Source organism: Streptomyces sp. NBC_01352, assembly GCF_036237295.1.
In the GTDB taxonomy this organism is placed as follows: domain Bacteria; phylum Actinomycetota; class Actinomycetes; order Streptomycetales; family Streptomycetaceae; genus Streptomyces; species Streptomyces plumbiresistens.
Genome location: NZ_CP108354.1, coordinates 6,726,873 through 6,782,496, shown reverse-complemented (window position 1 = coordinate 6,782,496; position 55,624 = coordinate 6,726,873). Strand labels below are relative to the sequence as shown.

Below are 55,624 nucleotides of genomic sequence, written 5' to 3'. Positions count from 1 at the left end.
TACGGCTAAGGGACACATCTGTATGTGCGGAATCGTCGGATACATCGGGAAGCGTGACGTCGCGCCCTTGCTCCTGGAGGGCCTGCAGCGCCTGGAGTACCGCGGCTACGACTCGGCGGGCATCGCCGTCACCTCCCCGAAGGCGGCCGGCCTGAAGACGGTCAAGGCCAAGGGCCGGGTCCGTGACCTGGAGGCCAAGGTCCCCGCCCGCTTCAAGGGCACGACCGGCATCGCCCACACCCGCTGGGCCACCCACGGCGCCCCCTCCGACGTGAACGCCCACCCGCACCTGGACGCCGAGGGCAAGGTCGCCGTCGTCCACAACGGCATCATCGACAACGCCTCCGACCTGCGCCGCAAGCTGGAGGCGGACGGCGTCGAGTTCCTCTCCGAGACCGACACCGAGGTCCTCGTCCACCTGATCGCCCGCTCGCAGGCCGCGAAGCTGGAGGACAAGGTCCGCGACACCCTGCGGGTCATCGAGGGCACGTACGGCATCGCCGTGCTGCACGCCGACTTCCCCGACCGGATCGTGGTCGCCCGCAACGGCTCCCCGGTCGTCCTCGGCATCGGCGAGAAGGAGATGTTCGTCGCCTCGGACATCGCCGCCCTGGTCGCCCACACCCGGCAGATCGTCACCCTCGACGACGGCGAGATGGCCACCCTCAAGGCCGACGACTTCCGTACGTACACCACCGAGGGCACCCGCACCACCGCCGAGCCGACCACCGTGGAGTGGGAGGCCGCGTCGTACGACATGGGCGGCCACGACACCTACATGCACAAGGAGATCCACGAGCAGGCCGACGCCGTGGACCGCGTACTGCGCGGCCGCATCGACGACCGTTTCTCCACCGTGCACCTCGGCGGCCTGAACCTGGACGCCCGCGCGGCGCGCCAGATCCGCCGCGTCAAGATCCTCGGCTGCGGCACCTCGTACCACGCCGGCATGATCGGCGCCCAGATGATCGAGGAGCTGGCCCGGATTCCGGCGGACGCCGAGCCGGCTTCGGAATTCCGCTACCGCAACGCCGTGGTCGACCCCGACACCCTGTACATCGCCGTCTCCCAGTCGGGTGAGACGTACGACGTGCTGGCGGCCGTCCAGGAGCTGAAGCGCAAGGGCGCGCGGGTCCTCGGCGTGGTGAACGTGGTCGGCTCGGCGATCGCCCGCGAGGCGGACGGCGGCGTCTACGTCCACGCGGGCCCCGAGGTCTGCGTGGTCTCGACGAAGTGCTTCACCAACACCACGGTCGCCTTCGCGCTCCTCGCGCTGCACCTGGGCCGCACCCGTGACCTCTCCGTCCGGGACGGCAAGCGGATCATCGAGGGCCTGCGCAGGCTGCCCGCGCAGATCTCCGAGATGCTGGAGCAGGAGGACGAGATCAAGAGGCTGGCCGCGGAGTACGCCGAGGCCCGCTCGATGCTGTTCATCGGCCGCGTCCGGGGCTACCCGGTGGCCCGTGAGGCCTCCCTGAAGCTCAAGGAGGTCTCCTACATCCACGCCGAGGCCTACCCGGCCTCCGAGCTCAAGCACGGCCCGCTGGCCCTCATCGAGCCCGCCCTCCCCACGGTCGCGATCGTCCCCGACGACGACCTCCTGGAGAAGAACCGCGCCGCCCTGGAGGAGATCAAGGCCCGCAGCGGCAAGATCCTCGCGGTCGCCCACCAGCACCAGGAGAAGGCCGACCAGACGATCATCGTCCCCAAGAACGAGGACGAGCTGGACCCGATCCTGATGGGCATCCCCCTCCAACTCCTCGCGTACCACACGGCCTTGGCGCTGGGCAGGGACATCGACAAGCCGAGGAACCTGGCGAAGTCAGTGACGGTGGAGTAAGCGCCCCTGAAGGGGCGCGGGGCTGTATCAATGTGCGGCTCCGCCGCGTGGGCGCGACCAGCCCCCACCGGCCCGCAGAGGCCAAACAAAGAGGACGGACCCCCACGTGTCGCCACCAGACACGGGGGGTCCGTTCTCAACGCCGGGGGCCGCCCAACCCCCAGCCTGCGCAGCTAACCGGTGGCCGTCACGCCCCGGCGAGCAGCACGTCGCGGAACAGCAGTCGGCCAGTGGGCGAGAGCCGCCGTCGCCGCGTACCAGGCCACCGCGCCGGCCGCCACGGCGAACCAGCCGCCGACCTTGGCGAGGCTCCCGTTGTCGGCGAAGTTCGCGACAGCGAGCAGCACCAGCGACACGACGAACAACCCGTAGGTGCCCTTGGCGAGTTGGTCGCCCGCAGCGACCGTGAGGGACAGCGCCACGAGGGCGAAGAGCAGCAGGAACAGTCCGGCCGCGTTGGCGGACACCTGGTTGTCGGCGGAAACCGCCCACGTGAACCAGAGCGCGCCGAGCGCCGAGAACGCCGTACCACCGACGGAGTCACCGTCGCGGAAGGCCATGAGTCCGGCGACGAAGAGGGCGACTCCGCCCACGTACTGGGCAATTGACACGGCGTCGGCGGCCGTCACGCCGTCGATCACCTCGGTGTACCCGAGGCCCACGGCCAACAGGGTGATGCCGAGAGCGAGTCGGCCGACGATCGTAGTGGTGCTTCCCGCGGAGACGTCGTTGTCCACGGCGGGCTCCCTTCATGCATGTGCGGTTGTGCGGTGAGCGTTATATGCCCTTCACAAGGGCACAAACACCTCTACGCGCCAGTAGATTTACGCACTGCACAAGGGAGTTCGGCCGTTCCCACGGCACATCTCACCTGGGAGAACGGCGAGTTACGGAATGACAACGACGGGGCGCTTCGCCCGCTTGGCGAGCCGCCCGGCGACGGAGCCGAAGATGCGTCCGACGATGCCGTGGGTGGAGCCGACGACGATCGCGTCCGCCTCGTACTCACGCCCGACCTCTTCGAGTTCGTGGCAGATGTCTCCGCCGCGCTCGACGAGGATCCAGGGCACCTCCGCGAGGTACTCCGCACAGGCGAGCTCGAGGCCGAGCACCTCGGTGCGGTGGTCCGGCACGTCGACGAAGACCGGTGGCTCGCAGCCCGCCCACACGGTGGTGGGCAGCCGGTTGGCGACGTGGACGATGATCAGGCCCGACCCGGAGCGATGTGCCATACCGATGGCATACGCGAGGGCGCGCTCACTGGACATGGAGCCGTCGAAGCCCACCACGACGCCGTGCTTGAAGGCGGGGTCGCAGGATTGGCGTGGCTCTTCCGCCGCCAGGGGCTCGGCCGCCGTGGGGTCGGCGACAGGCCGCTTGCGGTCCGCTGGTTCGAAGAATTCGTGACCGGCCATGGCTGTCTCGGCGTTGTGATCCTTTTATGGGTGGGCCGACAGTGTGCGGCGGAGTCTGTGTCCGGGAATCATCTTCCCAACCCCATACCCCCAAGGGTACGGCGGCACTCCTCCTTAGCCCAGTTCGCGCCCCCGGTGCGTGGGGGTTCCAGGGAGCATGCACGAGGGTGCGCCCGTAACGCAATGGTTGCTGCGTTGTACAGGCGGTTCGCACAGGATTCACGTACCGGCCGGCCTGCCCCGGCACAAAACCGGCCGCACAGTGACCGACGGATCGAACAGGCGTTGAACCCCCTGAGCCACGTCACAGGGAGTACGCCATGTCCGGACCGCAGCCCCCCGCCCGGGACTCCTCCACCGACGTCGTCCGCTGGGCGGTCTTCAGCTGCGTCCTGGTCCCCGTGGTGCTCCTCTGGTACGGCACCTCCCTCGCCGGCGCCGCAGGCACAGCCCTCGGTCTGGCCGCCGTCACCATGGTCTGCCGTATCCTCCTGCGCCAGTCGGAGCGCGGCGCGGCCCGCCTGCTCGCCGAGGAGCGCTCCCCGCATCGCGGAGGCCGCCACAGGACCGGATCGGGGCCACACAGAGGCGGACGTCACAGTGGGGGAAATACACCGGTCGGCTGACCGGTTTCCGCGCACGCGCCCGACTCTTTTCAGCCAACTTCCGGCCACCGCGCATTCCTTGCCCCGACCACCCCCCAACCCCCGTTCCACCTGCACGGAAAGGGCCTGGGGCACCCTGCGCACCCTACGTGGATTGGCCACTGCGACAAGGCGCACTTCCCTGCACGCCCCACGAGTGCAACGCTTCGTGATCGAATGCTTCACGCCAAGTTGCCAAGTCGACAATCTGCCGGATGACGAACTGGTCTCCCCGGCACCACGCGACGCAGTAGATTCGATCTTGACTGTCTTACGGCGGGGGACTCGTGCAGGACCGAGGGGAAACGTGTTGGAGCGACAGACCCGAAGGGAACAGGGCGCCGCGACCACCGAGGGGGGCTTAGCAGGATGAGCCACGACTCCACTGCCGCGCCGGAAGCCGCGGCCCGGAAACTTTCCGGGCGACGCCGCAAGGAGATCGTCGCGGTGCTGCTGTTCAGCGGCGGCCCCATCTTCGAGAGTTCCATACCGCTCTCGGTGTTCGGCATCGACCGCCAGGACGCCGGCGTGCCGCGCTACCGACTGCTGGTGTGCGGCGGTGAGGAAGGCCCACTGCGGACCACAGGGGGCCTGGAACTCACCGCACCGCATGGCCTGGAGGCGATCTCCCGGGCGGGCACCGTCGTCGTGCCGGCCTGGCGTTCGATCACCTCCCCGCCACCGGAGGACGCGCTCGACGCACTGCGCCGGGCGCACGAGGAGGGCGCCCGCATCGTGGGCCTGTGCACCGGCGCCTTCGTGCTGGCGGCGGCGGGCCTGCTGGACGGCCGCCCGGCCACCACCCACTGGATGTACGCACCGACGCTCGCCAAGCGCTATCCGTCGGTGCATGTCGACCCGCGTGAGCTGTTCGTGGACGACGGCGATGTGCTGACGTCCGCGGGTACGGCGGCCGGAATCGACCTCTGTCTGCACATCGTGCGGACGGACCACGGCAACGAGGCGGCCGGTGCGCTGGCCCGACGCCTGGTGGTCCCCCCGCGCCGGAGCGGCGGTCAGGAGCGCTACCTCGATCGATCTTTACCAGAGGAGATCGGCGCCGACCCGCTCGCCGAGGTCGTCGCCTGGGCGCTGGAGCACCTGCACGAGCAGTTCGACGTGGAGACGCTGGCCGCGCGCGCGTACATGAGCCGGCGTACGTTCGACCGCCGGTTCCGCTCCCTGACGGGCAGCGCGCCGTTGCAGTGGCTGATCACCCAGCGGGTGCTTCAGGCACAGCGTCTGCTGGAGACGTCGGACTACTCGGTGGACGAGGTCGCGGGTCGCTGCGGCTTCCGTTCGCCGGTGGCGCTGCGCGGGCACTTCCGTCGTCAGCTGGGGTCGTCGCCGGCCGCGTACCGTGCGGCCTATCGGGCGCGGCGGCCGCAGGCCGAGCGGCAGCCGGATCCCGAGAGCGCGGCGGGGCCGCCGAGTGCGCCGTCTTCGCTGCACTCCGAGGGCGGTCCGGTACCGCTCCAGACCCGTCGCACGGCACCGCCGAGTCCGGTCGGGACGTCCGCGTCCCTGTCGTCGGCCTCGACGTCGGCATCGTCGTCTTCTGCTTCTTCGGACAGCGGGCGCGAGGTGTACGCGGGGAGCCGGGCGAGTCTGCCGGGCCAGCGCAGCGGGATGTGAGGTTCGGTCGGGGTGGGGGCGGGCCGGGGCGGTTCATCGCCCCCGCCGCCCCTACCCGTCCCATCCTCCAGGGGCGCTGCCCCTTCGACCCCGTACCAGGGGGCTCCGCCACCTGGACCCCCGACCTCGCCCACCCACCACCCGACTCGGTCAGTTGAAGGGGTGACCTCTCAACCCACCGAGTCGGGTGGTGGGTGGGCAAAGGCCCGGGGGTCTGGGGACGGAGCCCCCAGCAGCGATCACACCCGCACCGGGGACCACAAAAGCGCACGCCAGCCGTAGGGTGGTCGCATGAACGATCGCATGGTGTGGATCGACTGCGAGATGACCGGCCTCTCGCTGTCCGACGACGCGCTCATCGAGGTGGCCGCCCTCGTCACCGACTCCGAGCTGAACATCCTCGGCGACGGTGTCGACATCGTCATCCGTCCGCCGGACCGGGCGCTGGAGACGATGCCGGAGGTGGTGCGTCAGATGCACACCGCGTCCGGACTCCTCACGGAGCTGTCCGCCGGCACGACGCTCGCGGACGCCGAGGCGCAGGTCCTGGCGTACGTACGGGAGCACGTGAAGGAGACGGGCAAGGCCCCGCTGTGCGGCAACTCGGTCGGCACGGACCGCGGCTTCCTGCTGAGGGACATGCCGACCCTCGAGGACTACCTCCACTACCGGATCGTCGACGTGTCCAGCATCAAGGAGCTGGCCCGCCGCTGGTACCCGCGCGCCTACTTCAACAGCCCGAAGAAGAACGGCAACCACCGCGCCCTCGCCGACATCCGGGAGTCCATCGCGGAACTGCGCTATTACCGCGAGGCCGTCTTCGTACCGCACCCCGGACCCGACTCGGACACCGCGAAGACCATCGCCGCGAAGTACGTCCTGCCTGCGGAGTAGGCGCCGCCGAAAGCCGGGCGCGAGCACCCCTCCCGACCCTGTACACTTTTTCTCGGCCGGTCGGAGCAATCCGAACAGCCGACATGGTGGGTGTAGCTCAGCTGGTAGAGCACCTGGTTGTGGTCCAGGATGCCGCGGGTTCAAGTCCCGTCACTCACCCTGATACTCAGCCGGTGACCTTGGAGACAAGGTCACCGGCTGATGTCGTTCCCAGGCGCAGGCGGTCGCGGCCCGACGGACCCGATCCGAACGTGAGCGCTCTTAGGCTGGGCCGATGACCGAGCCCCTCGTGCTGGCCGAGCCTCTCGCCACACCGCGCCTGGACCTCCTTCCCCTGCGCGTCGAGCACGCCGAGGAGATGGCCGCCGTACTGTCCGACCCGGCCCTGCACGCCTTCATCGGCGGTACGCCCGACTCCCTGGGCGCCCTGCGGGCCCGCTACGAGCGGCTGGTCGCCGGGGCGCCCGATCCGGGCGTCTCCTGGTGCAACTGGGTGCTGCGGCCGCGCGAGGACGCCCGTCTCGTCGGCACCGTCCAGGCCACGGTCACCGGACGGCACACCGCGGAGATCGCCTGGGTGGTCGGCACGCCGTGGCAGGGCCGCGGGTTCGCCTCGGAGGCGGCGCGGGCGCTCGTGGAGTGGCTCGGGCGGGTGCCCGTACGGACGGTCGTCGCCCACGTCCACCCCGACCACCTCGCGTCGGCGGCGGTCGCCGCGGCGGCCGGGCTGGCGCCGACCGAGGAGGAACAGGACGGCGAGCGGCGGTGGCGGTCGCTCCTCGGCGGCTGACGACCGAAACCGCGCGCGGTCCTTCGGCGACCGCGTGGTGGACGGCCGCCCCGTGCCGGTCCGACGCGACGGTCCGACGCGACGGTCCGGTTGGGATCGTAGGGGCGTATTGTCACCTTGTGAGCCATTCGTGAGGTTGGAGGCTCGTCATGCGGTCGCGGCGGATTCCCCGGTGGCGGCTGCTGACGTGGGTGATCCTCGCGTTCAACCTGGGGATGCTGCTGTGGCTCGTGGTCGCCCTGGACGCGGCGGGCGAGAGCGGCGAGAGGTGCGGCGGCGAGCTGTGCCGGGACGCGGTCGACCTGGGCTCCTCCACCGCCGCCTGGCTGGTGATCTTCCTCTGGCTGGCCGGCGTCGTACTGCTGGGCGTGGCCTGGTTCCTCACGCACCGCACCGAGGGGCCGCACGGACGGCACCGACGGTGACCGCGGTCAGGACGACCGTCGCGCCACCAGCTCCGTCGCCAGGACCACCTGTCTGCGCTCCAGTTCCCGGGTGACCGCGGGGCGGCGGTCCGCGATCTCCGTCAGGAGCAGGTCGATCATCCTGCGGCCCATCTCCTCGATGGGCTGGCGGACGCTGGTCAGGGGCGGGTCCATGTGGCGGGCGATGGCCGAGTCGTCGTAGCCGACGAGCGCGATCTCGTCGGGGATGCGGCGGCCCTCCTCGCGCAGGACCTGGCGGGCGCCGGCCGCCATCACGTCCGAGCCCGCGAAGACCGCGTCCAGGTCGGGGCGGCGGGCCAGCAGCTCGGTCATCGCGCGCCGGCCGCCCTCCTCGGTGAAGTCGCCCGGCTGGACCAGCTGTTCGTCCAGCTCGTGGCCCGCGTCGAGCAGGGCGTCGCGGTAGCCGTCGACGCGGCGCTGGGCACCGTACACGTCGAGGCGGCCGGTGATGTGGGCGACCGCCCGGCAGCCGCGGGCCAGCAGATGTTCGACGGCGGAGCGGGCGCCTCCGTAGTTGTCGGAGTCGACCGAGGGCAGGGTCTCCGCGGCCGATCTCGGGCCGCTGATCACGGCCGGAATCTCCAGCTGGGAGAGCAGGTCGGGCAGCGGGTCGTCGGCGTGCACGGAGACCAGCAGGACCCCGTCGACCCGGTGGGCGGCGAGGTACTGGGCGAGGCGGGCCCGCTCCCGGTCGTTGCCCGCGAAGATCAGCAGCAGCTGCATCTGCGTGTCGGCCAGTTCGGCGCCGACTCCCTTGAGCATGTCGGAGAAGTACGGCTCGGCGAAGAAGCGGGTCTCCGGCTCGGGGACGACGAGGGCGATCGCGTCGGTGCGGTTGGCGGCGAGAGCGCGCGCGGCCGTGTTGGGGACGTAGCCGAGTTCGGCGACCGCCGCCTCCACCGCGGCGCGGGTGGCGTCGCTGACCCGGGGCGAGCCGTTGATCACCCGGGAGACCGTGCCGCGGCCGACGCCGGCACGGGCTGCCACCTCTTCGAGGGTGGGCCGGCCACCGCTCCGGCTCCGCGCTCCGTGGCTTGCCATGGGCTTCGCCCTCCCGTCGACCCTTGCGTTGGCCTGGAATCTAACAGTCATCGTCGGAGGGGAGCCCGCTACTGATCGGCTCCCGGGTTTCCGCAGGAAGTCGCCCGGGGTGGCCGAAACCTGATCCCCGGGTTCCAGTTAACAGCCCGATAACTGAACGCATCTCTCCGCCCCCAGTCCCTTGACACCCCCGCTCGGACCGACGACGCTTCAACACATCACCGGTGGGAGCGCTCCCACGGTACCTGACACATACACATCCCGCACGTTCCCCGCCCGAGCCGCAGCTAGAACTAACGGGCCCAACAACGCAGTTGGCCGGGGGGTCGGCACGTCAGGGCAACAGGAGGACGCAATGCGAGCACGTACCCGAATCGCCCGCAAGACGATGGTCCTTGCGGCCGTCGCCGCGCTGGGCTCCGGGCTGCTGGCCGGCTGTGCCGACGACGGAGACGGCGGCGGCGACGGCTCGTCTTCGGGCGAAGGCGGCGGCGGCAAGACCACGATCACTCTGGGGCTCTTCGGCACCCAGGGCTTCAAGGAAGCCGGCCTCTACGCCGAGTACGAGAAGCTGAACCCGAAGATCAAGATCGCCGAAAACGTCGTGGAGCGGAACGAGAACTACTATCCCGCTCTCGTCAACCACCTGACCACGAACAGTGGTCTGCAGGACATCCAGGCCGTCGAGGTCGGCAACATCGCCGAGGTCGTGAACACCCAGGCCGCGAAGCTGATGGACCTGTCCAAGGTGTCGGGCGTCCAGTCGAGCAACTGGCTGGACTGGAAGTGGAAGCAGGCCACCACCAAGGACGGCCAGACCATCGGTCTGGGCACCGACGTCGGACCGATGGCCATCTGCTATCGCAAGGACCTGTTCGAGCAGGCCGGGCTGCCCGCCGACCGCGAGGCAGTGAGCAAGCTGTGGGCGGGCAGCTGGGAGCAGTTCGTCGAGGTGGGCAAGGACTACCAGGCGAAGGCGCCCAAGGGCACCACCTTCCTGGACTCCCCCGGCGGTCTGCTGAACGCGATCGTCAGCGGTGAGAGCGAGAAGTTCTACGACGCCTCCGGCGAGGTCATCTACAAGACCAACCCGGCCATCAAGAAGGCCTTCGACCTGACCGCGCAGGCCGCGGAGGACGGGCTGATCGGCAACCAGACGCAGTTCCAGCCCGCCTGGGACACGACGATCGCCAACAGCAAGTTCGCCGCGATGTCCTGCCCGCCGTGGATGCTCGGCTACATCAAGGGCAAGTCGAAGCCCGAGGCGGCCGGCAAGTGGGACGTGGCCACCTCGCCCAAGCCCGGCAACTGGGGCGGCACCTTCCTCGCCGTGCCGAAGTCCGGCAAGAACACCGACGAGGCCGCGAAGCTCGCCGCGTGGCTGACCGCGCCCGAGCAGCAGGCCAAGCTGTTCGCCAAGCAGGGCAGCTTCCCGAGTGCCCCGGCCGCGTACTCTCTGCCGCAGGTCACCGGTGCGAAGAACACCATGACCGGTGACGCCCCGATCGGCACGCTCTTCGCCGAGGCCGCCAAGCAGATCCCCGCCCAGGTGATCGGCCCGAAGGACCAGATCATCCAGCAGGGTCTGACCGACAACGGCGTCATCCTGGTCACCCAGGGCAAGTCGGCCAAGGAGGCCTGGGAGACGGCCACCAAGACCATCGACAACAACCTGGAGAAGTGACCGGTATGACCACCCGGCACGACACCGCCGCGCCCCCCGACAAGGAGGGGGGCGCGGCCCCGGGCCGCCCGCCCGCCGACGCCGTGCCCGAGGTGGACAAGCGCCGCCGGGCCCGGCTCTCCCGCCGCTGGCAGCGGGACATGCGCTGGAGCCCGTACGCGTTCGTCTCGCCCTTCTTCCTGCTCTTCCTCGCGTTCGGTCTGTTCCCGCTGATCTACACCGGCTGGGCCTCGCTGCACACGGTGGAGATGACCGCGCCCACCGACATGGAGTGGGCGGGCCTGCGCAACTACACCCGGATCTTCGACGACGACTTCTTCTGGAACGCCGCGAAGAACACCCTGACCATCGGCATCATCTCGACGGTCCCGCAGCTGCTGATGGCGATGGGCATCGCCCACATCCTCAACTACAAGCTGCGCGGCTCGACCTTCTACCGGGTCATGATGCTCGCGCCGTACGCGACGTCGATCGCCGCCGCGTCCCTGGTGTTCGTGCTGCTCTTCGGCCGCGACTACGGCATGATCAACTGGGCGCTGAACGCCGTCGGCGTCGACAACATCGACTGGCAGAACGACAAGTGGGCCTCCCAGTTCGCCGTCTCGTCGATCGTGATCTGGCGCTGGACCGGCTACAACGCGCTGATCTACCTGGCCGCGATGCAGGCGATACCGCAGGACCTGTACGAGTCGGCGGCCCTGGACGGGGCCAACCGCTGGCAGCAGTTCATCCACGTCACGCTGCCGTCGCTGCGCCCGACGATCCTGTTCACCGTGGTCGTGTCGACCATCGGCGCCTCCCAGCTCTTCGGCGAGCCGCTGCTGTTCGACGCGAACAAGGGCACCTCCGGCGGCTCCCAGCACCAGTTCCAGACGCTCGGCCTCTACCTGTACGAGCAGGGCTGGGTCAACCAGCACCTGGGCCGCGCCTCGGCGATCGCCTGGACGATGTTCCTCATCCTCATCGTGATCGGGATCATCAACTACGTCATCTCGCGCCGGCTGCGCGCCAGTAGTTAGGAGAACCGGCCGTGACGACGACACTGACCCCGCAGGACACGACCGACGAGAGGCCCAAGCGCATACGGCGGCCCAGGTCGGCGCGCGCGGGCGGGCAGATGCACGCCGGTCCGATCGCGTACATCATCCTCGCCCTGTTCACCATCGGCTCGCTGTTCCCGCTGGTGTGGACGGCGATCGCCGCCTCGCGCGACACCCAGCGCCTGGCGCAGACGCCGCCGCCGTTCTGGTTCGGCTCGAACCTGTTCGACAACCTCGAGATCGCCTGGAACGACGCCAACCTCGGCGAGGCGTTCATCAACACCACGTTCGTGGCGGGAGTGTCGGCGGCGACCATCGTGTTCCTGTCGACGATCGCCGGGTTCGCCTTCGCCAAGCTGCGCTTCAAGGGCCGGGGCGCGATGATGCTGATCGTGATCGGCACCATGATGGTGCCGCCGCAGCTCAGCGTGATCCCGCTGTACATGATGGTCGCCGAGCTCGGCTGGACCGACCAGCTGAAGGCCGTCATCTTCCCGTCGCTGGTGAGCGCGTTCGGCGTGTTCTTCATGCGGCAGTACCTGATCCAGGCGCTGCCGGACGAGATCATCGAGGCGGCCCGGGTGGACGGCGCGAGCAGCTGGCGGGTGGTGTGGCACGTGGTGTTCCCGGCCGCGCGGCCCGCGATGGCCGTCCTGGGCATGCTGATGTTCGTCCAGACGTGGAACGACTTCCTGTGGCCGTTCCTGGTCCTGACCCAGACCGGCAGCCCCACCGTGCAGGTCGCGGTCGCGGGACTCGGCCGCGGCTTCACCCCCGACCAGTCGCTGATCATGGCGGGCGCGTTGCTGGGCACGCTGCCGCTGCTGCTCGTCTTCGCCATCTTCGGCAAGCAGATCGTGGGCGGCATCATGCAGGGCGCGGTCAAGGGCTGAGGCCCGGTCCGCCGCTGCTTCCGGGGGCCGAGCCACCGCTGCCTCGGCCCCCGCTCTCTTCCTCCCCCTTTTCTTCCCCTTCCTTCCCCCCCATCCCCGACTGTCGGTCGGCACGACCTCCTATGGGAGCGCTTCCATGCCTGAGTCCGAAACGCCGGCGACCCCGGTGACCTTTCCTCCCGCGTTCCTCTGGGGCGCCGCGACCTCCGCCTACCAGATCGAGGGGGCGGTGCGGGAGGACGGCCGTACGCCCTCCATCTGGGACACCTTCAGCCATACGCCGGGCAAGACGGCCGGCGGCGAGACCGGTGACATCGCTGTCGACCACTACCACCGCTACCGCGACGACGTAGCGATGATGGCCGGCCTCGGTCTGACCGCGTACCGGTTCTCGATCTCCTGGTCGCGGGTGCAGCCGACGGGCCGGGGCCCGGCGGTCCAGCGGGGCCTGGACTTCTACCGCCGGCTGGTGGACGAGCTGCTCTCCGTGGGCATCAAGCCGGCCGTCACCCTCTACCACTGGGACCTGCCGCAGGAGTTGGAGGACGCGGGCGGCTGGCCCGAGCGCGACACGGCGTACCGCTTCGCCGAGTACGCGCAGATCGTCGGCGAGGCGCTCGGCGACCGGGTGGAGCAGTGGATCACCCTCAACGAACCGTGGTGCAGCGCCTTCCTGGGCTACGCCTCCGGGGTGCACGCCCCCGGCCGTACGGACGCGGCGGCCTCGTTGAAGGCCGCGCACCACCTGAACCTGGCGCACGGTCTGGGCGCTTCCGCGTTGCGCGCCGCGATGCCGGCCCGCAACTCGGTGGCGGTGAGCCTCAACTCCTCGGTGGTCAGGCCGCTTTCGCAGGACCCCGCCGACCTGGCGGCCGCCCAGAAGATCGACGACCTCGCCAACGGCGTCTTCCACGGTCCCATGCTGCACGGCGCGTACCCGGAGACGCTGTACGCCGCGACGGAGCTGATCACGGACTGGTCGTACGTCCAGGACGGCGACCTGGCGGCGATCAACCAGCCGCTGGACGCGCTGGGGCTCAACTACTACACCCCTGCACTGGTCGCGGCGACGGACCCGAACGCCGCCGCCCCGCGCGCCGACGGCCACGGCGCCAGCTCCTCCTCCCCCTGGCCCGGCGCGGACGACGTCGCCTTCCACCAGACGCCGGGCGAGCGCACGGAGATGGGCTGGACGATCGACCCGACCGGTCTGCAGGACCTGATCATGCGCTACACACGTGAGGCGCCGGGTCTGCCGATCTACATCACCGAGAACGGCGCGGCCTACGACGACAAGCCCGACCCCGACGGCCGCGTCCACGACCCCGAGCGGATCGCCTATCTCCACGGCCACCTGCGCGCGGTCCGCCGCGCCATCGCGGACGGCGCGGACGTGCGGGGCTACTACCTGTGGTCCCTGATGGACAACTTCGAGTGGGCGTACGGCTACGGCAAGCGGTTCGGCGCGGTGTACGTGGACTACGCGACGCTGGAGCGGACACCGAAGTCGAGCGCGCTGTGGTACCGCGAGGCGGCGCGGACGGGGTCGCTTCCGCCGGTGACGACGGCCGAGTAGGCCACTGTTCGGGGGAACCGGGGGACGAGGCGCGGCACGTCGAGGGGACGTGCCGCGCCTCGCGGTTCGGAGGGCTCAGAGGCTGCCCGGGGCCGCAAGCCACTGAGTCGGCTGCCCGGTGACCGAGGCGATGGTCTCGAAGTCGTGGTCGTAGTGGAGCATGATCAGCCCCTGCAGCTCGGCCGTCGCGGCGACGAGCAGGTCCACCGCGCCCGCGGAACGGTGCCGACCCTTCTCGGTCAGTTCCCTTTGCACGTCCCAGGCGCGTGTCACGGCCCTGTCGTCCAGGGGAGTCCAGCCGAACAGCGCGTCCAGGTCCTGGACCGGTGCGGTACGGTCCGGCCCGGTCCTCAGCATTCCTGGCGCTGTGGAGGAACTCGACCTCGGACCAGAGCGCTGGTGTCGATGAGGTAGGCAGCCGCACTCATCGACGGTAGTTCTCCCTGTCGAGCAACTCGTCGAAGTCACCCGCATCCGCCCGGGCCGCGAGCCGGGCCAGCGCGAGCGCACGCTTCTTGCGCTCGACGCCTTCCTTGAGTGCGGCGTTGACGGTGTCCTTCTTGGTCTTGGTGCCGAACGCTATGGCCGCCTCGGCCAGCAGTTCCTCATCGATGTCGATCAGCGTCTTGGTCATGAGAGGACCTCCTGGATATCCGATTGCGATTCCAGTATGTCCACTAGGAGGCCCCCGGACGTCTACCGCGGTTCGCGTACGACCACGACGTCCCCCGCCCGGACAGTGACCGTGCCGCCCTCGACGGGCTTGCCCGCCAGCAGGTCCGCGGCACCGGCCGGGACCTCGACCTCGGCGGACCGATCACCGTGGTTGATCAGGAAGAGGTAGTCGGCGTCCTCGCCGCGTCGCAGCACCGCCTCCACCCCCTCCGGCGTCACCCGCACCGGCGTCACGCCGGCCTCCGTGCGGATACGGTCCAGCAGGTCGGCCAGCGTCGACGGGTCCGGCAGGGTCGCGACGTACCAGGTCGTGCCCGTGCCGTGGGTGTGACGCGTGACCGCCGGGACACCGGTCAGCGGGCCGGACGCAAACGACGTCACCGCCTCCGCGCCGTCCAGGCGCACCCGCTCCGACCACACCGACGCCGTGCCGCCCTCGCTCAGGCCCACCGGCTCGCCCGGCAGCAGCGGGAAGAGTTCGTCACTCCGCACGCCCAGCGCCTCGCGGAACGCACCCGGGTAACCCCCCAGCCGCACATGGCAGTTCTCGTCCACGGCCCCGCTGTGGAAGCCGACCGCCAGCGTGCCGCCGCGTTCCGCGAAGCCGGCGAGGTTCGCCGCGCCCTCGTCGTCGACCAGGTACAGGCTCGGAGCCAGCACCACCCGGTACGCCGAGAGATCCGCGTCCGGGCGGACGAAGTCCACCGCCACGCCCGCCCGCCACAGCGGCTCGTACCAGGCGCGGACCAGGTCCTGGAAGCGGACCTCACCGCTGGGCTGCGACGGCAGCTCGACGGACCACCAGGCGTTCCAGTCCCAGACGATGGCGACCTTCGCCGTGCCCGTGCTCCCCCGTACCTCCGCCAACGCGCGAAGATCCGCGCCCAGTTGCACCACGTCCCGCCAGATCTGGCTGTCCGTGCCCGCGTGCGGCAGCATCGCCGAGTGCCACTGCTCGGCGCCCGCCTTGGCGGCCCGCCACTGGAAGTAGGCGATGCCGTCCGCCCCACGCGCCACGTGGGCGAGCGCGTTGCGGCGCAACTCGCCCGCCGTCTTCGCCCGGTTGACCGGCTGCCAGTTCACCGCGCCCGTCGAGTGCTCCATCAGCAGCCACGGACGCCCGCCCGCCAGCGAGCGCACCAGGTCGCCGCTCAGCGCGATGTCGATCTCCGACTCCGGGTCCGTGGACTGGAGGTAGTGGTCGTTCGAGACGATGTCGAGTTCGGGGGCCCAGCGCCAGTAGTCCAGGGCGTCGAAGTTGTACATCACCATGAAGTTGGTGGTGGCGGGGACCGACGGGGCTGCCGCCCTCAGTACCTCACGCTCCGCCTTGTACAGGGACAGCAGTTCGTCGCTGCAGAAGCGCCGCCAGTCCAGCTGGTGGGCCGGGTTGGGGACGGCACCGGTGGCGCGGGGCGGGATGATCTCGTCCCAGTCGTAGTACCACTGGCTCCAGAAGGTGGTGCCCCAGGCGCGGTTGAGCGCCTCCAGGTCATCGGCGTACTTCTCCCGCAGCCAGCCCCGGAACGCCTCCGCGCTCGCCTCGCAGTAGCACTCCGCGTTGTGGCAGCCGTACTCGTTGTGGATGTGCCACATCACCACGGCCGGGTGATCGGCGTACCGCGCGGCCAGTTCGCCCGTGATCCGCAGGGCGGCCTCGCGGTAGGCGGGGCTGCTCGGGCAGAACGTCTGACGGCTGCCGTACGACAGTCCGCGGCCGTCCCGGTCCACCGGCAGCGCGTCCGGGTGCGCGCGGAAGAACCACGCCGGCGGTGCCGCCGTCGGCGTCGCCAGGTCGGCGGCGATGCCGTTCTCGTGGAGCAGCGCGAGGATCCTGTCGAGCCGCGAGAAGTCGTACTCGCCCTCGCGCGGCTCCAGCAGCGCCCAGGCGAAGATGTTGACGCTGACCATGGTGACGCCGGCCTCGCGCATGAGGCGTACGTCCTCGGCCCAGACCTCCTCGGGCCACTGCTCCGGGTTGTAGTCACCGCCGTAGGCGATACCGGGGACGGCGAGCTCGCTCATCGGGCACCTCCCGCCAGCAGACGGCGCGTCGTCTCCACGCCCCACTGGTCCAGGGACAGCAGCCGGTCGCTGGACGCCATCAGGCCGCCCGTCGCCTCGACGTGCGCCGCCCACCGCTCCCGGGTCTCCACCGCGGGGCGGGCCATCAGGCAGTCGGGGTCGTTGATCCAGAGGCGGCCGTGCTGCCACTGGCGGCCGGCACCGGTGAACTCGGCTGGGTCCTGGCCGGGTTGGGAGTAGTCGTCGGCCTCGGGGCGGCGGTGCGGGGCCGTGTCGGGGCTGACCCGCATCGCGTCGAACAGGCCGATGGAGGGAAGGAGGGGTGCGCCGCAGCCCAGCAGGTAGGCGTCCTCGCCGATCGCGTCGCGGATCAGCTCGATGCCGGAGCGGTACGCCTGGAGAGCGTCCGCGGATGAGTGCCGTACGCCGTCCAGGGCGCCCGCGTACAGGAAGTCGACCTTGAAGTAGTCGTAGCCCTCGGCGCGCAGCGTCGTGTAGACGGAGGTCAGGTACTCCGCCGCGGCCGGGTGGGTCGTGTCGAGGATGCTCAGGTCGTGGCCCCAGTTGCGGCCCGCGTGCGCGAAGCCGCCGTCCGGGTCGCGGACCAGCCAGTCGGGGTGTTCGGCGGCGAGGTCGCTCGCCGGGTCGACCAGGAAGGGTGCCGTCCAGATGCCGGCCCGGCGGCCCCGGGCGCGGATCGCGTCGGCGATCCCCGCGCGGGAGCGGAAGCGGCCGGAGAGGGTGAGCCAGTCGCCGAGGGCCTTCTGGTAGCCGTCGTCGATCTGGACGACGTCGACGGGCAGGTCGAGGGTGTCCATCGCACGCAGGTTCTCGTGGATGTCGTCCTCGGTGACGGCGGTGAAGTACTCGTACCAGGAGCACCAGACCGTCGGGGCCGGGCGCGGGGCCGCGCCCCCGAGGCCGGCGGCCCAGTCCGCCAGCGTCGCCTGGATGTCGGTGCCCGTGAACTCCTTCACCGGGCCGTCGGCGCTGATCTGAGCCGTGTCGCCCTCGACGAGCAGGCGGATCGACGGGACCTCCCTCAGCGGCTCCGCCGCCGCCCACAGCCGGACCGGCGATCCGTCGCCCGGGTCGAGGGCGAGAAGGCCCTCGCCCTGGAAGGTGCCGTCCGGGACGGTGACGCCCGGCCGGTAGCAGACCGTCGCCCAGTTGTCGTTCGTCGGGCGGTACGGCTTGTCGCCGAGGGCGTAGGCGCCGCTGGGGCTCCAGGACTGCCAGCCCTCCTCGTGGACGCGGGCGTTCCGCGCGTCCACGGGCACGGAGGCGACCGGGGTGAAGGGGTTGTGCACGAGGGTCTCTTTCAAGCGGGGGGCGGTCAGCCCTTGTTGGCGCCCAGGGTCAGGCCGCTGACGAACTGGCGCTGGAGCACGAAGTAGACGATCAGGGTGGGGATCGCGGTGAGCAGGGCGCCGGCGGCGACCAGGTTGGGGTCGGTGAAGTACGCCCCGGTGAGGTTGTTCAGGGCCGAGGTGATCGGCATGTTCTCGCCGGTGGAGATGAGGACGAGGGCCCAGAAGAAGTCGTTGTAGATCCAGATGGACAGCAGGGTGGCCAGGGCGGCCATCGCGGGGCGGCACAGCGGCAGCACGATCTGCCAGTACATGCGCCACACCGAGGCGCCGTCGACGAGGGCGGCCTCGGTCAGTTCGTGGGGCAGGGAGCGCATGTAGTTGCTCAGCACGAAGGCGCAGAACCCGGACTGGAAGGCGACGTGGATGAGGACCAGGCCGAGGGCGGAGTCGTAGAGCTTGCCGCTCATGGTGATGCCGGGCAGGTCGATGAGCAGGTACAGGCGGTACAGCGGGGTGATGATGACCTGTTGGGGGAGCAGGTTGCCGGCGGTGAAGACCAGCAGCAGGAACAGGTTGATGCGGAAGTCGAAGCGGCTGACGTAGAAGGCGACCATCGACGACAGGAACAGCGTCACCAGCACCGCCGGCACGGCGATGATCATCGTGTTGACGAAGTAGTGGCCCATGTCGGACTGGGTGAACGCGTTGGTGAAGTTGTCGAAGCTGAGCTTGTCGGGCCAGGAGACATAGCCCTTCTCGGATGTCTCCGCGTAGGGGCGCATCGCCGAGTACAGCGCCCACAGAAGTGGGCCGAGCCAGGCCAGGGAGGCGCCCGCGAGGAAGAGGTGCAGCAGGATCCGGGCGGGGCGGACGGGCGTGCGGGTCTTGGTGATGACGGTGGTGGTCATGCGCGCCGCTCCTTCCGGAAGGTGGACACCAGGTAGGGGATGATCACGACGAGGGAGATCAGCAGCAGCACGACCGCGATCGCGGAGCCGTATCCGATGCGGCTGGACTCGCCGATGATGTTGTTGGTGACCAGGATGGAGAGGAGTTCGGTGCCCTCTGCGCCCTTGTTGAAGACGAAGACCAGGTCGAAGGCGCGCAGCGCCTCGATGATGGTGACGACCAGGACGACGGTGTTGGTGGGGCGCAGGGTGGGGAAGATGACGTTCTTGAACGTCTGCCACTCGTTGGCGCCGTCCAGCGAGGACGCCTCACGCAGCGAGGGGTCCACGCCCTTGAGGCCGGCCAGGTAGAGGATCATCATGTAGCCGGTGTGGCGCCAGGACGCGGCGATGAGGATGGCCCACAGGTTGAGGTCGGGGTCGCCGATCCAGTCGATGTACTTGCCCGGCTCGTTGGCCCCGATGATGCTGTTGATCAGGCCGGTGTCGGGGTTGTAGATGAGCTGCCAGACGAAGCCGATCACGGCCATCGACATGACCACGGGCAGGAAGAACGCGGTCTGGTAGACCCGGCTGAAGCGGATCTTCTTGTCCAGCTGCACGGCCAGGAACAGGCCCAGCGGGGTCGGGATCGCGATCAGGACCACGAACCAGATCACGTTGTGCTGGACGGCCGGCCAGAACTGCGGGTTCTGTTCGAAGAGCTCCTTGAAGTTCTGGAGCCCGACCCACTTGATCGAGTCGAAGCCGATGCCGTCCCAGGTGGTGAAGGCCAGCGCGATCGACGCGAAGGCCGTCACCCACACCAGGGCGATGTGCAGGAGCGTCGGCAGACCCGCCATCAACGCCAGGGTGAACCGGTCGCGGCGGGTGAGCAGACGGCGGTGCCCGTGAGGCACCTTCTTCTTGGCGGGGGCAGTGCCCGCAGGCGGCACGGCGGCCGCCTCCGGGATCTCCTCTGTGGTTTCCGTTGTCATGACGAGGCGAAGATCGTCTTCTTCTGGCGCTCGATCGAGGACAGCAGACTGTCGACGCCCTTGGGGTCACGGACGAACTTCTGCAGCGAGGGCTGCATCACCGTCGAGGTGAAGTCCGGGCGGCTGTCACGGTCCATGAACTGGGTGAGGCTCTTGGCCCCGGCGATCATGTCGTACGCCTTCTTCTGCAGAGGCGTGTACGCCGAGGTGTCCGCCTTGGTGGAGGCGGCCACGACGCTCGGGTCGGCCTTGAGGTAGGCCTCCTCGGCCTCCGGGGTGCCCAGGAACTCCATGAGCTTGACGCCCTCGGCCTTGTTCTTCGGGCTCTTGCTCATCATGAAGCCGTCGGTCGGGGCTTCGACGGTGTCCTGGCCGTACGCCGGGTCGATCTCCGGGAAGGCGAAGAAGTCGAGGTCCTCGAGGTCGGCCGGGTTGGTGAACTGCTGGCCCACGAAGGTGCCCAGCAGGTACATGCCGGCCTTCTTCGACACCAGGGTCTGCGCGGCGTCCTGCCAGGTGCGGCCGACGGCGCCTTCCTGGTGGTAGGGGAGGATCTCGGCCCACAGGTCGAAGACGGACTTCACCTTGGCGTCGGTCCAGGAGGCCTTGCCCGCCATCAGGTCGACGTGGAAGTCGTAGCCGTTCTTGCGGAAGTTGATCTGGTCGAAGGTGCCGAGCGCGGGCCAGGCGTCCTTGTCGCCGAAGGCGATCGGGACCAGCTTGTCCTTCTGCATCTGCTTGCACAGCGCGACGAAGTCGTCCCAGGTGGTGGGGACTTCGTAGCCGTACTGCTTGAAGACGCTCTTCCGGTAGAAGACCGCCCAGGGGTACGTGTACAGCGGCACGAAGTAGTACTTGCCGTCCTCGCCCTTGCTCAGCTTCTGCATCGCCTCGGGGAAGTTGCCCGCGATCTTCTGCCACACGTCGTCGATCGGCGTGGCGAGACCCTTGGCCGCGAAGAACTGCATCCGGTAGCCGGCGAACCAGGTGAACACGTCGTCCGGCGTGCCCTGCAGGTAGGAGTTGATCTGCTCCTGGAAGGTGTTCGAGTCCTTGGTGTTCACGTCGACCGTGATGCCGGACTTCTTCTTGTAGGCCGCGTAGACGTCGGCGAACGCCTTCTTCGGCACCGCGTCGGACGCCTTGGAGCCGAGCGTGACCGTCTTCGGGTCGGCGGACGTGCCGCTGCCGCCACAGGCGCTGAGCAGGGGTATCCCGGCGCCGAGCAGGGCCGCGCCACCCATGCCGCGCAGCATGGTGCGGCGGCTGGGGGACGGGAAGGAGAGGCCGGAGGGAGAGAGGTCGGGCATGAACGGCTCCTGACGGGGAGGGTCGGTCTCGGAGGGTTTGAGATCCGGTCGCAATCGACCAGAAACCAACTTGACCGAACACGATGGCGCAATGACAGCCGTATGTCAGGTCATACGTCAATAGCTGTCGGCCCGATTTGTCGAAACGTAATCGACACGATCCCTCCCGCCCCCGGAGTGGATCACTTGTACGCGGCGAACGCCTTCGAGAACGCGAACGCGTCCTGGACGATCGAGCTGCACGTGGCGTCCGCGGAGTCCTTCGCCCCGCCGGGGCACTGCTTGTCCCGGGTCCCCGACCACATCGACAGCCAGCCGAGCCCCTTCGCCTTGGCGAAGTCCACCAGCTGGGTGGCGTCGTCGACCTTGAAGATCTCCGAGGTGACGTCGTTCACGCCGATCATCGGCGTGACGGCGACGGCCTTCCAGGCCGCGCTGTCGGACAGGCCCAGGACGCCCTTGACCTGCGCCTGCGTGGCGGTCGCGGCCTGCTCGGCGTAGGTGCCCATGTCGCCGCTGTACGCCGGTCCGTAGTCCATCGCCATGATGTTGACGGTGGCGATCGCGACACCGTTCTCCTTCGCGTCGGCCAGCAGGTTCACGCCGTCCTGGGTCAGGCCCTCGGGCATGACCGGGAGCGTGAAGGAGACGTCCAGGCCGGGGTGCTGCTCCTGGAGCTTCGCGACGGCCTGCGCGCGGCGCGTGTTCGCGGCCGTGTCCGGCAGCGCCCCGCCCTCGACGTCGAAGTCGACCTTGGTGAGGTCATAGGCGTCCACGACCTTCCCGTACGCCGTCGCCAGCGCGCCCGCCGAGGAGCACGCCGTGGCCAGCTCGGACCCGGCCGCACCGCCGAAGGAGACCCGCACGTCACCGCCCTCGGCCCGCAGGGCGCCGATCTGCGCCGCCACGGCGTCGCTCGCCAGGTCCGTCACCCCGCCCCACTTCGGCGTGCAGCCGCCGCCGTCGGTGACGAAGGCCAGGTTGTAGTCCTGCACGCCGGTCGCCTCGGCGCTCGCCACCAGATCGAAGGCGGGGTGGAGGGAGGTGTCGACGTAGGGGGCGAAGGCGGCGCCGGTCGTGGTGCCGGAGCCCGTGTCGGTGCTCTCCGAGGGGGAAGCGGTCGGGGTCGCGGTGGCCGTCCGTGTCGGCGTCGCGGACTGGGTCGGGCGGCCGCTCGGCTGGGGCGTCGCGGTGTCGTCGGCGGAACACTTCACTCCGTCGACGAGGCAACCGGTCGGGTCCGAGGTGCCGCTGACCACGAAGCCGACGGTGACCGACTCACCGGCCGCCAGTCCGTCCGTGTCCCACCTCGCCGACGTCACGGTGACGCGCTGCCCGCTCACTGCCGACTCGGCATTCCACAGGGAGCTCAGTCTCGCGCCCGCCGGCAGGTCGAACTCCAGCTTCCAGTCCTTGTCGGTCGCGCCACTGTTGTTCGTGACCACGTACTGCGCGGTGTAACCCGAGGACCAGTCACTGGTCCTGGTGTACACGGCTCCGGTCCCCGCGGCCTGGGCGGTGCCGGCCAGCAGGACCGCCCCGCTCCCGACCACGGCAGCGGCGACGGTCCCGCCGATCACCTTGCTTCTTGTGCTCACGTTGCGCCGATGGGTGCTCATGGCGTGGCACGCTAGCGATCCGGAATCGGACAAACGGCCTGATCAGGACGGAGGTTGGTGATCTTAGGGCGGGCTTAAGGAAGGGATCGGGACCGGTTAAAGGTGGAGACCAGCCGACCGGGCCGGCGGCGCCGTACGGAGCCTCGGTGCCCCCGCCGCAGAGGCGCCCGCTCGCGCCCGTCCAGCTGGATCCAGATCCGCACCTCGGTCCCGCCGAGCACCGACGCCCCGAGCCGCACGTCCCCGCCCGTCTCCTCCGCGAGCCGCCGCACGATGTCGAGGCCGAGCCCGGTCGACCCGGCGCTCCCCGAACCCCGGCCGCGCGCCATCGCCGCCTGCGGGTCGGGTATGCCCGGCCCCGCGTCGGACACCAGCACGATCACCGCGTCCTCGCCGTTGTGCAGGTCGACCGCGAAGGCCGTGCCCATCGGGGTGTGCCGGAAGACGTTGCCGAGCAGGGCGTCCAGGGCGGCGACCAGGTCCGCGCGGGCCACGGGTATGCGCACCGGCCGGTCGGCCCCGGCCACCCGCCACTTGCGGCCCTCGTCCTCCGCGAGCGCCGACCAGAACGCCATCCGCTCGCGCACGACCTCGGCGGCATCGCATCCGGCGCCCGGCCCGGCGGCCGCGGTCTGCGGCTTGGCGTCCCGGGCGGTACGGATGATCGTGTCGACCTCGCGCTCCAACTGCGCGACCGCGGCCCGGGTCTGCTCGGCGGCCGGCCCGTCCCCGAGCGAGGCCGCGTTCAGCCGCAGCACGGTCAGCGGTGTGCGCAGCCGGTGGGACAGGTCGGCCGCCAACTCCCGCTCGTTCGCCAGGAGTTGTACGACCTGGTCGGCCATGGAGTTGAACGCCACCGCCGCCAGCCGCAGTTCGGTCGGCCCTTCCTCCGGCACCCTCGCTCCCAGCTTCCCCTCCCCCAGTTCGTGCGCGCCCTCGACCAGGCGCTGCGCGGGCCGCACCATCCGCACGCCCAGCCGGTCGGCGACCGCGACCGAGCCGACGACGAGCGCGGCACCGACCCCGGCGAGGACCGCCCAGGCGGTGGCCACGCCGTTGCTGACCTCGGACTCCGGGACGTACACCTCGACGACCGCGATCTCGCCGGAGCTCAGCGCGACCGGCTGGAGCAGCGTGGAGCCGCCGGGCACCTCGCTGGTGGAGGCGCGGCCCAGCTTCCGCACGGTCGCGATGTCCCCGTCGGCGGCGCGCTGCCGCCCGAGGTCGACGGCCGCGGCGCCGTCCGACGCCGGTATGTGCACGGCCAGGCCCGCGTCCGAGCCGGCGGAGGCGACGACCCGCTCCAGCTGGTCGCGGTCGGTGGTGATGGACAGGGCGGGGGCGACGGCCGCGGCCTGCCGTTCGGCGTTGGAGAAGGCGCGGTCCCGGGCCATCTCCTTGATGACGAGTCCGAGCGGGATGGCGAAGGCGACCACGACCATGGTGGTGACCGCCAGCGAGACCTTGACCAGTGCCCATCTCATCGCGCCGGCTCCGATCCCGGTGGCTCCAGCTTCACGCCGACGCCCCGCAGGGTGTGCAGATAGCGCGGGCTCGCCGCCGTCTCGCCGAGCTTGCGGCGCAGCCACGACAGATGGACGTCGATGGTCTGGTCGTCGCCGTACGACTGCTGCCACACCTCGGCGAGCAGTTCCTTGCGGGGGACGACGACACCTGGCCGGCCGGCCAGGAAGGCGAGCAGGTCGAACTCGCGCCGGGTGAGGTCCAGCCGTACGCCGTCCAGCTCGGCCTGCCGGCGCAGCGGGTCGACGGTCAGGCCGCCGACGCGCAGCACGGTCTCCGGCGGGGCGTCCCCGCCGGCGCTGCGGGACCGTCGTAGGACCGCCGCCATCCGGGCCGACAGGTGCTCGACCGAGAACGGCTTGGTCAGGTAGTCGTCCGCGCCCGCGTTCAGCAGCCGGACGATCTCCGTCTCGTCGTCCCGGGCGGTGGCGATGATCACGGGGACGTCGGTGATGCCGCGCAGCATCTTCAGGGCCTCGGAGCCGTCCAGGTCGGGCAGACCGAGGTCCAGGATCACGACGTCGAAACGGAAATGGGCGACCTCGCGCAGCGCCTCCAGTGCCGTACCGACGCTGCGCACCGTGTGGGCGGCGTCGGTCAGGTGCCGGATGAGCGCCGAGCGTACGAACTGGTCGTCCTCGACCACGAGCACACTTGCCATGCGCCGCAACCTACGCCATGCGAGGGAGGCCGTTCCGGCGCCTGTGGACAACTGCGCACCTGTGGACAACGACCCGCGCACCGGGCGACATCGGTGGGACGCGTGAGGCAGTATGGCCCGCGATGCGCAGAGGACTCATACACCTACTGGCTTGGACGCTCGCCACGGGCGCGGCGGTCACGCTGTCGTGGTGGGGCGTCCACTCGGTGATGGCGGGCACGGCGTACGACCCCCCGCGCGCCCTGCCCATCACGGCGGCCGACGCGACCACGCAGGAGTCGAAGCCGCTGGCTTCGTCGACGGCCCGGCCGACGCCGTCCGCGTCGAGGAGCCCCGCGCGCGAGCCGTCCCCGACCCCCACCCGGACCCCGTCGAGCCCGCCGACGACGAGCGCCGGCCCGTCCCCCACGGCGTCCGGGCAGATCAAGAGCTACGACACCGACGGCGGCCGTGCGGTCTTCGACCTCGGGAAGACGTCCGCGACGCTGGTGTCGGCGACGCCCGGCACCGGCTGGTCGATGCAGGTGTGGAAGACGGAGTCGTGGATCCGGGTGGAGTTCGGCTCGGGCGCGGACCGGGTGTCGGTGTTCTGCACCTGGCACGACGGGCCGCCGCGCGTGGAGATCGGGAACTACTAGATCTTCTTTCGGGATCTACCGAATCTGCTGACTCACCGGAACGCGGATGCCGGCGGCGCCGGGGAGGCCACCGCGGCCGCGTCGATCACCGGTAGGGCCCCGCCCGTGAAGTCGGTCAGCGACCTGCCGTGTTCGACGCGGCCCGGGTGCGGGTCGGAGGCCGCGCGGCGGGTGAGTTCGGCGATCGGGAGCGGGTGGTCGCAGGCGACGAGGACCGCGTTGCCGAAGCGCTTGCCGCGCAGGACGGTCGGGTCGGCGACCAGGGCGAGTTCCGGGAAGCGGGCGGCCGCGGTGGCGATCTGGCCGCGCAGGTGGGCCAGCGGCGGCCCGTCGGCGAGGTTGGCGGCGTAGAGACCGCCCGGCTTCAGCGCCCGGCGGACCTCGTCGAGGAACTCGGTCGAGGTGAGGTGGGCCGGGGTGCGGGCGCCGCTGAACACATCGGCGATGACGAGGTCGGCCCATCCGTCGGGCACCTTGGCGAGTCCTTCGCGGGCGTCGACGGAACGCACCCGGATCCGGGCCCCCGTGTCCAACGGCAGCTCCCGGCGGACCAGTTGGACGAGGGCCGCGTCGCGCTCGACGACCTGCTGGGTGGAGCGGGGGCGGGTGGCGGCGACGTAACGGGCGAGGGTGAAGGCGCCCCCGCCGAGGTGCACGGCGTGCACGGGCTTGCCGGGCTGGGCGGCCAGGTCGATGACGTGCCCGAGCCGCCGCTGGTACTCGAAGGACAGATACGCCGGGTCGTCGAGATCGACGTGCGACTGGGGCGCCCCGTCGACGAGGAGTGTCCAGGCCCGCGCCCGGTCCCGATCGGGTATGAGCTGGGCGAGCCCGCCGTCCACGGGTACGGCGACGGGGGCGCTGTCCCGACGGGCGTTCCTGGACTTTCCCATGACGCCATTATCAGGCGCCGCGAGGCGCGCGGCTCAGCGGGCTCGTGCCGGCGTCAGCGGCAGTTGTCCGCCGCCTCGATCAACCGGGCCGCCTCCCCCAGTGCCGCCCGCAGCACCGCCGGATCCGTCGCGAGGTCCGCCTCCCCCGGCGGCAGCAGCCAGTCCGATCCCTCCACCGGTTCGGGGCTCAGCCGCAGCCCCCGCCCGTCCGTCTCCGTGCAGGTGCTGCCCGGTACGTCCCATCCGGCCGCGGTCCCCGGCGGGACCACGAAACCCAGCGTGCCGCAGTCGTCGTCGTGCAGGACGGGCCCGACCGCCTCGTCGCCCGCCCCGCGCCGCAGGATGTCGACCGCCTCGAGCCCGTGCCGCGTCGGCACGGTGACGACGTCGCACACGGTGTCACTGTGTCTGGTCCCCATACCGGCCTCCACCACGGAACCCCTCCTCCAACGAACGGGTCGGGAGTCGGGCGGCTCCCGGTCCACAGGGTTCAACGCGCCCACCTGTCAACGGCTACGGCGGAAGTCCGCCGCAAAGGATGGCAGTTCATGGCAGATCACGGATGAGATATCCGGTTTGTAGCCAAACACCGCGTGGCGGGTCCGTTACAGCAGGTACGTTCTTGCCCGCCGGAAACCGGGGTGTCACACGGACAACTCACCGTGAACCCACCTTGGTTCCGGCATGGTTCGACGGTTCGCACGAGAGGACCCGGCCATGGCGTCGTCAATGGTGACCTCGTCCCAGTCCCCCAGACCACCGCAGCCCAACCTCGCGTTCCGGCAGTTGCGCGGACAGCGCTCGCCGGCCGAGTTCGCCGCTGCGGTACGGCGGGCCGCCCGCGAGATCGGCGAGCGGGTCAGCTGCGACGCACGCTATGTCGGCCGGGTCGAGGCGGGTGAGATCCGCTGTCCCAACTATGCGTACGAACGGGTGTTCTTGCACATGTTCCCCGGCCGCACGCTCACCGACCTCGGGTTCGCGCCCCGCTCGTCCGTACGCGGACGACGGGCGCACGCTCCCGAGGACGCGCCCCCCTCCGGCGACGCCGGCCCGGCGTACACCGCCGGTGAGACGCCAGGGGCGTACGAGCCGTATGACACGCAGGACCCGTACGAGACGCACGACAACCACGAGGAGAGCGACGTGCTGCGTCGCGCATTCATGACCAGCGGAGGCGCCACGATGGCCGCCGTCTCGCTGGGCCCCTTAACACTCGCCTTCGACGCCGCGGCCGCGGAACGCCCCGTCCGGCGCGTCGGGACGAGCGAGGCGGGCGCCCTCGAAGAGGCCGTCCGCAGCATCCGGCTGCTCGACGACCGGCACGGCGCGGACGGCCTCTACCGTCGCGCGGCCGCTCCGCTGCGCGCCGCCTACGCCCTGCTCGACGCCCACACGACCCGGCAGACGACCGCCGAACGGCTCCACTCGGGCGCCGGTGAACTGGCCATCTCGGTGGGCTGGCTGGCCCACGACTCGGGCCGCTTCGACGACGCCCGCTCGCACTACGCCGAGGCGCTCGCGACCGCCCGGATGACCGGGGACCCGGGCCTTGAGGCACACGCCTTCTGCAATACGGCCTTCCTCGCCCGGGACGCGGGCCGGCCACGCGAGGCGGTACGCGCCGCGCAGGCCGCGCAACGCGTCGGGCGCCCGCTGGGCTCCGCCCGGCTGATGTCGCTGCTCGCGCTGCGCGAGGCGGGCGGCTGGGCCGGGCTCGCCGACCGCACCGGCTGCGAACAGGCGCTCGCCCGCGCACAGGTCCTCTTCGAGCGAGGCCACTCGGACGCCGACCCCGAGTGGATGAGCTTCTACGGAGAGGCCGAGCTGGAGGGCCTCGAGGCGCAGTGCTGGTCGACACTCGGCGACTGGCGGCGCGCGGCCCGGCACGCGGGGCGTGCGGCGCAGCTCCAGGACCCGCACTTCACCCGGAACATCGCCCTGTACACGGCGGAACTGGCGGACGACCTCGCGCGCGGGGGCCGCCCCGACGAGGCAGCGGCGGCCGGGATGCGGGTACTGGACCTGCTGGGCGAGGTCCAGTCGTCCAGGATCCAGACGATGCTCGCGGGCACGGCACGGGTGCTGCTGCCGCATCGGCGGGCGTCGGGGGTGTCGGCGTTCCTGGAACGTCATGCGAGTCTGCCGCGCACGGCGTAGCCGCGGGCGGCACTACGCCGCGAGGTGCCCCACGTCGTTCCAGCTCTCGATCGCCGGCTCCCCGTAAGCCCAGCCGAGCACCGACAAGGAGGTCGGATTGAGCCTGATCCTCGCCGCGAAGTCGATCGGCAGCCCCAGCCACCTCGCACCGATGGACCGGAGTATGTGCCCGTGCGCGAAGATCAGCACGTCCCGGTCCGCCGCCCGCGCCCAGGCGACGACCTCGTCGGCGCGGGCCGTCACCTCGGCGAGCGACTCGCCCTGGGGCACGCCGTCGCGCCAGATGAGCCAGCCGGGCCGGACGTCCTGGATCTCCTGCGGGGTCATCCCCTCGTAGGAGCCGTAGTCCCACTCCATGAGCGTGTCCCAGGTGCTCGCGCGCTCGCCGAAACCGGCGAGTTCGCACGTCTCACGCGCGCGTACCAGCGGGCTGGTGCGCACCTCGGCCCCGGCGAGACCGTCCAACGGCGCCCGGTGCAGGCGCTCGCCGAGCAGTTTGGCGCCGCGCCGGCCCTCTTCGAGGAGCGGTACGTCGGTCCTGCCGGTGTGCTTGCCGGACAGCGACCACTCCGTCTGTCCGTGCCGGGCCAGCAGGATGCGCGGTGCCATGAAGAGACCCTTCCGGGAGAAATGAGAGGCGGGGCACCTCCATCATCGCGCACGCTGTACCAGGGTCCGCCCGAGGGCAACCCGGCGGGCGATCTCTGCGTCTTTGAGGGCCGGGGGCGTGCCACGGAGGCGCGCGCATGCGCCGTAAAGTGACACGACCGGACCAGGACCACCGGACGGGCGCGACGTGAAGGGGGAGGGCGATCGGATGCCGCAGACCGAGACACCGGGCATCGAGGCGGCCCCGCGACCCCGGCTGCGCTGGTGGACCGAGCTGCCACTGATCGTGCTGGTGTACGCCTGCTACTCCGCCGGCCGGCTCCTCGCCCGGGGCGACGTCACCAGTGCCGTCGACCACGGTCTGGCGATCCTGCGCGTCGAGAAGGTCCTGCACATCAACGCCGAGCATCCGCTCAACCGGCTCTTCACGAGCGAGGCGTGGATCGGTGTCCCGGCCGACTTCTGGTACGCGTCGCTGCACTACATGGTCACGCCCGTGATCCTGGTCTGGCTGTTCAGGTCCCGTGCCGTGCACTACCGCCTGGCCCGCACCTGGCTGATGACGTCCACCTTCATCGGCCTGATCGGCTTCACCCTGCTCCCGACCTGCCCGCCCCGACTGCTCTCCCCCGGCTACGGCTTCGTCGACACGATGGCCCAGTACAGCTCGTACGGCTGGTGGGGCGGCGAGGCGAGCGCCCCGCGGGGTCTGGGCGGTATGACGAACCAGTACGCGGCCATGCCGAGCCTGCACGTGGGCTGGGCGGTGTGGTGCGGTGTGATGCTGTGGAAGTACGGCGGGACGCGTACCGCGAAGGTCGCCGGTGTCGGCTATCCGCTGGTGACCACTATCGTGGTGATGGGCACCGCGAACCACTACTTCCTCGACGCGGTCGCGGGGGCGGCCGTGATGGGGGCCGGGCTGCTGCTCGCGCCGTACGTCATGCGCTACGGGGGCCGGGTCATGGAGCCGATGCGGGTCCGGTTCGCGGGGATCGCGGCGGTCTCTCCCGGCGCATCCGCCTCAATTGTCAGTGACGGATGCCAGACTTCCGCGAGTGAGCACATTCCACGGCAGCGCGAGTCACAGTTCGCAGGCGGAGCCGAGCCGAGTGCCTCTCCCAAGGACGCGGGAGACGGGGCTGCGGCACCGGCTCGCTGAGCTGCGCGGTCCCGAGGTACCGGCCAAGGCGCTGGACGCGCGCGCCCTTGCGGCCCTCGCCGCCAACCCCGGCTGCAAGCGGCGGGCGATCCTGGACGGCGCCGGGGTGGACAAGGCGGCGCTGGCGGACGCGCTGGGTTCGCCGTCGGCCTTCGGCCAGTCGCAGTTCGCGCTCACGCGGGGCAACGCGTTCGAGTCGCGGGTCAAGGCGGACGGCGGCGCGGAGCTGCTGCGGCTGGTGCACGAGAAGCTGGACCGTAAGGCCGAGCCGCCGTCGGACGCCGAGGTGCCCGACCTCACCGCGATCGGCCCCGAGGGCCGCACCGCCCGTACGGCCCTGGCCCTGCGCGACGCCACCGCGGCCGGCGGCTGGACACTCCTCGACCACCCGATGCTCGCGCTCGACGTCGCCGGTTCGCCCGCCTTCCTGGAGCCGGACGCGGTGGTCGTGCACCCGGACGGCGGCTGGACGGTCGTGGAGATCAAGTCGTTCCCGATGCTGGACGGCTCGGCCGACCCGGCGAAGGTGGGCGCCGCCGCCCGGCAGGCCGCGGTGTACGTGCTGGCACTGGAGGAAGTGGCTGCCCGGCTCGCCCATGAAGGAGGCCCGTCCCCACGGGTGCGGCACCACGTCCTCCTGGTCTGCCCGAAGGACTTCTCCAACCTCGCCACCGCGTCCGCCGTGGACATCCGCAAGCAGCGCGCGGTGACCGCCCGCCAGCTGGCCCGCCTCACCCGCGTCCAGGACATCGCCGACGCCCTCCCCGAAGGCACCTGCTTCTCCCCCGCGCTGCCCGCCGACGAGCTGACGGAGGCCGTCGAGGCGGTCCCGGCGACCTACGCGCCCGAGTGCCTGTCCGCCTGCGAGCTGGCCTTCCACTGCCGCGACCGCTCCCGCACGGACGGCGCGGTGACCTCGCTGGGCCGCTCGGTGCGCGCCGAACTCGGCGGCCTGACGACCGTCGAGGACGTCCTGGCCGCGGCCCGCGGGGAGCTGGGCGACCCGGACGATCCGGCGGTGGCGGCCCTCAGAAGGGCCGCCGAGCTGCGGGCAGAGGCCCTCGGCCGGGGAGTGGCCGCATGTCGCTGATCTCCACCCTCGCCCGGCTCGAAGCCGTCAGCACCGGCCGCGCCCAGCCCGCCGCCACCGTCCGGCACCGGCGGCTGTCCGAGCACCCCCTGGTCCTCGTGCCGCTCACCACCGCAGGCGAGGCCGGGGCCCCGCTCGGCGCGCTGGTGGGGACCGACCGGGACGCCCCGCACCTGCTGGTCGTACCGCAGCCGCGCGACCGTGACCTCAGGTTCGCGTTCCTGGCGGAGCTGGCCGACATCGTCCTGCCCCACCTCGACGCGTACGCCGGGTCCGTCGAGGCCGCCGAGCGCACCGAGACCGACCCGGAGACCGGCAAGCGGGTCAAGGTCGAGGTCGAGCTGTGCACGGACGCCCCGCAGCTGATCGTGCCGAGCCGCGCGGGCGTCGAGTTCGTACGGCTGCTGGGGCGCTCCATGCGCTTCCGGCGTACGGCGGAACAGGACCCGGAGACGCCGTACCCCGCCCCGCCCCGGCTGCCGTTGCTGGGCCGCTGGCTGACCCACTTCGGGGAGCGCGCCCGGGTGCCCGGCTCCTCGCTGCTGCTGGCCATGACCGATGTCCTGGCCCGGCACTGGGCGACCGGCCAGTCCACCCTGGAGGACCAGCACCTCGGCGCGCTGCTCGCCTGGATCGACCCGCCGGACGGCCTGTCCGGCGCCGAGGCCGCCCTCCGGGCCGAGCTGCGCCGGGACACCCAGGGCCAGCTGCTGTGTCCGCCGGCCGGCCCGGCCACCGACCCGGCCTTCGACAACAAGCTCCTCGCCCCCGCCCTCGAGCGCTACGACCGCGCCCGCCTCGCCCTCGCCGCCGCCGAGGACGGCCTGCAGGCCGACGACCGGCTGGGCATCCTCACCGCCGCCGAGCAGGAGATCCGCGCCCTGGTGGCGAGCCGGACCCGCCCCACCTGGGACGCGGTGTGGCGTGGCCTGGAGCTGCTGCGGGAGCTGCCCGAGGGCGCGCACGTCGAGGAGCGGTGGACCCGCGACCGCTGGTCGTTCACCGGCCACCGCGACCGCGTGCTGGCCGGCGAGCCCCCGCAGCCGCGCCGCGACGACGCGGTCACCGCTGCGAACAAGCTCGCCGCGCGCGAGCGCGAGCAGGCCCGGCTCGAGGCGCAGGAAGCCCTGGACGACCCGCTGGTGATGGCGGGCCGGCGGCTGTCCGGCGAGGCGTTCGCGGGCGAGGTCACGGACGTCGTCATGACGTACAGCGAGGGCAAACGCCCGAGCCCGCGCCCGTTGGTGACCGTACGGACGGACGACCGGCCGCACCTCGGGGAGCGGGTGAAGGTGTACCGCTCTCTTGGCGGGAAGCCGCAGGCGGCCGAGTTCGTGGGATACGAGGACGAGGGTGCCCTGGTGGTCCTGCGGATCGTCGACAAGATGGGCCGCGGCAAGGAGCCCGAGGTGGGGTCCGTGCCCGAGAAGGGCGACCCGGTCTGCTTCACGCTGTTCGAGCACGAGCAGCGCGGCGGCGCCAAGCTGCCCGACCCGGAGGACACGCCGTGGACGCACGGCGGACCGCCGGGCGAGGCGGCCGCCGTGCCGGAAGTCTCCGACCCCGTGACCGAGGAGGACGTGTTGTGACCGCCTTCGATCCCGGCGCCGAGGCTTCCCGCGCCACGGAGGCGATCCTCCACGACACCCTGCACGGCTCGGCGCGCGGTGTCGTCGTCGACTCCCCGCCCGGTGCCGGCAAGTCGACGCTCGTCGTGCGCGCGGCGCTGGAACTGGCCGACGCGGGGCGCCCGTTGATGGTGGTGGCGCAGACCAACGCCCAGGTCGACGACCTCGTGCTGAGGCTCGCCGAGAAGAACCCCGACCTGCCGGTGGGCCGGCTGCACAGCAGCGACGCCGACCCGTACGACAAGGCGCTCTACGACCTGCCGAACGTACGGAAGTCGGCCAAGGCGGGCGACCTCACCGGGCTCGCGGTCGTGATCTCGACGGCCGCCAAGTGGGGGCACGTCAAGGTCGACGAGCCATGGCGGCACGCCATCGTCGACGAGGCCTACCAGATGCGCTCGGACGCGCTGCTCGCCGTGGCCGGGCTCTTCGAGCGGGCGCTGTTCGTGGGCGACCCGGGCCAGCTGGACCCGTTCGCGATCGTGGGCAGCGAGCAGTGGGCAGGCCTGTCGTACGACCCCTCCGGCTCCGCCGTGACGACCCTCCTCGCGCACAACCCCGAGCTGCCGCAGCACCGCCTGCCGGTGTCCTGGCGGCTCCCGGCGTCGGCCGCGCCCCTGGTCTCCGACGCCTTCTACCCGTACACACCGTTCCGCAGCGGCACCGGCCACGGCGACCGGCGACTCACCCTCGCGGTCCCGTCGGACGGCTCCGGCCCCGACCGGGTGATCGACGAGGCGGCGGAATCCGGCTGGGGCCTGCTGGAGCTGCCCGCGCGGCACACCCCGCGGACGGACCCCGAGGCGGTGCGGGCCGTGGCGGCGGTCGTCCGACGCCTGCTCGACCGGGGCGGCGCGGCCACCTCCGAGCGCTCCCCCGACCCCACGCCCCTGACCGCCGACCGGATCGCCGTGGGCACGGCACACCGGGACCAGGCCGCGGCGGTCCGCGCGGCCCTGGCCGACCTGGGCGTCCCGGACGTGACCGTCGACACCGCGAACCGTCTCCAGGGCCGCGAGTACGACGTCACGGTCGTCCTCCACCCGCTCTCCGGCCGCCCCGACGCCACCGCGTTCCACCTGGAGACGGGCCGCCTGTGCGTCCTGGCCTCCCGCCACCGGCACGCGTGCATCGTGGTGTGCCGCGCCGGCGTCACCGACCTGCTCGACGACTACCCGTCGACGGAACCGGTCCAGCTGGGAACGCTGGTGAAGTTCCCGGACGGCTGGGAGGCGAACCACGCGGTGCTGGCACACCTGGCCGAACACAAAGTGGCCTGGCGACCGTGATCGGCACAACGACGCCGCCGACCGCCACGCCGCCATGTCGCCGGACGGAGTCCGGCACGCCGCCGGAGGCGGCCGATGAATACAGCCCGGACGGCTGGGAGGCGAACCACGCGGTGCTGGCACACCTGGCCGAGCACAAAGTGGCCTGGCGACCGTGACCGGCTCGGGGAACATCGGGCAGCCCGGCGACCTTGAATCGCCGGAGTGACCCGGGCCGCATCCGGAGGCATCCGGCCCTCTTGCGCGGGCGCGGGACAATGGACGGTGGCCCACTCACCGACGGGTCATCCGTGACGTACGAGGAGGAGAAGACATGGCGGAGCCCACGCCGCGTCGGAACGAACCGCGGCTACGCCCCGCGCCCTTGCTCTTCGAGCCCGCGCAGGTCGCCGAGGACCCGGAGCACTTCTTCGATCTGGAGTCGATCGACGACCCCCGCGCCCTGCTCACCCGTGCCACGGAGCTGACCCACGCGTTCCGTGCGGCGACCGACCGTGCCGTGGAGTTCCAGGCGATGGCGGCGGCCCAGCTGGCCGACCCGCGCCGCTTCGACCGGCTGACGCCGGCGGACATCGCGGCCCGCGCCGAGTGGACCGAGGACTACGCGAAGAAGATGGTCGAGTTCGGCCGGGATCTGCTGCGAGGCGCCGAGGGTCCGGGGCACGCCGACCCGGTGTGAGTCGCGTGAGTCCGGTGAGCCACCTGGGCCGACGTGAGAGCAGTGGGAGTCATGTGAACCGCATACGCTGCGCGGCATATGCCAGGCGGGCAAGATACTCCCTCTCACCCCGTCACGTCCCGGTTTTCGGCAACCCTCGGAGAGGGCACGCTCACCGCCGGTAGATGTTGACGGCATGAGCAGCACACGCGAAGAGACCGTCTCCGACCGCTTCGACGTCTCGGGGGTCACCCCGGACGGAGCCGCCTGGCTCGCCTCGGCGGGAGCGTATCCGCGCAGCACCCTCGCGCTCTGGGACGAGCGCCCCGACGCCCCGGTCGTCCTTCCCTGCGGCACCGCCTTCGACGTCGTCGGCGCGCCCGCGATCTTCGGGCGCCGGATGCTCGACCGGCTGTGGGACGAGGGCCCGGGGTCGGGGCCGGTCGCGGCGTTCCGGGGCCGGATGCTGCTGTTCGCCGCGCCCGGCACGGCACAGCGGCTGCCCGCGCTGCTGCACTGGGAGGAGTTCGGGCGTACGAAGGCCATTCCGCCGCTGCTGTGCCACGGCACCGGCGACGCGGTGACCGTCCCCGCACCGATGGGCGCCGCCGGCTCCGGCACTCCGTCCGGCTGCCGCTGGCTGGTCGCCCCGGACACCCGTCACCCCTGGCTGCCGGGCCCCGAGGTGCTGCTCTGGGCGGCCGTACGGGCGGCCCGCGCGGCCGTGCGGATATCGATTTTTCCCCCGGCCGAACAGGATGCTAAGGTCTACGACGTCAGCAGGCGCCGCTAGCTCAGTTGGTTAGAGCAGCTGACTCTTAATCAGCGGGTCCGGGGTTCGAGTCCCTGGCGGCGCACAGACAACCGAAGGCCTCCTGCGAAAGCGGGAGGCCTTCGGTGCGAAACGAACCACCCGCCGCCCCGAAGGCGGCTGGGGGCCCGGGGGTCATCCCCCGGACAGACACAGCATCAGCGGGTCCGGGGTTCGAGTCCCTGGCGGCGCACAGACAACCGAAGGCCTCCTGCGAGAGCAGGGGGCCTTCAGTGCGAGACGAACCACCCGCCGACCCACAGCAGGCGGCTGGGGGCCCGGGGGGCACCCCCCGGACAGACACAGCATCAGCGGGTCCGGGGTTCGAGTCCCTGGCGGCGCACAGACAACCGAAGGCCTCCTGCGAAAGCGGGAGGCCTTCGGTGCGAAACGAACCACCCACCGCCCGCAGAAGGCGGCTGGAGGTCCGGGGTTCGAGCCCCCGGCGGCGCACAGACACGGAAAGGCCTCTCGCGCGAGCGAGGGCCTTTCGCGTGCCTCATCCAAGAGCAGCGGTCCGCCTATCCGGTCGTGATCTTCACCGTCCAGGCCCCCGAAACCGTCCGTCCCTCCACCTCCAGCCGTACGTCCTCGTCCGGCACCGTGAAGCTCTCGCCGACGCCGACCGGGGCGTCCGCGAGGGGCGGGTAGACGGAGGTCTCCCAGCAGGCCTCGCTGTGCGGGTGGGCGTCGATCACCTCGACCGGTCCGCCGCCGGACGCGGCGCCGCTGCGCACCCGGTAGACGAGGATGCCCGGCCGGCACACGTCCGCGTCGTTGCCGACCGGCCCGCGCGCCTCGAAGGCGAGCGCGCTGTCGGTCCCGGTGCGCACGACCGCGAGCTTGGTGCCGTGGCCGAGCCCGAAGGCCGGCGCCCCGGCGGCACCCACGACGGGGACGCCCGGGCCCGCGCCGAGCGGCTCCAGGGTCAGCCGGGTCGGCCCGGTGCCCTGCACACACGCCACCTGCCGGGGCCGCAGCCAGCCGAGCTTCCACTTGTGCCAGCCGAACAGGTCCGGCGCCAGCGCGAACTGGCTGCCCATCAGGTCCCAGTCCCCGACATAGGTGTCCCAGTCGCCCTTGCCGTCCACCGGACGGTGGTAGAGGTCCGGCAGGTCGAAGACGTGCCCGGTCTCGTGGGCCAGGACCAACCGGTCCGGAGGATGCTGCTCGAACACCGTGACGACCCGCCGGATGTCCGCGCCGTCGGCCCGCAGCGGAGTGTCGAGGTTGACGACCTTCGTCGCGTCGGAGTCCACGCCGGGCGCGTCCGGATCGGCGACGAAGTACACGATGTCGTGGCGCGAGAAGTCGACCTGCCCGTCGGCGGCGGCCAGCGCGTCGCGCAGGTAGGCGGCGCGGTGGGCGGCGTTCCAGTCGCGCTGTATGGCGTACGCCGTCGAGGGCTTCGGCATCCGGATCCAGTGCCCGAGCGGGTGCGGGCGCAGGGTGAACCTGCCGTAGGAAGCGCGCTCGAAGAAGCGGCTGGTCGCCGGGAAGTGGTCGGCGGTCAGCTCGGCGGTGGTGGTCAGCGGGACCGAGTCCGGGAAGGACAGGAAGACCATCACCGCGTTCAGCGAGCGGGCCGGGCGCGGATAGGCGGCGTTCCAGGTGTCCAGGCCCTCGGAGTGGTGGGCCTCGGTGCGCTGGAGGGCGCACGGGGTCGCCGCCAACGGTTCGGCGACCGAGGGGCCGGTCACGAGGGAGGTCGCGACGAGCGCCGACAACGTGGTGAACACGGCCGCGGTACTGCGCAGTCGGGGGCGCGGGAACGGACGCGGCACAGGGACCTCCGGGTGCGGTTCACGGGACACCGCACCCAGATTGCTGCCGTTTGTCGTACTACGCCCTGTTTGCCTGCACCAGATGAGTGAGAGAGCCGAAGGAGGGTCAGAATCGACACCCCCGGATCGCTCACGGAACGTCACAACTGGTCAGGCGCCTGAAAGACCCGTCCAGACGCGTGCAGAAACGATCTGTCAGAAAGCCCTGTCCTTCCGGGACACTGGACACTGGCTGGAAGGGCCTGGGGCCAGCCTCTATGATCGGCACACTTTCCTGGCGGACAGCGATCGAGTGCACTGCGGGAGCAAGCGGTGAGCGGAACGTCCGAAGGGCCGACGGCCACGGCAGACCTCGACGGGTCAGCCGTAACAGAGAGTGATGTCCGCACGTCTCCCGGTGGGGAAACCCCGCCCTGCGATGCGGTGACCTACCGTTCGGTGTTCACGTCCGCGCCGCTCGCGATGGCCGTCGTCGACCGCGAAGGGCTGGTCGTCTGCGCCAACGACGCGTTCGACGCCCTGCTCGGCGCCGGCACCGAATCGCTGACCGGCCGGGTCGCCGCCGACCTGGTGGACCTGGCCTCGGACGCCCGCACCTGGCACGCGTACCGCGAGGTGCTCCGCGGCCGCCAGGCGAAACTGCGCTGCACGCGCCGGCTCAAGCATCACGACGGGAACTCCCTGTGGGTGCAGGTCACCGTCGCTCCCCTCGCGGAGAACGAGCCCGGGGTCCTGCTGTCGGTCGCCGACATCAGCGCCCGGCGTGAACTCCAGGCGCGGCTGCGGCACTTGCAGATGCACGACCCGGTGACCCGGCTGCCCAACCGCGCCCTGTTCTTCGAACGTCTTTCGGCCGCGCTGGAGGCGGAGTCGTACGAGCAGAGCGGCACCGGCCGGATCGGGCTGTGCTACCTCGACCTGGACGGCTTCAAGGCCGTCAACGACACCCTCGGCCACCGGGTCGGCGACCGCCTGCTGGCCGCCGTCGCCGAACGCCTCACGCGCTGCGCCGACGAGGCGGGCTACGGCCGGGCGAGCGCGCCGCTGGTCGCGCGGCTCGGCGGTGACGAGTTCGCCCTGCTCGTCGAGGACTCCACCGGCACCGAGCAGCTCGCCGATCTCGCCGAGGCCGTACTGGAGGCGGTCCAGGCCCCCTTCGACCTCTCGGGGCAGCGGATGTCGGTGTCTGCCTCGATCGGCGTGGTGGAACGGCAGGCGGCGGGGACCAGCGCGACCGGTCTGATGCAGGCCGCCGACACCACGCTGTACTGGGCGAAGGCCGACGGCAAAGCCCGCTGGACCCTCTTCGACCCGGAGCGCAACGCCCACCGCATGACCCGCCAGGCCCTCGCCTCCACGCTCCGCCCGGCCATCGAGCGCGACGAGTTCGTGCTGGAGTACCAGCCGCTGGTGTGCATGGAGGACGGCCGGCTGCGGGGCGTCGAGGCCCTGGTCCGCTGGAATCATCCGCAGTTCGGCATGCTGACGCCGAATCGGTTCATCGGACTGGCCGAGGAGGACGGCTCGATCGTGCAGCTCGGCCGCTGGGTTCTGGCCACGGCCTGCCGACAGGCCCGGCAATGGCAGCTGGACCACCCCGACGAGCCGCCGATCTTCGTCAGCGTGAACGTGGCGGTGCGTCAGGTCTGGGACTCGGATCTGGTCGCGGACGTGGCGGAGATCCTGGCGGAGACGGGCCTGGAGCCGCAGCTGTTGCAGCTCGAGCTCACGGAGTCGGCGGTGATGGGCTCGGCGGGACGCCCGCTGCAGGCCCTCCAGGCGCTCAGCGACATGGGCGTGGGCATCGCGATCGACGACTTCGGCACCGGCTACTCGAACCTGGCGTACCTGAGCCGGCTGCCGGTGTCCGTGCTGAAGCTGGACGGGTCCTTCGTACGGGGCTTCCAGTACGAAGGGGAAGGCGTCCCGCCGAACCCGGCCGACGAGGTCGTCGTCGAGGCGATGATCCAGCTCGCCCACCGGCTCGGCCTGACCGTCACCGCGGAGTGCGTGGAGACGTCGGCGCAGGCGGCCCGGTTGCGGCGGATCGGGTGCGACACCGGCCAGGGGTGGCTGTACTCGCGGCCGGTGCCGCCGGATCGTATCTCCGGATTGCTGGGCCTAGTCGTTCGGTAGTCCGTACGCGTCCGCGATCAGTTCGTACGAGCGCAGGCGCAGGTCTCCGGCATGCGCGTGGGACGTGATCATCAGCTCGTCGGCGCCGGTGCGCTTGTGGAGGTCGTCGAGGCCGGAGCGGACCTCGTCCGCCGTGCCGTGGATGACGTTGGCGTTCCAGGAGTCGATGAACTCCTGCTCCATCTGGCTGAACGGGTACGCCTCGGCCTCTTCCGGGCTGGGGACGAGGCCGGGGCGGCCGGTGCGCAGGCGGACCATGTTGAGGGCGGCGGCGCGGACCTGGCGGCGGGCCTCGTTCTCGTCGTCGGTGGCGAGGGCGGAGACGCCGATGAGGGCGTACGGCTCGTCGAGGACGGCGGAGGGCCGGAACGACTCCCGGTACAGGTCGAGGGCCGGGACGGTGTTCTGCGCCGAGAAGTGGTGCGCGAAGGCGAAGGGCAGGCCGAGGGAGCCGGCCAGGCGGGCGCTGAAGCCGGAGGATCCGAGCAGCCAGACGGGCGGGCGGTGCGGGGACTGGACGCCGCCGGGGGAGGTGGCCTGGATCGGGCCGGGTACGGCGTGGATACGGCTGTAGGGGTGGCCGTCCGGGAAGTCGTCGTCCAGGAAGCGGATCAGCTCGGCGAGCTGCTGGGGGAAGTCGTCGGCGCCTTCGTTCAGGCGGTCGGTGCGGCGCAGGGCGGCGGCGGTGGCGCCGTCCGTGCCGGGGGCTCGGCCGAGGCCGAGGTCCACGCGGCCGGGGGCCATGGCCTCCAGCGTGCCGAACTGCTCCGCGATCACCAGCGGGGCGTGGTTGGGGAGCATCACGCCGCCCGAGCCGAGGCGGATGCGGGTGGTGTGGGCGGCGAGGTGGGCGAGGATCACGGCGGGGGAGCTCGACGCCACGCCCGGCATGGAGTGGTGTTCGGCGACCCAGTAGCGGTGGTAGCCGCGGGACTCCGCGAGGCGGGCGATGTCGACGCTCGTGCGGAGGGCGTCGGTGGCGGTGCGGCCTGCGCCTACGGTGACCAGGTCCAGTACGGAGAGGGGGGCGGGGGCGGTGCCGTGCGGTGTTCCCCGGGTCTCGTCTGCCGTTGCGGTCACGGTGGGTGCCTCCTGTTGTGGGCCGTGCGCTGTCCTCCGGGGGTTAACAGGAGGCAGTCCCCGCTTATTCCCGGGTGCCCGGTGTTGGTGCGGGCGGCGTGTGCTGGGGGCTCCGCCCCCAGACCCCCGGGCCTTTGCCCACCCACCACCCGTCTCGGTGGGTCGAGAGGTGTGCCACAAAGTCGGGGGTCCAGGGGGCGGAGCCCCCTGGTACGGCGAGGGGTCAGGCCTGCACGATCGGCTCACGCGTGAACAGCGCCCCCAGCGCCGGTGCGTTCACCCGCCGGTCCGTCAGGCGCAGCGCCTCCCACACCGTGACCTGGTTCGCCGTCAGTACCGGCTTGCCGAGTTCCTTCTCCAGGGTCGGGATGTGGGCCGCGGTGTGCAGCGCCGTGTCGGGGAGCAGCAGGGCGTCCGCCGACCCGTCGTCCGCCTCTCGGGCCAGCGCGAACACCTCCGCCTCACCCCACGTCCCGACCTCCGCCGCCGTGATGATCCCGGACGGGCGGACCCCGACCACCTCGATGCCCGCGGCCCGCAGGAACTCCGCGAACAGACCGGCCACGTCGTCGGGGTAGGTCGCGCCGACCGCGACCCGCTTCGCGCCGATCTCCCGGGCCGCGTGCACGAAGGCGAAGGACGTGGAGGAGGCCGGCATGCCCGCCGTCAGGGCAAGGGCGCGGACCTGGTCGTGGGCGCCCTCCCAGCCGTAGACGAAGCTGCCGCTGGTGCACGCCCAGACCACCGACTCGGCGCCCGCCATGCGCAGTTCCTCGACGCCGGCCGCGAGCCGCCCCGCCGAGCCCATCTCGAGCAGGGCGTCGACCCGGTGGGCGTCCTCGCCGATGTCGGTGTGCACGAGGTCCAGCCGGACGTCGCTGCCCAGCAGCTGTTCGATGCGCGGGTAGTCGTCCTCGGCCGAATGGCCCGGATAGAGGAACCCCAGTGCTGTCATGTCCACCCTTCCTGCTGCTGTTCTTCGTCCGGCAGTCCCGGTACGTCCGGCAGCGCCTGCGCTTCCGGCAAGGCCGGCAGGGCCGGCACGTCGGGCAGTACGGGACCGGACTGTCGCGCCGCCGGATCGATCAGCGCCTGGTACGGCCCCACGGCTCGGGTACCCAGTCGGCGCAGCGCCGCCCACATCGTCACTTGGTTGGCCGAGATCACCGGGATGCGCAGCTCCGCCTCCAGTTGGGGGATCACGTCGTACGTCGGCAGGTTGGTGCAGCTGATGAACAGCGCCTCGGCGCCGCCGTCCACCGCCCGGCGCGCCATCTCCGCCACGTCCCGGTACGGCACCTTCCAGATGTGCCTGGTCAGACCCATGTACGCGCACCCGGTGACGACGACGCCCGCCTCCGCCACGTACTCCTCGAGGGCCTGGGTGACGGACACCGTGTAGGGCGTCACCAGCGCCACCCGCCGTACGTCGAGTTCGGCCAGCGCCTCCAGCAGCGCGCCGGACGTCGTCACCGAGGGCAGGTCGCCCGCCTGGGTCATCGCACAGCACATCGCGCGTTCCCCGGCGATCCCGCCGACGAAGCTGCCGGAGGTGCAGGCGTAGGCGACGACCTCGGGGGCGATGGCGGTGAGGGTGCGGACCGCGTCGTGCAGGGTCTCGTGCTCGCTGACCAGCCGGGCCAGGTCGAGGCTGACCTCGACGGGCACGTACGGCGTGCGGGTCAGATGGAGGGAGACCTCGTCGGGCACCCAGCGCCACAGTTCGCGGTCGAGGGCGAAGTCGAAGGGGGCGACGACACCGACGCCGCGCTGGGGGCGGGGACCACCGAGAAAAGTGACGTCCATGGCAGACACCGGCCTCACTGTGGGAAGCGGGAGGGGAACGGACCGTGCACATGCCCGTGTTGACGAAGGTAGGTTCGGGTGCGAGCGTGGTCAATCCGCCCTCGTGACGCCCAGGTCACGCCCCGGTCAACCTCTCATGTCCGCCCATGTCGGACGGCCGTGACCGTCCGAGAAACGGCTCGCCGAATGACCGCTTCCGAATCCCCTCCGACGCTCTTGGTCCTCGACGCCGACCCGCTCCCCCGCCTCGGCAGGCTGACCGGCCGGGCCCGGATCGAGCACGCGGACGCGTCGACGCTGGCCGAGCGGCTGCCGTCGGCCGATGTCCTGCTGGTCTGGGACTTCACCTCGCACGCGGTGCGCTCGGCCTGGCCGGGCGAGGGGCCGCGGCCGCGCTGGGTGCACACGGCGAGTGCGGGCGTGGACCACCTGATGTGTCCGGAACTGGCCGAGGCCGACACCGTGGTGACCAACGCCCGGGGTGTCTTCGACCAGCCGATCGCCGAGTACGTCGCCGCGCTGGTCCTGGCGATGGCCAAGGACCTGCCCCGGACGTGGGACCTCCAGCGGGAGCGGACCTGGCGGCACCGCGAGTCGCAGCGGGTCGCCGGCACGCGCGCGTGCGTCGTCGGGTCCGGGCCCATCGGGCGGGCGATCGTCGCCACCCTCAAGGCGCTCGGCATCACCACGGCGCTCGTCGGGCGCACCCCGCGTACCGGTGTCCATGGCCCCGAGGAGCTGGACCGGCTGATGGCCCGCGCCGACTGGGTGATCGCGGCGGCGCCGCTGACGGAGCAGACGTCCGGCATGTTCGACGCCCGCCGATTCGGCGTGATGCAGCCCTCCGCGCGGTTCGTCAACGTGGGCCGGGGGCAGCTGGTCGTCGAGGACGCGCTCGCCGAGGCGCTGGCCAAGCGGTGGATCGCGGGCGCGGCCCTGGACGTCTTCGAGCACGAACCCCTCACCCCGGACAGTCCGTTGTGGCAGGTTCCGAACCTGATCGTGTCCCCGCACATGAGCGGTGACACGGTCGGCTGGCGGGACGAACTCGGCGCGCAGTTCGTGGAGTTGTACGAGAGCTGGGAGGCGGGCAGACCACTGACGAACGTGGTCGACAAGAAGCGGGGCTACGTCCCCGGACGCTGAACTCCCACGGCTGGAGAGCGCATGACGGAGCAGGACCTCGATCTCACCGGACTGACTGCCATACAACTCCTCGACGGTTACCGCAAGGGCGAGTTCAGCCCCGTCGACGTGACCCGAGCGACCCTGGCACGGGCCGAGCGGATCCAGCCGGAGGTGAACGCGTTCGTACGGCTGACCGCCGACGAGGCGCTCGTGCAGGCGGCGGCGTCGGCCGACCGGTGGCGGCGCGGCGAGCCGGCCGGTCTGCTGGACGGCGTGCCGGTCACGGTGAAGGACATCCTGCTGCTGCGCGGGGCACCGACCCGCAAGGGTTCCAAAACCATCTCCGAGCAGGGCCGCTGGGAGGAGGACGCTCCGTCCGTCGCCCGTCTGCGCGAGCACGGCGCGGTCTTCGTCGGCAAGACGACGACCCCCGAGTTCGGCTGGAAGGGCGTGACGGACTCACCCCAGTCCGGCGTCACCCGCAACCCGCACGACCCGACCCGCACCGCGGGCGGCTCCAGCGGCGGCGCGGCGGCGGCCGTGGCGCTGGGCGCGGGACCGCTGGCCCTCGGCACGGACGGCGGTGGCAGCGTCCGTATCCCGGCGGCCTTCTGCGGGATCTTCGCGCTGAAGCCGACGTACGGCCGTGTCCCGCTCTACCCCGCGAGCGCCTTCGGCACCCTCGCCCACGTGGGGCCCATGACCCGCGACGCGGCGGACGCGGCGCTACTCCTCGACGTCATCGGCACCCCGGACTCCCGCGACTGGTCGGCCCTCGCCTCGCCGCCCGGCTCCTTCGCGGCGGGCCTCGCGGGCGGGGTGCGTGGCCTGCGCGTCGCGTACTCGCCCTCCCTCGGCGGCCAGGTCGCCGTCCAGCCGGCGGTCGCGGCGGCGGTCCGGCGGGCGGTGGAACGCCTCGCGGAACTCGGCGCGTACGTCACGGAGGCCGACCCCGACTTCACCGACCCGGTGGACGCCTTCCACACCCTGTGGTTCAGCGGCGCGGCCCGGGTGACCCAGCCTCTCGGCCCGCATCAGCGGGAGCTGCTCGACCCCGGCCTCCAGGAGATCTGCGCCCAGGGCGCCCGCCTCACCGCCCTCGACTACCTGGCCGCGGTGGACGTCCGTATGGAACTCGGCCGCCGCATGGGCCACTTCCACGACACCTACGACCTGCTGGTCACCCCCACCCTCCCGATCACGGCCTTCGAGGCGGGCGTCGAGGTCCCGAAGGGCTCGGGCCACCGCCGCTGGACGGGCTGGACACCCTTCACGTACCCCTTCAACCTGACCCAGCAGCCGGCGGCGACCGTACCGGTGGGCACGGACGGCGACGGGCTGCCGGTCGGGCTCCAACTGGTGGCGGCCCGGCACCGGGACGACCTGGTCCTGCGGGCGGCACATGCGCTGTACGAGGCCGGGGTGGCCGATACGGCCCTCTCCCTCATGCCCTCCGGAAGCTGAGCGACTCCCCCAGCGCCCCGGCCCGCCACAGGTCGTTGCATCCCTGGGCCAGTTCGTCCAATCCCTCCACGATCTGGCCCCAGACGATGCCCGGCACCCATCCCACATCACCGTTGAGCAGCAGGTTGTTGCGTTCGTAGAAGAGGGCGAGGTCGACGACCGTCGTGCCGGGGCGCACCTCGCGGTCGTAGCCGTAGGACTGTGTGCCCAGTTCCGCTCCGGCGAAGGAGAAATAGCAGAGATCGCCGGGGATGGGGGTGACTGTCGGGTTTTCCAGCGGTGGCTCGGATTGGGCGAAAGGCGGGAAAAGGGCGTAGATCTCGTTGCGTGCGTACTTCGCGTGGTAGACGTCGCCGGCCAGCGGCAGGGCGTCCCAGACGGCCGCGCAGGTGATCGGCGCGCGGTCGTCGAGGAGCTTTGCCGTGGCGGTGATACCGCGCTTGACCAGCGAGACTTCGATGTAGCGGTCAGCCATGCGTTCCATGGTCCCCTGCCGGTCAAGAGCGCCTCGTCGAAGATCGGGGCCGAAACCGACCTGCATAACTCGCATGCTCTCGGGTAGCCGCGCCGCCATGGCTCCACCACTGGAACATGGCACACACACGTCCGGGCCCACGCGCCGGTCGCTGCTCGCGGGGGTAGCGGCGGTCGGCGCGCTGGGCGCCGCCGGGTGCTCACGCGTGGCCACCGCGTCGAGCACGGAGGGCGGTGAACTCCTCGACCGGCTGAAGGCGGCCGGTGTCGTACGGCTGGGGATAGCCGGTGAGATCCCCTTCGGGTACATCGACACGAACGGCGAGATGACCGGCGAGGCGCCCGAGCTCGCGCGGGTGATCTTCAAACGGCTCGGGGTCGACAAGGTGCAGCCCGTGCCGACGGAGTTCGGCTCGCTCATTCCGGGTCTGAACTCGCAGCAGTTCGACGTCGTCGCGGCCGGGATGTACGTCAATCCCGAGCGTTGCGAGCAGGTCATCTTCGCCGACCCCGACTACCAGATGCTCGATTCGTTCATCGTGCGCAAGGGCAACCCGAAGGGGCTGCACAACTACAAGGACGTCGTCGAGAAGAGGGCCAGGTTCGCCACCGGCACCGGGTACGCGGAGATCCAGTACGCCGTCGACGCGGGGTACAAGGAGAGCGACATCCTGATCGTGCCGGACCAGGTGGCCGGGCTGAACGCCGTGGAGGCGGGGCGGGTCGACGTCTTCGCCGGGACCGCGCTCACCACCCGCGAGGTGGTGAAGAAGTCCGGCAAGGCCGAGGCCACCAAGGCCTTCGCGCCGCTGGTCGACGGGAAGCCGCATGTGGACGGGGGCGCCTTCGCCTTCCGGCCCACCGAGACCAATCTGCGGGACGCCTTCAACGTCGAACTGCGAAAGCTGAAGAAGAGTGGGGAGTTGTTCCGGATCCTGCGGCCGTTCGGCTTCACGGAGGCCGAGATGACCGACCTCACCGCGAAGGAGCTGTGCGGCGGATGACCTCGGGACTCTGGGAACTCGTATTCAAGGGGATATGGACCACCGTCCAGCTCCTCGTCTTCAGCTCACTGCTCGCCGCGGCCGTGGCCTTCGTCGCCGGCGTCGCCCGCACCCACCGGCTGTGGATCGTCCGCTTCCTCGCGGGCCTCTACACCGAGGTGTTCCGCGGGACCTCCGCGCTGGTCATGATCTTCTGGGTGTTCTTCGTGCTGCCGATCGCCTTCGGCTGGCAGCTGGTCCCGATGTGGGCGGGCACGCTCGCGCTGGGGCTGACCTACGGGGCGTACGGCTCGGAGATCGTGCGCGGCGCCCTGAAGGCCGTCGACCCGGCGCAGCAGGAGGGCGGGATCGCGCTCAGCTTCACGCCCTGGCAGCGGATGCGGCTGATCATGCTGCCGCAGGCGGTGCCGGAGATGATCCCGCCGTTCTCCAACCTGCTGATCGAACTGCTCAAGGGCACCGCCCTGGTGTCGGTGATGGGCATGGGTGACCTGGCCTTCAGCGGCAATCTGGTGCGCCTCGCCCTGCAGGAGAGCGCGGAGATCTACTCGTATCTGCTGGTGATCTATTTCGTGATCGCCTTCCTGCTCACCCGTGTGATGCGTGGGCTGGAGAAGAAGTTGAAGGCGGGCGTCGGCAAGAAGCCCGAACGCAAGGTCGTGGCGGAGGCCGCCCCCGTCGGTACCGGGGTCGGCGTGGCCGGGGGTGGTTCCTGATGAAGTGGGACTGGAGCGCCGTGAGCGACTTCATGCCGCAGTTCTGGGACGGCCTGCTGGTCACCCTGCAGGCGCTGGCGCTGGGATCGGTCATCTCCTTCGTACTGGGCCTGGTGTGGGCGCTGTTGATGCGCACGCCGTCGCGCTGGGTGCGCTGGCCGGTCGGTGTGGTCACGGAGTTCGTGCGCAACACCCCGCTGCTGGTCCAGCTGTTCTTCCTCTACTACGTGCTGCCGGAGTGGGGCGTGACCCTGTCGGCGCTGGCCACCGGCGTGATCGGGATCGGGCTGCACTACTCGACGTACACGATGCAGGTCTACCGCGCCGGCATCGAGGCCGTGCCGCCCGGCCAGTGGGAGGCGGCCACGGCGCTGAACCTGCCGATGGCCCGGACCTGGCGGGTGGTGATCCTGCCGCAGGCGATCCGCCGCGTCGTGCCGGCGCTCGGCAACTACGTCATCGCGATGCTCAAGGACACGCCGATGCTGATGGTGATCAGCGTGCTGGAGATGCTCAGCCAGGCGCGGCTCTACTCCCAGGAGCACTTCCAGTTCACCGAGCCGCTGACCGTGATCGGCGTGGCCTTCATCCTCATTTCCTATCTGGCCTCCCTTCTCCTGCGAGCACTGGAGCGACGTCTTGTCCACTGACGCCCCCCTGATGAAAGAGCCCGACGCCAACGCCAACCCGCCGGTGGACGGCAGCGAGCTGATCCGTCTGGAGCAGGTCACCAAGCGGTTCGGGGACAACACCGTCCTGGACCACCTCGACTTCTCCGTCAACGCGGGCAAGCACGTCACCCTGATCGGCCCGTCGGGTTCCGGCAAGACCACGATCCTGCGGCTGCTGATGACGCTGACGAAGCCCGACGAGGGCACGATCACCGTCGACGGGCAGCAGCTCTTCCCGGCGCCCGAGAAGCAGGTCCGCGAGGTCCGCAAGAAGATCGGGATGGTGTTCCAGCAGTTCAACCTGTTCCCGAACATGACGGCTCTGCGGAACATCACCGAGGCGCCCGTCACCGTCCTCGGGATGTCCAAGGACGAGGCGGAGGAGCGCGCCCGCGACCTGCTCGACCTGGTGGGCCTCGCCGACAAGGCCGACGCCCGCCCGAGCCAGTTGTCCGGCGGCCAGCAGCAGCGGGTGGCGATCGCCCGGGCGCTGGCGATGCGGCCGCAGGTACTGCTCCTCGACGAGGTGACCTCCGCGCTGGACCCGGAGCTGGTCGCGGGCGTTCTGGACGTGCTGCGGAACATCGCCCGCACCACCGACATCACGATGCTCTGTGTGACCCACGAGATGAACTTCGCCCGGGACATCTCCGACCAGGTCCTGATGTTCGACTCCGGCCGGGTCATCGAGTCGGGAGCGCCGGAGAAGATCTTCAGCGAGCCGGAGCACGACCGGACGCGAGAATTTCTCAGCGCGGTCCTGTGACTACAAGAGGTGAACGTAGTTCAACACCCGAGGTCCGGGGGACGGGTCATGACGTTGGCATATGCCAGAGTGCCAGTCCCCCTGTTGAGAGGGCTGCGATACCTACGTAATCTCGTCAACAACCGCTCACTACAAGCCTCTTGCCCGTTATCGTGGAAGAGCTTCGCTGTCCGGATTACGGCCCAGTTGTAAGAGTGAGCGCAGGGGGAACACCGTGGCGCTGATGCACGAGCCGACCGCGCCGTACCACTCGGCCCAGGACGCCCTGCGCGTCCTGGAGACCGTGGCGCGACACACCACCGGAGTCACCGACACCCGTCTCGCCCGCCTGACCGGCCTCAACCCGGAGCGACTGACCACGCTCCTCAGGATGCTGCGCCGCGAGGGCTACGTCGAACAGACCGCCGACGGGGCGTACGTCACCGGGGCCGCCCTCAGGCGCCTCGGCTCCGCCCACGAACGCGAACAGGCCCTGCGCGAGAGGCTCCAGGTCACCCTCGACCGGCTGCGCGACTCGATCGGCGCCGCCGTCTACATCAGCCGGTACGTGGACGGCGAGGTCACCATCGCCCAGTACGCCGACGGCCCCGCCACCCCCTCGGTCAACGAGTGGGTCGACTTCCGCTACTCCGCCCACGCCACCGCGCTCGGCAAGAGCCTGCTCGGCCAGCTCGACCACAACGGCCGCCGGGACCACCTCTCCCGCCACAAGATGGCCCGCCTCACCTCGCGCACCATCACCAGCGACAAGCTGCTGCTCTCCCGCCTGGAGACCCAGCCGCCCACGGTGCCCCACCTCGACCTCCAGGAGTACGCCGTCGGCACGGTCTGCGCGGCCGTCCCGATCACGGCCGGCTCCTCGGTCGGCTGCCTGGCCCTGTCCCTGCCGGTCGAGCACGCCCACCGGCTCCGCCAGGCCGCGGACAAACTGAACCGGGGAGCGGCTCCGGTACTGCTGTCCCTGGCGATCTAGACCACCGACCATTGGTCGGAAGCACCCCCGCGGACCAGGTAGTATTTTCTGTGTCGTCGGCCGCGAACAGCGGTCGGCGGGAGTCACGCGCCGCTAGCTCAGTTGGTTAGAGCAGCTGACTCTTAATCAGCGGGTCCGGGGTTCGAGTCCCTGGCGGCGCACAAACGACTGAAGGCCTCCTGCGGAAGCGGGGGGCCTTCAGCGCGAAATGACCCACGCCGAACGCCGACCCACAGCAGGCGGCTGGGGGTCCGGGGGTCATCCCCCGGACAGACACAGCATCAGCGGGTCCCGGGGTCGAGTCCCCGGCGGCGCACAGACGACCGAAGGCCTCCTGCGGAAACGAGGGGCCCTTCGGCGTCCGCCGAGGTCAGCCTTCGGTACGCCTGTTCCCCGGGCGGCCGCCACCACACCGGATCGGCGCACCGGACCCCCTCCTTCCTGAGCCGCGCCCGGTGGATCTTGTTCGTCGCGGTGACCGGCATCCGCTCCAGCACGCGCACGAACCGTGGCGCCATCTTCGTCCCCAGGTCGGGCTGGGCGAGCAGGAACTCGGCGAAGGACCGCGGGTCGAAGTCCCCGGCGATCGCCGCCATCACCTGGTCCCCGGTCACCGGGTCCGGTACGGCGTACACGGCGACGGCGACCGCGCCCTCGTAGCGGGCGAGGATGTTCTCGATCATCGCGGCGGCCAGGTTCTCGCTGTCGACGCGCAGCCGGTCGTCGGTGCGGCCGGCGAAGTAGAGGAAGCCGTCGGCGTCGCGGTAGAAGAGGTCGCCGGTCCAGTACCAGCCGTCGTCCCGCAGCCGTGCCGCGTCCGCGTCCGGGTTGCGCCAGTAGCCCTCGAAGGGGCTGGGGCCGCGGTTCACCAGCTCCCCGATGGCCTCCTCTCCGTTCAGCAGCCGCCCGGCCGCGTCGAAGACCGCCGGCGGGCACTCCTCGCGCGTGTCCGGGTCGAGCACGACGAGTCCTGGTGCCGCCGGGCCGACCGCGCCGGCCGGCGTGCCCGGCGCCCACTGGATCGCCGCGCCGCCCTCCGACGACCCGTAGCCCTCCACCAGCCTCACCCCGAACCGCCGCTCGAAGGCCGCCGCGTCCACCGCCCCCGCCTCCGTGCCGAAGCCCAGCCGCAGCGGGTTGTCCCGGTCGTCGGGGCGCGGCTCGGTGGCGAGGATGTACTGCACGGCCCGGCCCACGTAGGTGAAGTACGTCGCCCGGTAGCGCCGTACGTCCGCCAGGAAGCCGGACGCCGAGAACCGCCGGCGCAGCGCCACACCCGCGCCGGCCGCGAGGGCGGGGGCCCAGTCGGCGATCACCGCGTTGCCGTGGAACATCGGCATGCAGACGTAGTGCACGTCGTCCGGGCGGACGGCGAACTGGTCCGCCAGGGAGCGCCCGGCGGCGGCCAGGCGGCCCTGGGAGCACAGCGCGGCCTTCGGGGCGCCGGTCGAGCCGGAGGTGAAGTAGAGGAGGAGGCGGTCGGCCGGGGTGGCCCGGGAGGGGTCCGGCCGCGCGTCCGCGTAGGGGGCGAGCAGGTCGTCGTACTCCTGTGAGTCGGTCACCAGGAGGCGTACTCCGGGCAGCCGCAGGCCGGTGAGGAGTGGCAGGTGGGCGCGCTCGGTGACCAGGATGCGGCACTCGGTGTGCAGGATGTCGCGGGCGAGTTCGGGCCCGCGGCGGGTGGGGTTGACGCCGGCGACGGCGACCCGGGCGAGGGCCGCCGCGCTCAACCACAGGGGGTACTCGGGGGTGTTGTCGAGCAGGACCCCGATGTGCGCCTCGGGTGGCAGGAGGTCGGCCAGCAGCGCCGCACGGGCCGCCGCGCCCGCCGCCACCTCGTGGTGCGTGAGGGTCCGCTCCCCGCACCACAGCCCGGGCCGGTGGTCGCCCCACCGTGCCGCCACGAGTTCCGCGACCGTGCTCCGCCGACTGGACTCCATGAGCGCGCACGGTAGTTGACGTACCGTCAGATGTGGAGACTAGGGCGTGAATCCGTCCGCCACGTCGAAGATCGCGTGGGCCGCGACCATGAAACCGAGGCAGAACAGGGCCATCGTCCCGAAGAACGCCAGCAGGCAGCCCGTGCCCGCCGCCAGCTTCCCGGGCGCCGGCGCCTTGGCCGTGGCCCGCTCCGGGCGGTCCGCCGCGTAGTGCACGGTGACGAGGTCGCCCTCGATGGTCGTCCCCCGGCCGCCCGTCTCGTCGAACCGGACGACGCGGCCCTCACGCGTGGCGAACTCGTAGACGTGGTGCAGGGTCGTGCGCACGGACGAGTCACCGCCGCCGCTGGTCGTCGTGTACACCCGCAGACAGCGCGCCTGGGCCGTCAGACCGCTGTTCCAGGCGCTGCTGACCTCCCGGGCGCGACGGACCACCGTGAACGCGGCGAATCCCAGGATCCCGATCATGAGCAGCGGCACGACGTAGAAGAACGCTTCCATGGTGTCCCCCGATGTTCGTACGCCGTCACGTTCGGCGGCGTGTGGGGAACCTACCCGCGGGGGGTGCCGGACTGTCTCAAGCAGTGCTCAAGCTTCCGGCAGCCCCCGCGGGCGGCGCTCAGAACGTGACGTCCGAGCAGGCGTAGAACGCGTTCGCCGTGTCCGCGATCGTCCACACCGCGACGACGACGTGCCGGCCACTCAGGCCGGACGGCAGGGTGCCGCTGTGGGAGAGCGTGGACGGGGGTCGCTGGCCGTTGTAGGGGACGGTCAGGAACGGGGTGAGGTTGAGGTCCGAGCGGGCCAGGTTGTGGTTCTGGTTCCAGCCCGGCTTGGTGACGTAGTACTTGAAGTCGGTCGTGGCGTGCATGGCCGTGAACTGCCAGCGGAACGTGTAGCTCTGACCGCCCGACACCTTCGTGGTGGGCCAGGCGCCGCCCGACGGGGTCTTCGGGCTGTCGAGCTGGGCGAAGGGCGTGTTGCCCCCGGAACAGATGCGGCCGTCGGCCGGTCCGGACGCGGGGAAGCCCTTGGGACCCTCGACGCTCTGCGGCTCCCACTGGATGTTGCCGCAGTTGGTCACGGTGCCGTTCTGGCAGAGCTTCTGACGGCTGATGGGGAGGTCGGTGTAGCCGTGGCCGCTCGCGCCGCCGGACGAGAGCACGAGGGCTCCGGTCGTCGTGAGGCCGAGCGCGGCGGCGTACCACTTGGTCTTTTTGCGCATGCTGCCGCTCCTGGTGAACGTGGGGGAGTTTCAGTGAGCTGTGCAGGTAGGTCTAGACCAAGTCCCAGATTATTGCGGACAGTTGACTGTGTCCATATCAAAGACGCGTCCATACCAATCAGGAGGTCGCTTCCCCTCGCCCCGCGCAGAACGCCACCGTCAGGTCCTTCACCAGCGCCTTGCGTTCGTAGTCGTCCAGCTCCACCAGCCCCCGCATGGTCAGCCGCGTCACCGTGTCCTCCACCGAGTCGACGACCGAGGTGAGCACGGTCGCCCGGTGCTGGGCGTCCAGCGCCGCGATCCGGCGGCGGTGCATCGCGGACGCGACCTCGGGCGCGTACTCCAGCCGCACCGGCTGCACCGAGAACACCTCGACCCCGACCGGCGCCGCGTCCGCCGCGACCATCCGGGTCAGCGCGTCCCCGGCGGTGTCGGCGGACCCCCGGCCGGACCCGGGCATCTCCACCGGCACCCGGGCGAGCCCCGCCTCCACGCACTCCCGCAGATACGTCTCGTGGTCCTCGACGCCCAGCGTGGCCCGCGCGGTGTCCCGCACCCGCCACACCACCAGTACCACCGCCCGGAGCGCGACCCCGCTCGCGTCGGCCGCCGGCATCGGCTCGCTGCGCCAGTGCCGCAGCCGTACGTCCACCCGGCGGCGCAGCAGCAGCGGGTTGACCCACAACAGACCGGTGCGCCGGACCGTGCCCCGGTAGCGGCCGAACAGTCCGAGCACCCAGGCCCGCCCGGTCCGCCCCCGGGCCAGCCCGCCGAAGCCGAACAGCCCAAGGGCGCCCGCACCCGCGTACGCCGCCCACTGCGCCGGGCCGAGGCCCGCCCCGGCGTACGACGGCAGCCCGAGCGCCTGCACGGCGAGCGGCGGCAGCGCGCCCGCCCACCACGACGTGACCACACAGCCGGCCGCCCCGCAGACACCGGCGAACACGCCCGCCGCGCCCGGCAGCACCCGCGCGGACCGCTCCCTCAGCGCGGGGTCGACCTCCGGAGCGGGCCGTGGCTTCGACGGCACCGGCCGCCTGAAGCGCGGCTGCTCCCCCGTCCCCTGCCGACGCCCCACGACGGCCGGCTTCAGAGGCACCGACACCGGGTCGGGCTCGTCGCGGAACAGCAGATGGACGGGGATCTCGGTCGTCGCCTCGTTCTGGATGAGCCGGGCGGGACGGGAAGGCCCCTCGGACTCTGGGACACGCTCCGGGATCCGCTCGGGGACGTGCTCCGGGATGTGCTCGGGTGTGTGTTCGGGGACGTGCTCGGGGACGTGCTCAGGTGTGTGTGAAGTGGTCGTGCTCATGCGTGCCTCCAGCCTCCGCGCCAGATACGCCGTGCCAGTACGAGGGTTGCCCGATGCGGTGCGTGGGTTTACGAGAAGAGCCGCCGCCAGGTCTCCGGGCCCGGGTAGCCGTCCGCCGCGCCGCCCCGCCAGCCCTGGGCCCGCTGGAAGGCCTCGACGCCTCGCCGGTCCGCCTCGCCCCAGCGCGGTCCCGGGCCGGCCGTGTAGTACGTGCCGAACCCTTTCTTCACCAGCTGCTTCCCGAGCTGGGTGACGTACTGATTGGTCGCCCCGGGCCGGAACATCGCCCGCCCCGGATAGCCGGGCACCCCGTGGGAGGCGGGCCCGGCAGGCACGGCAGGTCCGGCCGCCCCGGCCGTGACGTCCCTGCCCTGTCCCGTCACCAGCAGCTGCCAGGTCCGCGGCCCCGGCAGCCCGTCGGCGTCCCCGCCCCGCCAGCCCTGGGCCTGCTGGAAGGCCTGGGTCGCCCTGCGGTCCGCGTCCGACCAGCGCGGTCCCGGACCGGAGGTGTAGTAGCGCCCGGCGCCGCGCTCGACGAGCATGCGGCCGAGCTGGGTGACGTACTTGTTGTTCGCGCCCGGCCCGAAGTACGCCGCTCCCGGGAACGGCGCGTTCGCCGGGGCGGCCGGTTTCGCGGTGTCCGGCTTCGCGGGATCCGGTGTCACCGGGTCCGGCTTCGCAGGGTCCGGTTTCGCGGGATCCGGTGTCGTCCCCGCCGTACCGCCCGCGAGCCCCTTGTAGCGGTAGGCGACGTACCGGTCGGAGTGGCTCCAGTAGGCGTACGGGGTGGACTGTTTGCGGGCGTACGGGCGGGTCGCCTCGTAGGCGATGTAGTAGGTGTGCGTGTAGTCCGTCCAGCCGCCGAAGATCACGACGTGCGAGCCCTTCTCGGGGTCCGCCGGATTGTGGAAGAGGAGGATGTCGCCGGGCCGCAGATCGTCCTTGGCGATCCGCACCCCGTACTGGCCGAGGCTGCCCGTCCACTCGTTCCCGGGGAGATTCCAGGCCATCGACACGAAGCCCGAGCAGTCCTGCCGGTACCCGTCGCCCCAGTACGCGCTCATGCTGTACGGCACCTTCGCGGCGACCCACCGCTTGGCCCGTTTGATGATGTCCGCGCGGGTGGTCGCGGGCGTCTTCACCGGCGCCGGCCGCCCGCCCGGGCCGTGCAGCGGGGCCTTGCCGCCCTGCGGGGTGTCGGGCTCGTCACCTGCGGGAACGCCCGGCCGGGCGGGCGCGTGGGGGGCGGCGAGGGCCGGTGCCGCATGGCCGGAAACCAGCGCCGTGGAGGCCGCCG

General features: G+C 71.1%; 54 protein-coding genes and 3 tRNA genes (2 of these 57 only partly in view). 31 read left to right on the top strand and 26 right to left on the bottom strand.

Translation table 11 applies throughout. The features are described from left to right. Nucleotides 1-9, top strand: partial view of a hypothetical protein gene (locus OG252_RS31620; protein WP_266439235.1) — the 3' portion only. 249 nt of this gene lie to the left of the window's left edge; only the last 9 of its 258 coding nucleotides appear in the window; its start codon lies off the left edge, out of view; the stop codon is at nt 7-9. A gap of 13 nt (nt 10-22) precedes the next feature. Further along, the gene (gene glmS, locus OG252_RS31615) at nt 23-1,840 is read left to right on the top strand and encodes a glutamine--fructose-6-phosphate transaminase (isomerizing) (protein ID WP_266439233.1); all 1,818 of its coding nucleotides are present in this window, start codon (nt 23-25) and stop codon (nt 1,838-1,840) included. 173 nt (nt 1,841-2,013) lie between these two features. Here the strand turns inward: glmS and OG252_RS31610 are convergent, their stop codons facing one another. After that, a complete protein-coding gene (locus tag OG252_RS31610) occupies nt 2,014-2,577 on the bottom strand; it encodes a GPR1/FUN34/YaaH family transporter (RefSeq protein ID WP_266439230.1) in 564 nt (187 codons plus the stop codon). Between the two features lie 150 nt (nt 2,578-2,727). Beyond that, entirely contained in the window at nt 2,728-3,255 is a 528-nt protein-coding gene (locus tag OG252_RS31605) for a universal stress protein (RefSeq protein WP_266439227.1), read from the bottom strand. Nucleotides 3,256-3,575: 320 nt separating this feature from the next. Between OG252_RS31605 and OG252_RS31600 the strand changes: the two genes are divergently transcribed. From OG252_RS31600 to OG252_RS31575, 6 genes are all read left to right on the top strand, one after another. Continuing rightward, nucleotides 3,576-3,881 (top strand): hypothetical protein, encoded by a 306-nt coding sequence (locus tag OG252_RS31600; RefSeq protein ID WP_329340328.1) that lies wholly within the window; start codon nt 3,576-3,578, stop codon nt 3,879-3,881. A 387-nt stretch (nt 3,882-4,268) separates the two neighbouring features. Then, nucleotides 4,269-5,534 (top strand): helix-turn-helix domain-containing protein, encoded by a 1,266-nt coding sequence (locus OG252_RS31595; protein ID WP_266439222.1) that lies wholly within the window; start codon nt 4,269-4,271, stop codon nt 5,532-5,534. 291 nt (nt 5,535-5,825) lie between these two features. Next, nucleotides 5,826-6,428, top strand: coding sequence for an oligoribonuclease (orn, locus tag OG252_RS31590; protein WP_266439220.1), 603 nt, complete (start codon nt 5,826-5,828; stop codon nt 6,426-6,428). An 86-nt stretch (nt 6,429-6,514) separates the two neighbouring features. Then, nucleotides 6,515-6,587: transfer RNA gene (locus OG252_RS31585), tRNA-His, on the top strand. A gap of 115 nt (nt 6,588-6,702) precedes the next feature. Next, nucleotides 6,703-7,218: a GNAT family N-acetyltransferase gene (locus OG252_RS31580; protein ID WP_329340326.1), complete on the top strand. Its 516-nt coding sequence runs from the start codon at nt 6,703-6,705 to the stop codon at nt 7,216-7,218. Between the two features lie 149 nt (nt 7,219-7,367). Then, complete coding sequence (locus OG252_RS31575; RefSeq protein WP_266439216.1) at nt 7,368-7,643, top strand: hypothetical protein; 276 nt, start codon at nt 7,368-7,370, stop codon at nt 7,641-7,643. 6 nt (nt 7,644-7,649) lie between these two features. On the opposite strand, the gene OG252_RS31570 is transcribed toward OG252_RS31575, so the two are convergent. After that, nucleotides 7,650-8,705, bottom strand: a complete 1,056-nt coding sequence (locus OG252_RS31570; RefSeq protein ID WP_266439213.1) for a LacI family DNA-binding transcriptional regulator — start codon at nt 8,703-8,705, stop codon at nt 7,650-7,652. A 355-nt stretch (nt 8,706-9,060) separates the two neighbouring features. On the opposite strand from OG252_RS31570, the gene OG252_RS31565 reads away from it, so the two are divergent. The 4 genes from OG252_RS31565 to OG252_RS31550 all read left to right on the top strand — a co-directional run bounded on the left by OG252_RS31565 (nt 9,061) and on the right by OG252_RS31550 (nt 13,898). Next, nucleotides 9,061-10,389: an ABC transporter substrate-binding protein gene (locus tag OG252_RS31565; RefSeq protein WP_266439211.1), complete on the top strand. Its 1,329-nt coding sequence runs from the start codon at nt 9,061-9,063 to the stop codon at nt 10,387-10,389. 5 nt (nt 10,390-10,394) lie between these two features. Further along, nucleotides 10,395-11,408, top strand: a complete 1,014-nt coding sequence (locus OG252_RS31560) for a carbohydrate ABC transporter permease (protein ID WP_266439208.1) — start codon at nt 10,395-10,397, stop codon at nt 11,406-11,408. 11 nt (nt 11,409-11,419) lie between these two features. Beyond that, complete coding sequence (locus OG252_RS31555) at nt 11,420-12,322, top strand: carbohydrate ABC transporter permease (RefSeq protein ID WP_329340323.1); 903 nt, start codon at nt 11,420-11,422, stop codon at nt 12,320-12,322. A 136-nt stretch (nt 12,323-12,458) separates the two neighbouring features. Beyond that, entirely contained in the window at nt 12,459-13,898 is a 1,440-nt protein-coding gene (locus OG252_RS31550; protein ID WP_266439202.1) for a GH1 family beta-glucosidase, read from the top strand. Between the two features lie 75 nt (nt 13,899-13,973). Here the strand turns inward: OG252_RS31550 and OG252_RS31545 are convergent, their stop codons facing one another. The 10 genes from OG252_RS31545 to OG252_RS31500 form a co-directional block, all read right to left on the bottom strand. Next, a complete protein-coding gene (locus OG252_RS31545) occupies nt 13,974-14,255 on the bottom strand; it encodes a PIN domain-containing protein (protein ID WP_323186059.1) in 282 nt (93 codons plus the stop codon). Nucleotides 14,256-14,322: 67 nt separating this feature from the next. Next, nucleotides 14,323-14,532 carry a type II toxin-antitoxin system VapB family antitoxin gene (locus OG252_RS31540; protein WP_266439200.1) on the bottom strand — a complete coding sequence of 70 codons (210 nt, stop codon included), beginning with the start codon at nt 14,530-14,532 and terminating at the stop codon, nt 14,323-14,325. Nucleotides 14,533-14,594: 62 nt separating this feature from the next. Then, nucleotides 14,595-16,598, bottom strand: a complete 2,004-nt coding sequence (locus OG252_RS31535; RefSeq protein ID WP_266439198.1) for a beta-galactosidase — start codon at nt 16,596-16,598, stop codon at nt 14,595-14,597. After that, on the bottom strand, nt 16,595-17,908 hold the full coding sequence (locus OG252_RS31530) for a glycoside hydrolase family 36 protein (protein WP_266448465.1): 1,314 nt from the start codon (nt 17,906-17,908) through the stop codon (nt 16,595-16,597). The genes OG252_RS31535 and OG252_RS31530 overlap by 4 nt, the downstream gene beginning before the upstream one ends. Before the next feature lie 26 nt (nt 17,909-17,934). Beyond that, nucleotides 17,935-18,819 (bottom strand): carbohydrate ABC transporter permease, encoded by an 885-nt coding sequence (locus tag OG252_RS31525; protein ID WP_266439195.1) that lies wholly within the window; start codon nt 18,817-18,819, stop codon nt 17,935-17,937. Next, nucleotides 18,816-19,796 (bottom strand): carbohydrate ABC transporter permease, encoded by a 981-nt coding sequence (locus OG252_RS31520; protein WP_266439192.1) that lies wholly within the window; start codon nt 19,794-19,796, stop codon nt 18,816-18,818. The genes OG252_RS31525 and OG252_RS31520 overlap by 4 nt, the downstream gene beginning before the upstream one ends. Beyond that, entirely contained in the window at nt 19,793-21,106 is a 1,314-nt protein-coding gene (locus OG252_RS31515; protein WP_266439189.1) for an ABC transporter substrate-binding protein, read from the bottom strand. The genes OG252_RS31520 and OG252_RS31515 overlap by 4 nt, the downstream gene beginning before the upstream one ends. Nucleotides 21,107-21,288: 182 nt before the next feature. Next, the gene (locus OG252_RS31510) at nt 21,289-22,725 is read right to left on the bottom strand and encodes a glycoside hydrolase family 18 protein (protein ID WP_266439187.1); all 1,437 of its coding nucleotides are present in this window, start codon (nt 22,723-22,725) and stop codon (nt 21,289-21,291) included. Nucleotides 22,726-22,799: 74 nt separating this feature from the next. Next, a complete protein-coding gene (locus OG252_RS31505) occupies nt 22,800-24,209 on the bottom strand; it encodes a sensor histidine kinase (protein WP_266439184.1) in 1,410 nt (469 codons plus the stop codon). After that, complete coding sequence (locus OG252_RS31500) at nt 24,206-24,910, bottom strand: response regulator transcription factor (protein WP_266439182.1); 705 nt, start codon at nt 24,908-24,910, stop codon at nt 24,206-24,208. The genes OG252_RS31505 and OG252_RS31500 overlap by 4 nt, the downstream gene beginning before the upstream one ends. Before the next feature lie 122 nt (nt 24,911-25,032). Between OG252_RS31500 and OG252_RS31495 the strand changes: the two genes are divergently transcribed. Beyond that, nucleotides 25,033-25,548 (top strand): hypothetical protein, encoded by a 516-nt coding sequence (locus OG252_RS31495; RefSeq protein ID WP_266439180.1) that lies wholly within the window; start codon nt 25,033-25,035, stop codon nt 25,546-25,548. A 32-nt stretch (nt 25,549-25,580) separates the two neighbouring features. Here the strand turns inward: OG252_RS31495 and OG252_RS31490 are convergent, their stop codons facing one another. Beyond that, the gene (locus tag OG252_RS31490) at nt 25,581-26,441 is read right to left on the bottom strand and encodes a spermidine synthase (RefSeq protein ID WP_329340318.1); all 861 of its coding nucleotides are present in this window, start codon (nt 26,439-26,441) and stop codon (nt 25,581-25,583) included. A 53-nt stretch (nt 26,442-26,494) separates the two neighbouring features. Further along, the gene (locus OG252_RS31485) at nt 26,495-26,860 is read right to left on the bottom strand and encodes a hypothetical protein (protein ID WP_266439176.1); all 366 of its coding nucleotides are present in this window, start codon (nt 26,858-26,860) and stop codon (nt 26,495-26,497) included. A gap of 298 nt (nt 26,861-27,158) precedes the next feature. Between OG252_RS31485 and OG252_RS31480 the strand changes: the two genes are divergently transcribed. Then, the gene (locus tag OG252_RS31480) at nt 27,159-28,601 is read left to right on the top strand and encodes a hypothetical protein (RefSeq protein WP_329340316.1); all 1,443 of its coding nucleotides are present in this window, start codon (nt 27,159-27,161) and stop codon (nt 28,599-28,601) included. A gap of 12 nt (nt 28,602-28,613) precedes the next feature. Here OG252_RS31480 and OG252_RS31475 read toward each other — a convergent pair whose 3' ends face one another. Continuing rightward, nucleotides 28,614-29,210: a histidine phosphatase family protein gene (locus OG252_RS31475; protein ID WP_266439172.1), complete on the bottom strand. Its 597-nt coding sequence runs from the start codon at nt 29,208-29,210 to the stop codon at nt 28,614-28,616. 208 nt (nt 29,211-29,418) lie between these two features. Here OG252_RS31475 and OG252_RS31470 point away from each other — a divergent pair, with 208 nt between their 5' ends. The 8 genes from OG252_RS31470 (at nt 29,419) to OG252_RS31435 (ending at nt 35,894) form a co-directional block, all read left to right on the top strand. Next, complete coding sequence (locus OG252_RS31470; protein WP_266439170.1) at nt 29,419-30,372, top strand: phosphatase PAP2 family protein; 954 nt, start codon at nt 29,419-29,421, stop codon at nt 30,370-30,372. Next, nucleotides 30,323-31,462, top strand: coding sequence for a hypothetical protein (locus OG252_RS31465; RefSeq protein WP_266439168.1), 1,140 nt, complete (start codon nt 30,323-30,325; stop codon nt 31,460-31,462). The genes OG252_RS31470 and OG252_RS31465 overlap by 50 nt, the downstream gene beginning before the upstream one ends. Then, nucleotides 31,453-33,051 (top strand): hypothetical protein, encoded by a 1,599-nt coding sequence (locus OG252_RS31460; RefSeq protein WP_266439165.1) that lies wholly within the window; start codon nt 31,453-31,455, stop codon nt 33,049-33,051. Before OG252_RS31465 ends, OG252_RS31460 begins: the two co-directional genes overlap by 10 nt. Next, nucleotides 33,048-34,379: an AAA domain-containing protein gene (locus tag OG252_RS31455; RefSeq protein WP_266439162.1), complete on the top strand. Its 1,332-nt coding sequence runs from the start codon at nt 33,048-33,050 to the stop codon at nt 34,377-34,379. Before OG252_RS31460 ends, OG252_RS31455 begins: the two co-directional genes overlap by 4 nt. Continuing rightward, complete coding sequence (locus tag OG252_RS31450; protein WP_266439160.1) at nt 34,376-34,537, top strand: hypothetical protein; 162 nt, start codon at nt 34,376-34,378, stop codon at nt 34,535-34,537. The genes OG252_RS31455 and OG252_RS31450 overlap by 4 nt, the downstream gene beginning before the upstream one ends. 155 nt (nt 34,538-34,692) lie before the next feature. After that, on the top strand, nt 34,693-35,058 hold the full coding sequence (locus OG252_RS31445; RefSeq protein ID WP_266439157.1) for a hypothetical protein: 366 nt from the start codon (nt 34,693-34,695) through the stop codon (nt 35,056-35,058). 175 nt (nt 35,059-35,233) lie between these two features. Continuing rightward, nucleotides 35,234-35,830, top strand: coding sequence for a bifunctional DNA primase/polymerase (locus OG252_RS31440; RefSeq protein ID WP_266439155.1), 597 nt, complete (start codon nt 35,234-35,236; stop codon nt 35,828-35,830). Beyond that, a tRNA-Lys gene (locus tag OG252_RS31435) sits at nt 35,821-35,894 on the top strand. The genes OG252_RS31440 and OG252_RS31435 overlap by 10 nt, the downstream gene beginning before the upstream one ends. Before the next feature lie 475 nt (nt 35,895-36,369). Here OG252_RS31435 and OG252_RS31430 read toward each other — a convergent pair. Beyond that, on the bottom strand, nt 36,370-37,632 hold the full coding sequence (locus OG252_RS31430) for a M6 family metalloprotease domain-containing protein (RefSeq protein WP_329340310.1): 1,263 nt from the start codon (nt 37,630-37,632) through the stop codon (nt 36,370-36,372). 312 nt (nt 37,633-37,944) lie between these two features. Between OG252_RS31430 and OG252_RS31425 the strand changes: the two genes are divergently transcribed. Continuing rightward, nucleotides 37,945-39,768 (top strand): putative bifunctional diguanylate cyclase/phosphodiesterase, encoded by a 1,824-nt coding sequence (locus tag OG252_RS31425; protein ID WP_266439151.1) that lies wholly within the window; start codon nt 37,945-37,947, stop codon nt 39,766-39,768. Here the strand turns inward: OG252_RS31425 and OG252_RS31420 are convergent. From OG252_RS31420 to OG252_RS31410, 3 genes are all read right to left on the bottom strand, one after another. Further along, nucleotides 39,754-40,848, bottom strand: a complete 1,095-nt coding sequence (locus OG252_RS31420; RefSeq protein WP_266439149.1) for an LLM class flavin-dependent oxidoreductase — start codon at nt 40,846-40,848, stop codon at nt 39,754-39,756. The two genes, OG252_RS31425 and OG252_RS31420, sit on opposite strands and share 15 nt — an antisense overlap. Nucleotides 40,849-41,071: 223 nt before the next feature. Beyond that, the gene (locus OG252_RS31415) at nt 41,072-41,803 is read right to left on the bottom strand and encodes a maleate cis-trans isomerase family protein (protein ID WP_266439147.1); all 732 of its coding nucleotides are present in this window, start codon (nt 41,801-41,803) and stop codon (nt 41,072-41,074) included. Further along, nucleotides 41,800-42,654 (bottom strand): maleate cis-trans isomerase family protein, encoded by an 855-nt coding sequence (locus OG252_RS31410; RefSeq protein ID WP_266448462.1) that lies wholly within the window; start codon nt 42,652-42,654, stop codon nt 41,800-41,802. The genes OG252_RS31415 and OG252_RS31410 overlap by 4 nt, the downstream gene beginning before the upstream one ends. Nucleotides 42,655-42,840: 186 nt before the next feature. On the opposite strand from OG252_RS31410, the gene OG252_RS31405 reads away from it, so the two are divergent. Next, nucleotides 42,841-43,800 (top strand): D-2-hydroxyacid dehydrogenase, encoded by a 960-nt coding sequence (locus OG252_RS31405; protein WP_329340305.1) that lies wholly within the window; start codon nt 42,841-42,843, stop codon nt 43,798-43,800. Between the two features lie 21 nt (nt 43,801-43,821). After that, complete coding sequence (locus OG252_RS31400) at nt 43,822-45,246, top strand: amidase (protein ID WP_329340304.1); 1,425 nt, start codon at nt 43,822-43,824, stop codon at nt 45,244-45,246. On the opposite strand, the gene OG252_RS31395 is transcribed toward OG252_RS31400, so the two are convergent. After that, on the bottom strand, nt 45,227-45,721 hold the full coding sequence (locus OG252_RS31395) for a DUF3830 family protein (protein WP_266439141.1): 495 nt from the start codon (nt 45,719-45,721) through the stop codon (nt 45,227-45,229). The two genes, OG252_RS31400 and OG252_RS31395, sit on opposite strands and share 20 nt — an antisense overlap. Before the next feature lie 97 nt (nt 45,722-45,818). Between OG252_RS31395 and ehuB the strand changes: the two genes are divergently transcribed. The 6 genes from ehuB (at nt 45,819) to OG252_RS31365 (ending at nt 50,011) form a co-directional block, all read left to right on the top strand. Then, nucleotides 45,819-46,724: an ectoine/hydroxyectoine ABC transporter substrate-binding protein EhuB gene (ehuB, locus tag OG252_RS31390; RefSeq protein ID WP_266439139.1), complete on the top strand. Its 906-nt coding sequence runs from the start codon at nt 45,819-45,821 to the stop codon at nt 46,722-46,724. Beyond that, a complete protein-coding gene (ehuC, locus tag OG252_RS31385) occupies nt 46,721-47,440 on the top strand; it encodes an ectoine/hydroxyectoine ABC transporter permease subunit EhuC (protein WP_329340301.1) in 720 nt (239 codons plus the stop codon). Before ehuB ends, ehuC begins: the two co-directional genes overlap by 4 nt. Then, nucleotides 47,440-48,090, top strand: a complete 651-nt coding sequence (gene ehuD / locus OG252_RS31380; protein ID WP_266439135.1) for an ectoine/hydroxyectoine ABC transporter permease subunit EhuD — start codon at nt 47,440-47,442, stop codon at nt 48,088-48,090. The genes ehuC and ehuD overlap by 1 nt, the downstream gene beginning before the upstream one ends. Before the next feature lie 10 nt (nt 48,091-48,100). Continuing rightward, complete coding sequence (ehuA, locus tag OG252_RS31375) at nt 48,101-48,877, top strand: ectoine/hydroxyectoine ABC transporter ATP-binding protein EhuA (protein ID WP_266448459.1); 777 nt, start codon at nt 48,101-48,103, stop codon at nt 48,875-48,877. 214 nt (nt 48,878-49,091) lie between these two features. Beyond that, complete coding sequence (locus OG252_RS31370) at nt 49,092-49,850, top strand: IclR family transcriptional regulator (protein ID WP_329340298.1); 759 nt, start codon at nt 49,092-49,094, stop codon at nt 49,848-49,850. A gap of 87 nt (nt 49,851-49,937) precedes the next feature. Next, nucleotides 49,938-50,011, top strand: a tRNA-Lys gene (locus OG252_RS31365). A 120-nt stretch (nt 50,012-50,131) separates the two neighbouring features. Here OG252_RS31365 and OG252_RS31360 read toward each other — a convergent pair. The 5 genes from OG252_RS31360 to OG252_RS31340 form a co-directional block, all read right to left on the bottom strand. Beyond that, on the bottom strand, nt 50,132-51,790 hold the full coding sequence (locus OG252_RS31360) for an AMP-binding protein (RefSeq protein ID WP_329340296.1): 1,659 nt from the start codon (nt 51,788-51,790) through the stop codon (nt 50,132-50,134). Nucleotides 51,791-51,829: 39 nt separating this feature from the next. Beyond that, a complete protein-coding gene (locus OG252_RS31355; RefSeq protein WP_266439129.1) occupies nt 51,830-52,291 on the bottom strand; it encodes a DUF3592 domain-containing protein in 462 nt (153 codons plus the stop codon). Between the two features lie 118 nt (nt 52,292-52,409). Beyond that, on the bottom strand, nt 52,410-53,015 hold the full coding sequence (locus OG252_RS31350; protein ID WP_266439128.1) for a lytic polysaccharide monooxygenase auxiliary activity family 9 protein: 606 nt from the start codon (nt 53,013-53,015) through the stop codon (nt 52,410-52,412). Nucleotides 53,016-53,133: 118 nt separating this feature from the next. Further along, nucleotides 53,134-54,327, bottom strand: a complete 1,194-nt coding sequence (locus tag OG252_RS31345; protein ID WP_266439126.1) for an SPFH domain-containing protein — start codon at nt 54,325-54,327, stop codon at nt 53,134-53,136. 68 nt (nt 54,328-54,395) lie between these two features. Then, nucleotides 54,396-55,624: the 3' portion of a peptidoglycan-binding protein gene (locus OG252_RS31340; RefSeq protein WP_266439124.1), read on the bottom strand. The gene runs 145 nt beyond the window's last position; 1,229 of the gene's 1,374 nt are visible here — the last part of the coding sequence; its start codon lies beyond the right edge, outside the window; it ends in the stop codon at nt 54,396-54,398.

What these genes read in the sequence shown, in the direction of transcription:
- glmS (WP_266439233.1), top strand. Translation starts at nt 23, where the DNA reads ATGTGCGGAATCGTCGGATACATCGGGAAGCGTGACGTCGCGCCCTTG.
- OG252_RS31605 (WP_266439227.1), bottom strand. Translation starts at nt 3,255, where the DNA reads ATGGCCGGTCACGAATTCTTCGAACCAGCGGACCGCAAGCGGCCTGTC.
- OG252_RS31600 (WP_329340328.1), top strand. Translation starts at nt 3,576, where the DNA reads ATGTCCGGACCGCAGCCCCCCGCCCGGGACTCCTCCACCGACGTCGTC.
- OG252_RS31595 (WP_266439222.1), top strand. Translation starts at nt 4,269, where the DNA reads ATGAGCCACGACTCCACTGCCGCGCCGGAAGCCGCGGCCCGGAAACTT.
- orn (WP_266439220.1), top strand. Translation starts at nt 5,826, where the DNA reads ATGAACGATCGCATGGTGTGGATCGACTGCGAGATGACCGGCCTCTCG.
- OG252_RS31580 (WP_329340326.1), top strand. Translation starts at nt 6,703, where the DNA reads ATGACCGAGCCCCTCGTGCTGGCCGAGCCTCTCGCCACACCGCGCCTG.
- OG252_RS31575 (WP_266439216.1), top strand. Translation starts at nt 7,368, where the DNA reads ATGCGGTCGCGGCGGATTCCCCGGTGGCGGCTGCTGACGTGGGTGATC.
- OG252_RS31570 (WP_266439213.1), bottom strand. Translation starts at nt 8,705, where the DNA reads ATGGCAAGCCACGGAGCGCGGAGCCGGAGCGGTGGCCGGCCCACCCTC.
- OG252_RS31565 (WP_266439211.1), top strand. Translation starts at nt 9,061, where the DNA reads ATGCGAGCACGTACCCGAATCGCCCGCAAGACGATGGTCCTTGCGGCC.
- OG252_RS31560 (WP_266439208.1), top strand. Translation starts at nt 10,395, where the DNA reads ATGACCACCCGGCACGACACCGCCGCGCCCCCCGACAAGGAGGGGGGC.
- OG252_RS31550 (WP_266439202.1), top strand. Translation starts at nt 12,459, where the DNA reads ATGCCTGAGTCCGAAACGCCGGCGACCCCGGTGACCTTTCCTCCCGCG.
- OG252_RS31545 (WP_323186059.1), bottom strand. Translation starts at nt 14,255, where the DNA reads ATGCTGAGGACCGGGCCGGACCGTACCGCACCGGTCCAGGACCTGGAC.
- OG252_RS31540 (WP_266439200.1), bottom strand. Translation starts at nt 14,532, where the DNA reads ATGACCAAGACGCTGATCGACATCGATGAGGAACTGCTGGCCGAGGCG.
- OG252_RS31535 (WP_266439198.1), bottom strand. Translation starts at nt 16,598, where the DNA reads ATGAGCGAGCTCGCCGTCCCCGGTATCGCCTACGGCGGTGACTACAAC.
- OG252_RS31525 (WP_266439195.1), bottom strand. Translation starts at nt 18,819, where the DNA reads ATGACCACCACCGTCATCACCAAGACCCGCACGCCCGTCCGCCCCGCC.
- OG252_RS31520 (WP_266439192.1), bottom strand. Translation starts at nt 19,796, where the DNA reads ATGACAACGGAAACCACAGAGGAGATCCCGGAGGCGGCCGCCGTGCCG.
- OG252_RS31515 (WP_266439189.1), bottom strand. Translation starts at nt 21,106, where the DNA reads ATGCCCGACCTCTCTCCCTCCGGCCTCTCCTTCCCGTCCCCCAGCCGC.
- OG252_RS31510 (WP_266439187.1), bottom strand. Translation starts at nt 22,725, where the DNA reads ATGAGCACCCATCGGCGCAACGTGAGCACAAGAAGCAAGGTGATCGGC.
- OG252_RS31505 (WP_266439184.1), bottom strand. Translation starts at nt 24,209, where the DNA reads ATGAGATGGGCACTGGTCAAGGTCTCGCTGGCGGTCACCACCATGGTC.
- OG252_RS31500 (WP_266439182.1), bottom strand. Translation starts at nt 24,910, where the DNA reads ATGGCAAGTGTGCTCGTGGTCGAGGACGACCAGTTCGTACGCTCGGCG.
- OG252_RS31495 (WP_266439180.1), top strand. Translation starts at nt 25,033, where the DNA reads ATGCGCAGAGGACTCATACACCTACTGGCTTGGACGCTCGCCACGGGC.
- OG252_RS31490 (WP_329340318.1), bottom strand. Translation starts at nt 26,441, where the DNA reads ATGGGAAAGTCCAGGAACGCCCGTCGGGACAGCGCCCCCGTCGCCGTA.
- OG252_RS31485 (WP_266439176.1), bottom strand. Translation starts at nt 26,860, where the DNA reads ATGGGGACCAGACACAGTGACACCGTGTGCGACGTCGTCACCGTGCCG.
- OG252_RS31480 (WP_329340316.1), top strand. Translation starts at nt 27,159, where the DNA reads ATGGCGTCGTCAATGGTGACCTCGTCCCAGTCCCCCAGACCACCGCAG.
- OG252_RS31475 (WP_266439172.1), bottom strand. Translation starts at nt 29,210, where the DNA reads ATGGCACCGCGCATCCTGCTGGCCCGGCACGGACAGACGGAGTGGTCG.
- OG252_RS31470 (WP_266439170.1), top strand. Translation starts at nt 29,419, where the DNA reads ATGCCGCAGACCGAGACACCGGGCATCGAGGCGGCCCCGCGACCCCGG.
- OG252_RS31460 (WP_266439165.1), top strand. Translation starts at nt 31,453, where the DNA reads ATGTCGCTGATCTCCACCCTCGCCCGGCTCGAAGCCGTCAGCACCGGC.
- OG252_RS31445 (WP_266439157.1), top strand. Translation starts at nt 34,693, where the DNA reads ATGGCGGAGCCCACGCCGCGTCGGAACGAACCGCGGCTACGCCCCGCG.
- OG252_RS31440 (WP_266439155.1), top strand. Translation starts at nt 35,234, where the DNA reads ATGAGCAGCACACGCGAAGAGACCGTCTCCGACCGCTTCGACGTCTCG.
- OG252_RS31415 (WP_266439147.1), bottom strand. Translation starts at nt 41,803, where the DNA reads ATGACAGCACTGGGGTTCCTCTATCCGGGCCATTCGGCCGAGGACGAC.
- OG252_RS31410 (WP_266448462.1), bottom strand. Translation starts at nt 42,654, where the DNA reads ATGGACGTCACTTTTCTCGGTGGTCCCCGCCCCCAGCGCGGCGTCGGT.
- OG252_RS31405 (WP_329340305.1), top strand. Translation starts at nt 42,841, where the DNA reads ATGACCGCTTCCGAATCCCCTCCGACGCTCTTGGTCCTCGACGCCGAC.
- OG252_RS31400 (WP_329340304.1), top strand. Translation starts at nt 43,822, where the DNA reads ATGACGGAGCAGGACCTCGATCTCACCGGACTGACTGCCATACAACTC.
- OG252_RS31395 (WP_266439141.1), bottom strand. Translation starts at nt 45,721, where the DNA reads ATGGCTGACCGCTACATCGAAGTCTCGCTGGTCAAGCGCGGTATCACC.
- ehuB (WP_266439139.1), top strand. Translation starts at nt 45,819, where the DNA reads ATGGCTCCACCACTGGAACATGGCACACACACGTCCGGGCCCACGCGC.
- ehuC (WP_329340301.1), top strand. Translation starts at nt 46,721, where the DNA reads ATGACCTCGGGACTCTGGGAACTCGTATTCAAGGGGATATGGACCACC.
- ehuD (WP_266439135.1), top strand. Translation starts at nt 47,440, where the DNA reads ATGAAGTGGGACTGGAGCGCCGTGAGCGACTTCATGCCGCAGTTCTGG.
- ehuA (WP_266448459.1), top strand. Translation starts at nt 48,101, where the DNA reads ATGAAAGAGCCCGACGCCAACGCCAACCCGCCGGTGGACGGCAGCGAG.
- OG252_RS31360 (WP_329340296.1), bottom strand. Translation starts at nt 51,790, where the DNA reads ATGGAGTCCAGTCGGCGGAGCACGGTCGCGGAACTCGTGGCGGCACGG.
- OG252_RS31355 (WP_266439129.1), bottom strand. Translation starts at nt 52,291, where the DNA reads ATGGAAGCGTTCTTCTACGTCGTGCCGCTGCTCATGATCGGGATCCTG.
- OG252_RS31350 (WP_266439128.1), bottom strand. Translation starts at nt 53,015, where the DNA reads ATGCGCAAAAAGACCAAGTGGTACGCCGCCGCGCTCGGCCTCACGACG.
- OG252_RS31345 (WP_266439126.1), bottom strand. Translation starts at nt 54,327, where the DNA reads ATGAGCACGACCACTTCACACACACCTGAGCACGTCCCCGAGCACGTC.